At 59.4% G+C, this 57,064-nt stretch carries 51 protein-coding genes, 1 other RNA gene and 2 pseudogenes (1 of these 54 running past the window's edge); 18 read left to right on the top strand and 36 right to left on the bottom strand.

The window, feature by feature from the left end:
• Nucleotides 1–2,601: the 5' portion of an alpha-2-macroglobulin gene (locus tag MC269_RS04600; RefSeq protein ID WP_239954197.1), read on the bottom strand. It extends 2,283 nt beyond the left edge of the window; 2,601 of the gene's 4,884 nt are visible here — the first part of the coding sequence; its start codon is at nt 2,599–2,601; its stop codon lies beyond the left edge, outside the window.
• Between the two features lie 141 nt (nt 2,602–2,742).
• Between MC269_RS04600 and sseA the strand changes: the two genes are divergently transcribed.
• On the top strand, nt 2,743–3,582 hold the full coding sequence (gene sseA / locus MC269_RS04595) for a 3-mercaptopyruvate sulfurtransferase (protein WP_239954195.1): 840 nt from the start codon (nt 2,743–2,745) through the stop codon (nt 3,580–3,582).
• 31 nt (nt 3,583–3,613) lie between these two features.
• Here the strand turns inward: sseA and sseB are convergent, their stop codons facing one another.
• From sseB to trmJ, 5 genes are all read right to left on the bottom strand, one after another.
• Nucleotides 3,614–4,378, bottom strand: coding sequence for an enhanced serine sensitivity protein SseB (gene sseB, locus MC269_RS04590; protein ID WP_239954193.1), 765 nt, complete (start codon nt 4,376–4,378; stop codon nt 3,614–3,616).
• Nucleotides 4,379–4,426: 48 nt separating this feature from the next.
• Nucleotides 4,427–5,713: an aminopeptidase PepB gene (gene pepB, locus MC269_RS04585; RefSeq protein ID WP_239954191.1), complete on the bottom strand. Its 1,287-nt coding sequence runs from the start codon at nt 5,711–5,713 to the stop codon at nt 4,427–4,429.
• A gap of 155 nt (nt 5,714–5,868) precedes the next feature.
• Complete coding sequence (locus tag MC269_RS04580) at nt 5,869–7,035, bottom strand: IscS subfamily cysteine desulfurase (protein ID WP_239954189.1); 1,167 nt, start codon at nt 7,033–7,035, stop codon at nt 5,869–5,871.
• Nucleotides 7,036–7,123: 88 nt separating this feature from the next.
• Nucleotides 7,124–7,621: a Fe-S cluster assembly transcriptional regulator IscR gene (iscR, locus tag MC269_RS04575; protein WP_081141475.1), complete on the bottom strand. Its 498-nt coding sequence runs from the start codon at nt 7,619–7,621 to the stop codon at nt 7,124–7,126.
• Nucleotides 7,622–7,754: 133 nt separating this feature from the next.
• On the bottom strand, nt 7,755–8,492 hold the full coding sequence (gene trmJ, locus MC269_RS04570; protein WP_081141473.1) for a tRNA (cytosine(32)/uridine(32)-2'-O)-methyltransferase TrmJ: 738 nt from the start codon (nt 8,490–8,492) through the stop codon (nt 7,755–7,757).
• A gap of 121 nt (nt 8,493–8,613) precedes the next feature.
• On the opposite strand from trmJ, the gene suhB reads away from it, so the two are divergent.
• Nucleotides 8,614–9,417, top strand: coding sequence for an inositol-1-monophosphatase (gene suhB, locus MC269_RS04565; RefSeq protein ID WP_081141471.1), 804 nt, complete (start codon nt 8,614–8,616; stop codon nt 9,415–9,417).
• A gap of 50 nt (nt 9,418–9,467) precedes the next feature.
• Here the strand turns inward: suhB and MC269_RS04560 are convergent, their stop codons facing one another.
• From MC269_RS04560 to MC269_RS04550, 3 genes are all read right to left on the bottom strand, one after another.
• Complete coding sequence (locus MC269_RS04560; RefSeq protein WP_081141469.1) at nt 9,468–10,481, bottom strand: MFS transporter; 1,014 nt, start codon at nt 10,479–10,481, stop codon at nt 9,468–9,470.
• A gap of 213 nt (nt 10,482–10,694) precedes the next feature.
• Nucleotides 10,695–11,678, bottom strand: a complete 984-nt coding sequence (locus MC269_RS04555; RefSeq protein WP_239954187.1) for a nickel/cobalt transporter — start codon at nt 11,676–11,678, stop codon at nt 10,695–10,697.
• Nucleotides 11,669–12,295 (bottom strand): DUF1007 family protein, encoded by a 627-nt coding sequence (locus MC269_RS04550; RefSeq protein ID WP_239954185.1) that lies wholly within the window; start codon nt 12,293–12,295, stop codon nt 11,669–11,671. Before MC269_RS04550 ends, MC269_RS04555 begins: the two co-directional genes overlap by 10 nt.
• 156 nt (nt 12,296–12,451) lie before the next feature.
• Between MC269_RS04550 and csiE the strand changes: the two genes are divergently transcribed.
• Complete coding sequence (gene csiE, locus MC269_RS04545) at nt 12,452–13,720, top strand: stationary phase inducible protein CsiE (protein ID WP_239954183.1); 1,269 nt, start codon at nt 12,452–12,454, stop codon at nt 13,718–13,720.
• On the opposite strand, the gene MC269_RS04540 is transcribed toward csiE, so the two are convergent.
• Together MC269_RS04540 and glyA are read right to left on the bottom strand one after the other, a co-directional pair.
• Nucleotides 13,717–14,856 carry a 3-phenylpropionate MFS transporter gene (locus MC269_RS04540; protein WP_239954180.1) on the bottom strand — a complete coding sequence of 380 codons (1,140 nt, stop codon included), beginning with the start codon at nt 14,854–14,856 and terminating at the stop codon, nt 13,717–13,719. The two genes, csiE and MC269_RS04540, sit on opposite strands and share 4 nt — an antisense overlap.
• Nucleotides 14,857–14,969: 113 nt before the next feature.
• Nucleotides 14,970–16,223 carry a serine hydroxymethyltransferase gene (glyA, locus tag MC269_RS04535; protein WP_239954178.1) on the bottom strand — a complete coding sequence of 418 codons (1,254 nt, stop codon included), beginning with the start codon at nt 16,221–16,223 and terminating at the stop codon, nt 14,970–14,972.
• 332 nt (nt 16,224–16,555) lie between these two features.
• On the opposite strand from glyA, the gene hmpA reads away from it, so the two are divergent.
• Complete coding sequence (gene hmpA / locus MC269_RS04530) at nt 16,556–17,740, top strand: NO-inducible flavohemoprotein (RefSeq protein WP_239954177.1); 1,185 nt, start codon at nt 16,556–16,558, stop codon at nt 17,738–17,740.
• 56 nt (nt 17,741–17,796) lie between these two features.
• Here the strand turns inward: hmpA and glnB are convergent, their stop codons facing one another.
• The 5 genes from glnB to purL all read right to left on the bottom strand — a co-directional run bounded on the left by glnB (nt 17,797) and on the right by purL (nt 26,165).
• Nucleotides 17,797–18,135 carry a nitrogen regulatory protein P-II gene (gene glnB / locus MC269_RS04525; protein ID WP_033753971.1) on the bottom strand — a complete coding sequence of 113 codons (339 nt, stop codon included), beginning with the start codon at nt 18,133–18,135 and terminating at the stop codon, nt 17,797–17,799.
• A gap of 147 nt (nt 18,136–18,282) precedes the next feature.
• Entirely contained in the window at nt 18,283–19,617 is a 1,335-nt protein-coding gene (gene glrR / locus MC269_RS04520) for a two-component system response regulator GlrR (RefSeq protein WP_371824357.1), read from the bottom strand.
• On the bottom strand, nt 19,617–20,285 hold the full coding sequence (qseG, locus tag MC269_RS04515) for a two-component system QseEF-associated lipoprotein QseG (RefSeq protein ID WP_081142335.1): 669 nt from the start codon (nt 20,283–20,285) through the stop codon (nt 19,617–19,619). Before qseG ends, glrR begins: the two co-directional genes overlap by 1 nt.
• A gap of 3 nt (nt 20,286–20,288) precedes the next feature.
• Nucleotides 20,289–21,716 carry a cell wall metabolism sensor histidine kinase WalK gene (locus MC269_RS04510; RefSeq protein WP_239954175.1) on the bottom strand — a complete coding sequence of 476 codons (1,428 nt, stop codon included), beginning with the start codon at nt 21,714–21,716 and terminating at the stop codon, nt 20,289–20,291.
• 558 nt (nt 21,717–22,274) lie between these two features.
• A complete protein-coding gene (gene purL, locus MC269_RS04505; RefSeq protein WP_239954173.1) occupies nt 22,275–26,165 on the bottom strand; it encodes a phosphoribosylformylglycinamidine synthase in 3,891 nt (1,296 codons plus the stop codon).
• Between the two features lie 265 nt (nt 26,166–26,430).
• Here purL and mltF point away from each other — a divergent pair, with 265 nt between their 5' ends.
• Nucleotides 26,431–27,888 (top strand): membrane-bound lytic murein transglycosylase MltF, encoded by a 1,458-nt coding sequence (gene mltF / locus MC269_RS04500; RefSeq protein ID WP_081142341.1) that lies wholly within the window; start codon nt 26,431–26,433, stop codon nt 27,886–27,888.
• A gap of 13 nt (nt 27,889–27,901) precedes the next feature.
• On the opposite strand, the gene tadA is transcribed toward mltF, so the two are convergent.
• Nucleotides 27,902–28,396 carry a tRNA adenosine(34) deaminase TadA gene (gene tadA / locus MC269_RS04495; protein ID WP_239954171.1) on the bottom strand — a complete coding sequence of 165 codons (495 nt, stop codon included), beginning with the start codon at nt 28,394–28,396 and terminating at the stop codon, nt 27,902–27,904.
• Between the two features lie 71 nt (nt 28,397–28,467).
• On the bottom strand, nt 28,468–29,106 hold the full coding sequence (yfhb, locus tag MC269_RS04490; protein WP_081142345.1) for a phosphatidylglycerophosphatase C: 639 nt from the start codon (nt 29,104–29,106) through the stop codon (nt 28,468–28,470).
• 169 nt (nt 29,107–29,275) lie between these two features.
• Between yfhb and MC269_RS04485 the strand changes: the two genes are divergently transcribed.
• On the top strand, nt 29,276–30,115 hold the full coding sequence (locus MC269_RS04485; RefSeq protein ID WP_081142347.1) for a MurR/RpiR family transcriptional regulator: 840 nt from the start codon (nt 29,276–29,278) through the stop codon (nt 30,113–30,115).
• A gap of 50 nt (nt 30,116–30,165) precedes the next feature.
• Nucleotides 30,166–30,414, top strand: coding sequence for a YfhL family 4Fe-4S dicluster ferredoxin (locus MC269_RS04480; protein WP_239954169.1), 249 nt, complete (start codon nt 30,166–30,168; stop codon nt 30,412–30,414).
• On the opposite strand, the gene acpS is transcribed toward MC269_RS04480, so the two are convergent.
• The 11 genes from acpS to rpoE all read right to left on the bottom strand — a co-directional run bounded on the left by acpS (nt 30,411) and on the right by rpoE (nt 39,765).
• Complete coding sequence (gene acpS / locus MC269_RS04475; RefSeq protein ID WP_081142351.1) at nt 30,411–30,791, bottom strand: holo-ACP synthase; 381 nt, start codon at nt 30,789–30,791, stop codon at nt 30,411–30,413. The genes MC269_RS04480 and acpS overlap by 4 nt on opposite strands.
• Nucleotides 30,791–31,522, bottom strand: coding sequence for a pyridoxine 5'-phosphate synthase (pdxJ, locus tag MC269_RS04470; protein ID WP_239954167.1), 732 nt, complete (start codon nt 31,520–31,522; stop codon nt 30,791–30,793). Before pdxJ ends, acpS begins: the two co-directional genes overlap by 1 nt.
• 66 nt (nt 31,523–31,588) lie before the next feature.
• Nucleotides 31,589–32,317, bottom strand: coding sequence for a DNA repair protein RecO (gene recO / locus MC269_RS04465; RefSeq protein WP_239954165.1), 729 nt, complete (start codon nt 32,315–32,317; stop codon nt 31,589–31,591).
• Nucleotides 32,318–32,321: 4 nt separating this feature from the next.
• The gene (gene era, locus MC269_RS04460) at nt 32,322–33,227 is read right to left on the bottom strand and encodes a GTPase Era (RefSeq protein ID WP_081142357.1); all 906 of its coding nucleotides are present in this window, start codon (nt 33,225–33,227) and stop codon (nt 32,322–32,324) included.
• A 45-nt stretch (nt 33,228–33,272) separates the two neighbouring features.
• The gene (gene rnc / locus MC269_RS04455; protein WP_081142359.1) at nt 33,273–33,953 is read right to left on the bottom strand and encodes a ribonuclease III; all 681 of its coding nucleotides are present in this window, start codon (nt 33,951–33,953) and stop codon (nt 33,273–33,275) included.
• 133 nt (nt 33,954–34,086) lie between these two features.
• Nucleotides 34,087–35,061 carry a signal peptidase I gene (lepB, locus tag MC269_RS04450; protein WP_081142360.1) on the bottom strand — a complete coding sequence of 325 codons (975 nt, stop codon included), beginning with the start codon at nt 35,059–35,061 and terminating at the stop codon, nt 34,087–34,089.
• Between the two features lie 9 nt (nt 35,062–35,070).
• Nucleotides 35,071–36,870, bottom strand: coding sequence for a translation elongation factor 4 (lepA, locus tag MC269_RS04445; protein WP_081142361.1), 1,800 nt, complete (start codon nt 36,868–36,870; stop codon nt 35,071–35,073).
• 218 nt (nt 36,871–37,088) lie between these two features.
• A complete protein-coding gene (gene rseC, locus MC269_RS04440) occupies nt 37,089–37,553 on the bottom strand; it encodes a SoxR-reducing system protein RseC (RefSeq protein WP_239954163.1) in 465 nt (154 codons plus the stop codon).
• The gene (gene rseB / locus MC269_RS04435; protein WP_081142363.1) at nt 37,550–38,506 is read right to left on the bottom strand and encodes a sigma-E factor regulatory protein RseB; all 957 of its coding nucleotides are present in this window, start codon (nt 38,504–38,506) and stop codon (nt 37,550–37,552) included. The genes rseC and rseB overlap by 4 nt, the downstream gene beginning before the upstream one ends.
• Nucleotides 38,506–39,159 carry an anti-sigma-E factor RseA gene (rseA, locus tag MC269_RS04430; RefSeq protein ID WP_239954161.1) on the bottom strand — a complete coding sequence of 218 codons (654 nt, stop codon included), beginning with the start codon at nt 39,157–39,159 and terminating at the stop codon, nt 38,506–38,508. Before rseA ends, rseB begins: the two co-directional genes overlap by 1 nt.
• Nucleotides 39,160–39,186: 27 nt before the next feature.
• Nucleotides 39,187–39,765: an RNA polymerase sigma factor RpoE gene (gene rpoE / locus MC269_RS04425; RefSeq protein WP_081142365.1), complete on the bottom strand. Its 579-nt coding sequence runs from the start codon at nt 39,763–39,765 to the stop codon at nt 39,187–39,189.
• A gap of 428 nt (nt 39,766–40,193) precedes the next feature.
• Between rpoE and nadB the strand changes: the two genes are divergently transcribed.
• Nucleotides 40,194–41,807 (top strand): L-aspartate oxidase, encoded by a 1,614-nt coding sequence (gene nadB / locus MC269_RS04420; RefSeq protein WP_239954159.1) that lies wholly within the window; start codon nt 40,194–40,196, stop codon nt 41,805–41,807.
• Here nadB and MC269_RS04415 read toward each other — a convergent pair.
• Nucleotides 41,800–42,549: a tRNA1(Val) (adenine(37)-N6)-methyltransferase gene (locus MC269_RS04415; protein ID WP_239954157.1), complete on the bottom strand. Its 750-nt coding sequence runs from the start codon at nt 42,547–42,549 to the stop codon at nt 41,800–41,802. The genes nadB and MC269_RS04415 overlap by 8 nt on opposite strands.
• Before the next feature lie 155 nt (nt 42,550–42,704).
• On the opposite strand from MC269_RS04415, the gene srmB reads away from it, so the two are divergent.
• Entirely contained in the window at nt 42,705–44,033 is a 1,329-nt protein-coding gene (srmB, locus tag MC269_RS04410) for an ATP-dependent RNA helicase SrmB (protein WP_239954156.1), read from the top strand.
• Nucleotides 44,034–44,250: 217 nt separating this feature from the next.
• On the opposite strand, the gene grcA is transcribed toward srmB, so the two are convergent.
• Nucleotides 44,251–44,634: an autonomous glycyl radical cofactor GrcA gene (gene grcA, locus MC269_RS04405; protein WP_239954154.1), complete on the bottom strand. Its 384-nt coding sequence runs from the start codon at nt 44,632–44,634 to the stop codon at nt 44,251–44,253.
• A 259-nt stretch (nt 44,635–44,893) separates the two neighbouring features.
• Here grcA and ung point away from each other — a divergent pair, with 259 nt between their 5' ends.
• Entirely contained in the window at nt 44,894–45,577 is a 684-nt protein-coding gene (gene ung / locus MC269_RS04400) for a uracil-DNA glycosylase (RefSeq protein WP_239954152.1), read from the top strand.
• A 56-nt stretch (nt 45,578–45,633) separates the two neighbouring features.
• Here ung and grpE read toward each other — a convergent pair whose 3' ends face one another.
• Entirely contained in the window at nt 45,634–46,215 is a 582-nt protein-coding gene (gene grpE / locus MC269_RS04395; RefSeq protein ID WP_239954150.1) for a nucleotide exchange factor GrpE, read from the bottom strand.
• A 123-nt stretch (nt 46,216–46,338) separates the two neighbouring features.
• Here grpE and nadK point away from each other — a divergent pair, with 123 nt between their 5' ends.
• The 3 genes from nadK to bamE all read left to right on the top strand — a co-directional run bounded on the left by nadK (nt 46,339) and on the right by bamE (nt 49,505).
• Nucleotides 46,339–47,217: an NAD(+) kinase gene (nadK, locus tag MC269_RS04390; RefSeq protein ID WP_033754042.1), complete on the top strand. Its 879-nt coding sequence runs from the start codon at nt 46,339–46,341 to the stop codon at nt 47,215–47,217.
• An 83-nt stretch (nt 47,218–47,300) separates the two neighbouring features.
• Entirely contained in the window at nt 47,301–48,962 is a 1,662-nt protein-coding gene (gene recN / locus MC269_RS04385; protein ID WP_239954148.1) for a DNA repair protein RecN, read from the top strand.
• Between the two features lie 195 nt (nt 48,963–49,157).
• Nucleotides 49,158–49,505, top strand: a complete 348-nt coding sequence (gene bamE / locus MC269_RS04380) for an outer membrane protein assembly factor BamE (RefSeq protein ID WP_081142376.1) — start codon at nt 49,158–49,160, stop codon at nt 49,503–49,505.
• Nucleotides 49,506–49,563: 58 nt separating this feature from the next.
• Here bamE and MC269_RS04375 read toward each other — a convergent pair whose 3' ends face one another.
• Both MC269_RS04375 and MC269_RS04370 read right to left on the bottom strand, forming a co-directional pair.
• On the bottom strand, nt 49,564–49,857 hold the full coding sequence (locus MC269_RS04375) for an RnfH family protein (protein WP_239954146.1): 294 nt from the start codon (nt 49,855–49,857) through the stop codon (nt 49,564–49,566).
• The gene (locus MC269_RS04370) at nt 49,850–50,284 is read right to left on the bottom strand and encodes a type II toxin-antitoxin system RatA family toxin (protein WP_033754055.1); all 435 of its coding nucleotides are present in this window, start codon (nt 50,282–50,284) and stop codon (nt 49,850–49,852) included. Before MC269_RS04370 ends, MC269_RS04375 begins: the two co-directional genes overlap by 8 nt.
• A gap of 159 nt (nt 50,285–50,443) precedes the next feature.
• On the opposite strand from MC269_RS04370, the gene smpB reads away from it, so the two are divergent.
• The 5 genes and pseudogenes from smpB to MC269_RS04350 all read left to right on the top strand — a co-directional run bounded on the left by smpB (nt 50,444) and on the right by MC269_RS04350 (nt 53,720).
• Nucleotides 50,444–50,926, top strand: a complete 483-nt coding sequence (smpB, locus tag MC269_RS04365) for an SsrA-binding protein SmpB (RefSeq protein WP_081142380.1) — start codon at nt 50,444–50,446, stop codon at nt 50,924–50,926.
• Between the two features lie 44 nt (nt 50,927–50,970).
• Nucleotides 50,971–51,334: a transfer-messenger RNA gene (gene ssrA, locus MC269_RS04360) on the top strand.
• Between the two features lie 172 nt (nt 51,335–51,506).
• Nucleotides 51,507–52,131, top strand: a pseudogene (locus MC269_RS18815) (integrase arm-type DNA-binding domain-containing protein); the annotation flags it as partial.
• A 408-nt stretch (nt 52,132–52,539) separates the two neighbouring features.
• Nucleotides 52,540–52,797 carry a tyrosine-type recombinase/integrase gene (locus MC269_RS04355; protein WP_371824374.1) on the top strand — a complete coding sequence of 86 codons (258 nt, stop codon included), beginning with the start codon at nt 52,540–52,542 and terminating at the stop codon, nt 52,795–52,797.
• A 225-nt stretch (nt 52,798–53,022) separates the two neighbouring features.
• A protein-coding gene (locus MC269_RS04350) for an IS1 family transposase (protein WP_239952247.1) occupies nt 53,023–53,720 on the top strand; the annotation gives its coding sequence in 2 pieces (ribosomal slippage) (nt 53,023–53,272 and nt 53,272–53,720; 699 coding nt in all).
• An 84-nt stretch (nt 53,721–53,804) separates the two neighbouring features.
• Here the strand turns inward: MC269_RS04350 and mgtU are convergent.
• Nucleotides 53,805–53,891: a magnesium transporter protection protein MgtU gene (mgtU, locus tag MC269_RS18810; protein ID WP_371824373.1), complete on the bottom strand. Its 87-nt coding sequence runs from the start codon at nt 53,889–53,891 to the stop codon at nt 53,805–53,807.
• Between the two features lie 10 nt (nt 53,892–53,901).
• Nucleotides 53,902–56,596 (bottom strand): annotated as a pseudogene (gene mgtA / locus MC269_RS04345) (magnesium-translocating P-type ATPase).
• Between the last annotated feature and the right edge of the window lie 468 nt (nt 56,597–57,064).

Here is a 57,064-nt window from a genome sequence, read left to right as displayed (position 1 = left end):
CACCTGAATGCGCTGCGGCAGTTCGCCGCCGGCGCGACTGGCCTTCACCTTAACGTCTAGCGTCTGGTCAGGACGCGTTTTCGGCGGCGCGTCCAGCGTCAGGTCGAGACGCCGCGCCTCGGTCGCCATTGGCAGATGCAGCAGACCGACGGCGCGTTTCGGCGTCGCGCCGCTGGCTTTATCGCCGTCGCGCACCACAATGGCGCTGAGATAGAAGTCATGGCGCGTCCAGTTGGGGTCGAGCGGCACGTCAATGGTCGCGCCGCCCGCCGGCACGCTAATCGGCCGCCACCAGAGCGTGCCGCTGCTCGACTCCACCATCAGATAGCCTTTGCCCGCCGCCGGGGACTCCACCTGCACATGGGCGGTTTCGCCGGGACGCAAGGCGCTTTTGTCGAGTTTAAGCTTCACCTGATCCGGGCGCAGCGCGCCGGTGCCGTTGGTGTTGTCTTCCCACCAGTAGCCTGCGCGAAAGCGGACGCTGGAGACGATCTTCTCCCCGGCCTGCACCTCCAGACGATAGGATCCCCACTCCACCGGGAAGCTCACTTTCCGGCTGCTGCCCGCCGCCAGCGAAATACGCTGCGCCTCTTCCTGCAGATCTTTCTCGTCGTGGCGCATCTGCCAGCCTTCGCTGTCGGAGAAGCTCCAGTAGTAGTCGCGCCGTTCGCGGATCAGCCGCACCTCAAGATCCTCTGCCGCCAGCTTCTCGCCTTTGCTGTTGGCATACACCACGTCAAAGTCGGCGACGCTGTTTTCCGGCACCGTCGGCTGTTGGGTGTAGCGATCGTAGCGGTCGTCATAGACCGATTCGCTGTTGAACAAGGGACGAATGCCGGGCAGCGCGGGCGCGGGCCAGATCGCCTGGGTCACGCGGCGCGTGACCGGTCGCCCGCCGGTCTCCAGCAGGCTCGCCTGCAGGATCAGGTTCAGCGGCGAATGGATCTGCGCCCACTCGCTCTCTACCGTCAGCTGCAGCTTGCCTTCGTCGTCCAGCGTGTCGTCGATATCATCCAGGTTGCGTTTGCTCTCTTCTTCCATGATGTCGCCGAACTGGTAGCCCGGCAGCGCGGCGACCGCCTCACGCGCCGGTCGCAGCATCAGCTGTGCCTGCAGTTCGTTGCCCGCCGCGGGCGCGCCGTAGAGATAGCGGCCTTCAACAGCGAACACGACGTCGTCGTCAGGCGACAGCGGGCTGTCGCTGTTTTGCAACGTCAGCGCCATGCGCTCTGGCAGGAAATCTTCGACGTGAAAGGTCCAGCTGCGCGGCTGGCCGTCACCGCTGTTGAGGCGCAGCGTCCAGTCGCCGGTCATCGCCGAAGCGGGCAGCGCGAAGCGCTGCTGATAGAAGCCGTTCTCCGGCTGCCAGACAAAGGATTGCGCCACCTCGCCGTTGGGCTGCACCACCTCGGCCTTGAGCGGCTGCGCGGGCAGCGGCTTGCCGTCGGCATCGCGCAGCAGCGCGTTAACGATCACCGTTTCGCCGGGACGATAGAGATCGCGCGGGCCAAAAACAAACAGCTGTTTGTCGTAGCCCTGCGGGCCGGCGACGGGAAACTCCGCCAGATCGAGCGCGGGCAGCTTAAGGTCAATCAGCGAGGTCTGGCCCTTTTGCGTGGCGAGCAGCAGTTTGCCTTTCCCCTGCGCCGGCAGGCGCAGATGACCGTCGCCGTCGCTGACGCCGCTGGCCAGCTGTCGCCCCTTCTCATCCAGCAGCTGCACGCTGACGTCGGCAAGGGGGACGCCGCTCGCCAGGCTCTGGGCAAAGAGTTCCAGTTCGCCGGGGAAGCGGTGTAGCGACAGGCCGATGTCGCTCAGGGTAAAGAGCGTCGCGGGCAGCGTGTAGTTATAGGCGCCTGCCTGTTTCATCACCGCCAGATAGACGCCCGGCTGCTTCAGCGGCGCCACATCCGCCAGCGGCAGCTGCAGCTTCTCGCGCGTGTTGCGCGCCGGGTTGAGGTCGAAACGGCCGGTGTAGACCAGATCGGCGTTTTTCAGCAGCTCGCGCGACAGCCAGTAAGAAAGATTGTTGCCGTAGTTCCACTGCGCGAGGAAGTCATTCATCGCGGCGCTTTTAACGCGGAAGAAATCGACGTCGACGCTGGAAACGTTGAGCGCCAGCACGGGAAGCCCCTGCGTCAGGCGCAGCGGCAGCAGCGAACCACGGCTGGCAAAGCCGACCATCGGCTGGATATCGCGCGTGGTCAGGGACTGGCTAAAGGGGCTGGCTAAGGTGGCGCCGCTGGCGGCGCGCAGGCCCGCCGCGACGCTGACCGTCAGCTTGCGCGAAGGTTCTGGATGGCGAAAGCGCAGCGACTTGCCGTTCTGCGCCAGCTCCCAGCTACCGTCGACCTTGCCGCTTTGGTCGTCAACCAGCGTTATTTGCGCGGCGAAATCCTGCTTGTCGTCGAGCGGCGCGTTGAAGGTCAGCACCAGCGCGGCCGCGCCGTCCAGCTGCAGCTCAGAAAAGTCGATCACGCTCAGCGTTTTCGCCGCCTGCTGCGCGGTCGGCTCGGCGGCGGTCAGCGTAAAGGTGGCACCGCCCAGCAGCGCTGCGCCCAGCACGACGCCAGAGAGCAGCCGTTTAACAGCTCTTTCCATGGTCAATCCCCTACCCGTCCCAGATGGTATAATTTCGCCGCGCAATTTCACCGCAAACCCGCAATTTTAGCAATGCCGCCCTTGAGATAGCCTTCACATTCCCCGACACTGGGCTTTTCCTGACGATAAGAAGAGGTTGCTATGACAGCCATATTTGTTTCCGCCGACTGGTTACAGGAGCATTACGCCGAGGAGAGCGTGCAGGTGCTGGATGCCCGCATGCTGCCCCCTGGCCAGGAGGCGGTGCGCGATATCACGGCGGAGTATCTGGCGGGTCATCTGCCGAACGCGCCTTTTTTCGATATCGAAGCGCTTTCCGATCACACCAGCCCCTATCCGCATATGATGCCGCGCGCCGAGCGTTTCGCCGTGGCGATGCGCGAGCTGGGCGTTAACAGCGATAAGCATCTGGTGGTCTACGACGAGGGCAACCTGTTTTCCGCGCCGCGCGCCTGGTGGATGCTGCGCGCGTTCGGCGTGGAACAGGTGTCGATTCTGGCGGGCGGCCTGCAGGGCTGGAAAGCGGCCGATCTGCCGCTGGCCACCGGACCGGTCGCGCTGTCGGAAGGGGAATTCGACGCGACCTTCGACGAGACCCAGGTTAAACGCCTGACCGATGTGCTGCTGATCAGCCACGAAGGCGGCGCGCAGATCGTTGACGCGCGCGCGGCGAACCGCTTTAACGCCGAGGTGGATGAGCCGCGTCCGGGTCTGCATCGCGGCCATATTCCCCGCAGCCTTAACCTGCCCTGGAACGAGCTGGTGGTGAACGGCGCGCTGAAGCCGGAAGCGGAGCTGCGCGAAATCTTCGCCCGTGCGGGCGTGAAGCTGGATAAGCCTGTGGTGGCGAGCTGCGGTTCAGGCGTGACCGCCGTGGTGGTGATACTGGCGCTGACCGTGCTGGGGGCGCGCAACGTTGCGCTCTATGACGGCTCCTGGGGCGAATGGGGCAGCCGGGACGATCTGCCAATCGAGAAGTAAACAGCAGGTGCGGCAGGACGCCGCACCCAAATCAGATAATGCGCGGACTGCCTTTGAAGTCGCGCAGGAAACTGCCCCAGCGACGCTCGTAAAACGGCGTAATGTGGGCGGTAAAAAAGTGGCTGATGCCCTTCTCGTCCGCTACCACTTCGCAAATGTCGATCGGCGCGTCCTCCGGCAGTGTGTCTGCTGCGACGCGGCCCGCCGCCTGGATAATCGCCTCGATGTCGCTTTCCGCCTCGATGCCGATCAGCAGATTGGGCTGCTCGTCCGCGCGCTCGCGGATGCTGGCGACAAAGGCGCGACGCACCTGTTTGTATTTGCTGAACAGCTGCGTCAGCGAGTCGATCATCTGCGCGGGCGGCGTCGCCACCTCCGACAGCAGCAGCGCGTGGCCGCCTTCCAGCACGGTCTGCTGGCTCAGAGCGTCGCCCTCTTCCCCCAGCAGATGCGCAATCTCCGCCGGAGAAAACTCTTTGCCGGCCGGCAGTTTGGGATTGAGGAACAGCGTTTCGCCGCGCGTCATCTCAAACAGCGTGCGCACCGGCAGGCGCAGATAAGCCTGCTCGCCCGCGATCGCCTCGCTCATCGCCTCCTGCGAGGTAAAAAACGGAATGACGCTGCGGCCATCCTCTTTTTCCCAGTGCTGCAGCTCGACCGGCGTATCCGCCGCGAACTGGGTTTCGGTGCTTTCGCCCGGCACCCAGACGTCGGCGTCCAGCAGCAGCTGAAAAAATTCCGGACGGTGCGCTGGCTCGGTCGCCGCCAGCTTCAGCACTTCTTCAAGACGGTTCATGTTTTGCCTTTCTCACTAAGGCGACGGCGCGCGCCGTCGCCAGATCCTTTACTTGAGCAGCAGGTTCGCCAGGGTGCGCACGCCGATACCGGTTGCGCCCGCCGACCACTGATCGACCGCGCCTTTGCGGTAGGTCGCCGAACAGTCGATGTGCAGCCAGCCCTCCTGATAGCGGGTGACAAAGTGCGACAGGAACGCCGCCGCGCTGCTGGCGCCCGCTGAATGCGCCGCGCTGGCAATATTGTTGAGATCGGCGAAATTAGACGGTAAGTGGCTGCGATGGAACTCCGCCAGCGGCAGACGCCAGAACGGCTCGTTCTCGCTGGTGGCGCTGCCCATCAGCGACTGCGCCAGCACGTCGTCGAAGGTGAAGAGCGCATGGTAGTCGTTGCCCAACGCGGTTTTCGCCGCGCCGGTCAGGGTCGCGGCGTCGATCAGCAGCGTCGGCTGCTGTTCGCTGGCGTCGATCAGGCCGTCGGCCAGCACCAGACGCCCTTCCGCATCGGTGTTCATCACTTCGACCGATTTGCCGTTGCGGTAGCGGATAATGTCGCCAAGGCGGAACGCGTTGCCGCTGATCATATTGTCGGCGCAGCAGAGGAACAGCTTCACGCGCTGCTTAAGGCCGCGCGCAATCGCCAGCGCCAGTGCGCCGGTTACGGTGGCCGCGCCGCCCATATCGGACTTCATCGAGTCCATAAAGGCGCTCTGCTTCAGGCTGTAGCCGCCGGTGTCGAAGGTAATGCCTTTACCCACCAGGCAGGCGAAAACCGGCGCGCTCTCGTCGCCGCTCGGGTTGTAGTCCAGCGCCAGCAGCACGGGCGGACGGCTGGAGCCGCGACCCACGGTGTGCAGGCCGAGATAGCCCTGCTCGCGCAGGTCGTCGCCGCGCGTGACGCGATAGCTGACCGCGTCGCCGCCCACTTCCCGGATCAGATCGATCGCGCTGTGCGCCAGATCTTCCGGGCCCAGCTCTTCGGCCGGCAGGTTAATGGTGTCGCGCACCCAGTCGATAATGCGCAGACGGCGGGAAAACTCCGCCTGATCCTGCTCGTTGAGCGTTGGCCACGCCACGTTGCGCTGCCCTTTCGGCCCGCGGTAGCCCTGCCAGAACGCCCAGCACGGCTCGAGATCCCAACCTTCACCGCTCAGTGCCACATGGCGAATGCCCTGCCCGTCGATTTTACGCGCCGCGCGCTGGATGGTATTGAGCTGATCCGCGCCGCTCAGGTGAATGGTGAGGCCGCTGTCGTTGCTGGTCAGAATCGCTTTTTCGCCCCAGCGCGCATCAGCGGGCTGGTGGCTCAGCGTAATGTTCATCGGTTGTGTTGTCATCGCGAAACTCCGTATGCGTAATAAGTGTCGTCCAGCCAGAAGCGCAGGCTTTAGCGGTTAAACGTCAGACCTGATAACAGATATTGTCGGGTGACGCCAGCGGATCCGGTGGAAGGCGCGCCGTTTGCGGCCCTCACCGGGCGACGGCGCGACTATTATCGTGCGGCGGACACGGGCGCGCGCAGGCGGGTCACCACCTTTTGCACCAGCGCAATCGCGTAGTCGATCTCTTCTTCCGTGGTGAAGCGGCCGAGAGAGAAGCGCAGCGAGCTGTGCGCCAGCGCCTCGTCCAGCCCGATGGCGCGCAGCACGTAAGAGGGTTCCATGCTGGCGGAGGTGCAGGCCGAACCCGATGAGAGCGCCAGGTCTTTTAACGCCATAATCAGCGATTCGCCGTCAACGCCTGCGAAACTGACATTAAGAATAGTGGGCGCGCTCTGCGCCAGATCGCCGTTGAGCTGCACGTTGTCCAGCGCGCTCAGCCCCTGCCACAGGCGGGCACGCAGCGTCGCCAGCCGCGCCATTTCGCTGTCGCGCGCCTCGCGGGCCAGGGCGAAGGCTTCGCCCATGCCGACGATTTGATGCACCGGCAGCGTGCCGGAGCGCATGCCGCGCTCGTGTCCGCCGCCGTGCATCTGCGCGTCAAGGGTGACTTTGGGTTTACGGCGCACGTAGAGCGCGCCGATGCCTTTCGGGCCGTAGAGCTTGTGGGCGGAGAACGACATCAGATCGACCTTGAGCGTGCTGAGATCGATCGGCAGCTTGCCGACGCTCTGCGTGGCGTCGACGTGGAAAAGAATCTCGCGCGCGCGACAGATTTCGCCGATGGCGGCGATATCCTGAATCACCCCGATTTCATTATTGACGTGCATCAGCGACACCAGCACGGTGTCGTCGCGTAGCGCCGCCTGCACCGCATCCGGCGTAATGATGCCGTTAGCGGGCGGTGCCAGACAGGTGACGCTAAAGCCTTCGCTCTCCAGCTGTTTGCAGCTGTCGAGCACCGCTTTATGTTCGGTCTGACTGGTAATGATATGGTTGCCGCGCGCGCGCTGGGCATGGGCGGCGCCTTTCAGGGCGAGGTTGTCGGATTCGGTGGCGCCGGAGGTGAAAATGATCTCTCGCGGGTCGGCGTTGACCAGCTCCGCGATCTGATTACGCGCAACGTCTACCGCCTCTTCCGCCTGCCAGCCGAAACGGTGCGAGCGTGAAGCCGGATTACCAAAGGTGCCATCCAGCGTCAGGAACTGCATCATTTTGCTGGCCACACGCGGATCGGCCGGCGTGGTGGCGGCATAATCCAGGTAAATCGGTAATTTCATTGCGCTAAAGCTCCGTATCGAAAATCATACGTCTTTATAGCAGATTCGGCCCTGACCGCGTTAGCAGTAAGGGCCGCAAAGCGGGGGATCAGGAGGCGCGGAGATTAACGTTGATTTCCTGAACGCGATTGTTCTGGAAGCGACGATTGTCCTGAGTATTCTGACGATCGGCCACGTCGAGGATCTCCTGGTTATTCACCAGTTCAGCCAGCGTGATGTTGTTGAGGAACTCGCTGATGCGCACGCTGAGATCGCGCCACAACACGTGCGTCAGGCAGCGTTCGCCGCCCTGGCAACCCTCTTTGCCCTGACACTTGGTGGCGTCGACCGACTCATCGACGGCGGTGATCACTTCACCCACCGCGATGGCGTTCGACGCTTTGCCCAGCAGGTAGCCGCCGCCTGGGCCGCGCACGCTGGCCACCAGGCCGTGCTTGCGCAGACGCGAGAATAACTGCTCCAGATAGGAGAGCGAAATGCCCTGACGCTCGGAAATATCAGCCAGCGGAACCGGCCCTTCATGGGAATGCAGGGCAACGTCCAGCATGGCGGTAACGGCGTAACGTCCTTTGGATGTCAGTCTCATAGCGTACTACCTCAATAGCGTCCGGTTATCGGAGGATTAGCAAAAGATAGCCGAAGTCTGACATTCCCGAGTGTTTTGGTCAACTATTTAACCTACTATTTTGCTCAACTATTTAACCCAGTAATTTACTCAACTACTCTTTCTCGCCTTTGCGCTTTTCAAACGAGGCGAGCATGCCGCGCAGGATATTCAGCTCGTCGCGCTCGGGACGGGCGCGCGTGTAGAGGCGACGCAGCTTGCTCATCACCTGGCCTGGATTGCCCTCGCGGATAAATCCGCTGTTGAGCATCATCTGCTCCATGTGGTGATAGAAGCGCTCCAGATCGTCCACCAGTGGATAGGGCGATTCAGCATATTCTGGCGCGGGCTGCGCCTTCTCCTGCGCCGTCAGCCATGCCATACGCACTTCATAGGCGATAATCTGCACCGCCATCGCCAGGTTGAGCGAGCTGTATTCCGGGTTGGCCTGAATGGCGACGTGATAGTGGCACTTTTGCAGCTCTTCGTTGGTCAGGCCGACGCGTTCGCGGCCAAACACCAGCGCCACCGGCGCCTGCTGGCCCTCTTCCACGCTTTTTACGCCGCATTCGCGCGCATCAAGCATCGGCCAGGGAAGCGAACGGGATCGGGCGCTGGTGCCGACCACCAGGCTGCAGCCGGCGATCGCCTCGTCAAGCGTATCGACGATCTGGGCGTCGCCGATAACGTCGCTGGCGCCCGCCGCCAGGGAGATCGCCTGCGAGTCAGGCTTGACCAGCGGGTTAACGAGATAGAGATTGCTCAGGCCCATGGTTTTCATGGCGCGGGCCACGGAGCCCATGTTGCCGGTGTGAGAGGTTTCCACCAGTACAATTCGAATGTTATGCAGCATAGATTGGCGTCAGTGAGGAAATGATGGGCAGCATGCTAACATAAGTCGAGACATTTAAAGAACGCGCTGCTATACTCCGCGCCGTTTTTCCTCGTTCTTTAACATCCAGTGAGAGATACCGATGCATCCGATGCTCAACATCGCCGTGCGCGCTGCGCGCAAGGCCGGCAACCTGATTGCCAAGAATTATGAAACCCCGGACGCGGTCGAAGCGAGCCAGAAAGGCAGCAACGACTTTGTTACCAATGTTGACCGTGATGCAGAACGACTGATTATCGAAGTGATTCGCAAATCATACCCGCAGCACTCTATCGTAACGGAAGAGAGTGGCGAACTGCCGGGCGATGATCAGGACATTCAATGGGTTATCGATCCGCTGGATGGCACCACCAATTTTATCAAACGCCTGCCGCATTTCTCTGTTTCTATCGCCGTACGCATCAAAGGCCGCACCGAAGTGGCCGTGGTGTACGATCCGATGCGCAACGAACTCTTTACCGCGGTTCGTGGTCAGGGCGCGCAGCTTAACGGCTATCGTCTGCGCGGCAGCACCGCGCGCGACCTCGACGGCACTATTCTCGCCACCGGCTTCCCGTTCAAGACCAAGCAGCACGCGCCTGCCTATATCAACCTGGTGGCGAAGCTGTTTACCCAGTGTGCTGATTTCCGCCGCACCGGCTCCGCCGCGCTGGATTTGGCCTATGTCGCCGCCGGCCGCGTCGACGGTTACTTTGAGATCGGCCTGAAGCCGTGGGATTTCGCCGCAGGCGAACTGCTGGTGCGCGAAGCGGGTGGTCTGGTGACGGACTTTACCGGCGGCCACGGTTATATGCACTCGGGCAACATCGTGGCGGGCAATCCGCGCGTGGTGAAATCGCTGCTCTCCAGCATGCGTGACGAGCTGAGCGAAGCGCTGAAGCGCTAAAATGAAAAAGGCGGCTTTTCAGCCGCCTTTTTATTAGCTAAATCTCAATCTTAACGACGTTCATGACTCAGCACCTGACGCGGCTGAGTACGACGACCTACGCGTCCCATCACCCCTGCCAGCACCGCTTCAATCAGCAGCATAAAGAAGGCGTACCAGCTCGCTTTCGCGGTTGCCGCCGCAGCCTGCTCCGCCGCTTCGCGCGCTTTCTGCTCTGCCTGCTGCTTCAGCTGTTGATACTGCTGCATCGCTTTCTGATAGCTCTGTTCGGTCTGGCTAACGATCTGCTCAACTTCCTGATCGCTCTTGCCGGTGCGCGCCTTGATAATATTTTTCAGCGCGTCGCGGTCAGCCGCCTGCAGCGTATCAGCATGACGATTCATCACGCCGCTAATCCAGTTGGTAATATCGGTATCAGCATTCTGCGGATTTTGCGCGGTGTTTTTCGCCTGGTTCTCTGCATTATTCGCTTCGTTGTTCGCATCCTGCTTTAAATTCTCCGGCTGCAACTCAGGTTTGCCGGTCTGGCGCAGGGTAGTCTGCAATTCATTTTGCAGATCGTCCAGATTGATATTATTTTCCTGTAGCTTCTGTTTGGCATAATCGGTAACCGTTGGCGCCGCGGCGGAAATACCGCTGCCCACCGCCTGGAAACCCGCGCCAATAATATTGAACGCGCCGCCAATCAGGCTGCTGGCTAAAGAGACCGCCAGCCAGATGGTGAATAAGGTGCTCAGGCCAAACATCAGCAGACCGTGCAGCGCGCCTTCACGCTGCGCCAGACGGCCCGCAAGGTAGCTACCCACTGCCATCGCGATTAACATGCTGACGCCGGTCCAGATCAGGGCGCCGGTGCCGAGATGCTGCAGCGGATTTTGTTCCTGCTGCGGATCGACCGTGGTGGCGCCGATGGCAGTGCCGAGCAGCGTCAGTAAAATATGGACAATCAGTGCGCCAATTACCCCAGCGAATACTGCGCTCCAGGAAATACGTTTTAACGGTAATCCCGCGTGCGTTTCAGTAATGGTTTCTGTTGTACCATTATTAATCCGGGTTTCGTGCATGGTAGTTCTCCTCGCAACAGACAACGTTAAATAATCAATATTATTAAAGGGACATAACATCCGGTTGTGTTATTTAGCGTAGACGAGAAAACTATTTTCACCACCATCCGCAGCAATATAGTGCGATTAGCGCAGCGCAAAGCATGTGATAAGCAAAGCGCGATAAAGCAAAGGCAAAAAATAATACTTTATCTGCTTCGCTTGCTATATCGTTCAGGCGAAAGCGCGCAGCCCGCCGCCGATGCCGGGCGCGGCGCTCTGCCATAACGCCAGGCCTGCCGCGATCAGCAGCGCGCTGCCGATCAGCGCCAGCAGAGGTATTGCCAGCGCCGCCGTGGAAGCCGCGCCGCTGTTTGCGCCCAGCCGCTGCGCCAGCGCCCGCGAACGCTGCACCAGCAGGCCGATAGCCGAAATGGTCAGCGCCGTGCCCAGCGCCATCGCCACAGCCGACAACACGCCCCACAGATAGACACCGATAACGCGCGAAAAGAGCAGCATCATGATGGCGCCCGAACAGGGACGCAGCCCCATCGATGCCACCAGCAGCAGCTGGGTTTTGACGCTGACCGCGCCGGCAACCTGCTGCGCGCTCGGCACATGGGCATGCCCACAGCCGCAGTGCGCGTCGTGCTGATGCGCGGCGCGCAGGCGATGGATTGTCACCGCCGCGCGCGGCCGCCGCTGGCGCCACAGGCGCTTTATTGCCCGGGTGCCGATCCACAGGCCCAGCCCTATCACCAGCAGATAACTGCCCTTCTCCAGCCAGTAGCTGCTCAGATGCAGCTGGCGCGAGGAGGTTTGTAATATCACCAGCATAAGCGTCACCAGCCCAATCGCCACGGCGCCTTGCAGCAGCGACGCCAGCAGCGTCAGCCTTAGCGTCGTCGTCAGACGCGCCGGATGCGTCGCGAGAAAGGTGGTGATGACCACTTTGCCGTGGCCCGGCCCCAGCGCATGCAGCACGCCGTAGGCCAGGCTGAACAGCATTAGCATCGCGCCTGCCTGACGGGGATCGGTTTTGACCTGTTGCAGCAGCTGAGTCATCTGCTGATGCAGCCCTTTCTGCCAGATAACGCTTTGCAGCAGGATCTGCGGCCAGTGCTGCCACAGCGCAAAGGCGGCCCCCGCCAGCGCCACGGCCAGCAGCGCCAGCGGCCAGACGCGCCGCGCGCGGGAGGCGGAAAGCGTTAGCGACATGTCAGCGTCACCTTTTGCGCGAACTGTCGTCCCAGGTCCATCTGCTCGGGCGGCGCGTCGGCCTTGTCCAGCGACAGCGCGTACTGCTTCAGGTTATCGTCCGGCTTCGGCGTTTGCAGAGCAAGCTGACAGCGCGCCTGTAGCGCTTTCGGCAGGCTGAGCGCGCCGGCGTTCTCATAGGTCATATCGACGAAATAGGTGGGATCGAAGGTCAGGATCTCGAAACGCTGGCCTGCGAACGGCGGCGGTTCCGCCAGCGGCAAGGTAAATTCCAGCACCGCTTTGTTGCCGCTGCGCGACAGGCCGTAGCTGGTCGGCAAATTAAGGAATTTGACGCGCTGGCCGTTGTGCCACACTTCGGAAAAGTAGTGCTGGCCCAGCACGTTCGCCATCACCTCTGCCGCCAGCTTTTTCCACGCCTCGCTGCCCGGCTTCGCGTCGCCCGCGTCATAGAGCAGATCGGCTGAGGTGATTTCGTCCATTGTCCAGCTCATTTTTAGTCCGGTAAGGGTTTCGTCGTTGGCAAGCAGTTCGGTTTTCATGTCGATAAAGCTGTGCGGATGGGCGGAGCTGGCCACGCTCATCAGCAGCAGCAGCGTTAAAAGAAGGCCTCTCATAATGTTATAAAGTTACATTCCTCGTTGAAAGCGCATATAAGTAACAAAAAATTGTGACCCGTGCTGAAGCATTGCAGAAAAAACCAGACCAGAGCCGCGGGCTTTTTCGCCATTGGCTATTCTTAGCGCAATACCGGACCGCTGGAATCTAGACTGATGAGTTCTGCTCCCTCTTCGGCACCACTCTTCACCCGATCACAGCGCCGTTGCCATTTGCTGCTGCTGTTATATCTTCCCACGCCCGCGCTCACGCTTGAAAAACTCTGTCAGTTGAATGGGGTTGACGCTGCTGTCGCCCGACAGGATATCGAAGATGTCGGGGAGGAGATACAGCGCTATCACCAGCTTGAACTGCATCAGATGGTGGACGGCAGCTTTCGTATTCACGGCACCGAGCTGGATCGGCGACTCTGCCTGCTGCACTGGCTGCGGCGCGGGCTGCGTTTGTCGGAATCTTTCGTACGCGACCATTTTGCTGCGCCGCTGCGGCAGCGGCTCAAAGTGATGAAAATTGAGAAGGCGCTCTACGACGAGATCAACCTGCAGGCGCTGATCCAGCACTGCAGCCTGAAGCTGTCGCGCGACTTCAGCGCGCGCGATCGCCTGTTTCTGCAAATCTTTATGAAGTACGGTCTGATGCAGCGCCAGCCCGCCCTGTTTAACGCGCGCCAGCTCGCCTGGCTACAGGAAAAATATGAGCGCGAGGCGGCGATGGATGTGATTCTTCACTGGCAAAAGCGCTGCCATCTGGCGCCGCATATCAGCGAGGCGGACTTCTGGACGCTGCTGTTCAGCCTGATCCACGCGCCGGGCCCCGACACGCTGCATCATCCCACCAGCCAGCGTCTGATGCAGGCGACGCAGCGGCTTATTGCCGCGTTCGAACAGCTTGCGGCGCTGCGCTTCGCTGAACCTCAGGAGCTGACGGAGCAGCTCTATACCCATCTGGCGCAGGCGCTCGACCGCTCTCATTTCGGTATCGGCATTGATAACAGCGTGGCGCTGGAGGTGACGAAGCTCTATCCGCGCCTGCTGCGCACCACGCAGCAGGCGCTGACCGATTTTGAGGCCCATTACAATCTGCGTTTCAGTCAGGAAGAGGTGAGCCTGATTGCGGTGATCTTCGGCGCCTGGCTGATGCAGGAGAGCGCGCTGCAGGAGAAGCAGGTGCTGCTGCTGACCGGCGACGATCCCTGCCTTGAACAGCAGCTAGAGCAGCAGATCCGCGAAATCTCCCTGCTGCCGATTAATATCAAGTATCAGGATATGGCGGACTTCCAGCGCGACGGCGCGCCGCGCGAGATTGCGCTGGTGATCTCCCCTTACGCAACCTCGCTGCCGCTCTATTCACCGCCGCTGATCCACGCCGAGCTGCCGCTGAGCGAACATCAGCAGCAGCGTATTCGGGCGCTGCTGGAAGCTTAAGCCGCGCGCGGACGCAAAAAGAGCGCCGGCAGCGCCACCAGCGCCATCAGCCAGAAAAGGTGGCCCTGCAGCGGGGTAAACAGCACGCCGCAGATCATGGTCATCACCGCGATGCCGCCGCCCATCGCCAGCGCCGAGTAGATCGACTGCAGACGAATCACGTCTGGTCCGCTGCGCGCGGCGATAAAGCGCATCGCCGCCAGATGGCAGACGGTAAAGCTGCCGCAGTGCAGGATCTGTCCCACAATCAGCCAGGGCAGTTCCGTCGTCGCCCCCAGCAGCGACCAGCGCGCCAGCGCGCAGAGGCCGGAGAGCAGCAGCAGATCGCGCGCGCGCCAGCGACGGAACAGGCGATTGCTCAGAGCGAACACCACAATCTCCGCGACTACACCAAGCGACCAGAGATAGCCCACCACCGAAGAGGAGTAGCCGCTCTGCTGCCACCAGATGGCGCTGAAGCCGTAATAGGCGGCGTGCGCCCCCTGCAGCAGCGTGACGCACAGCATAAAGCGCCATACGCTGTTTTCACGCAGCAAATCGCGCCACGCCCGCCAGCCGCCGCCCGTCGCGTCGTGGCGCTCTTCCCCCTGCGGTTGGGTAAGCGGCGGCAACAGCATGCCGCCCAGCATCGCCAGCACGCCGACCGAGAGCAGCGCCAGGATCGCCTGCGACGACCAGTGATTCACCAGCAGCCCGGTCAGCGCCGAGCTGATGACGAACGCCAGCGAGCCCCACAGCCGCACCGGACCGTACTTCAGTCCAATCTGCTGCGTCCAGGTGGCGGCCAGCGCATCGCTGAGCGGCACCAGCGGCGAGAAGAAAAGATTGAAGCCCACCATCACCAGCAGCAGCCACAGCCACTGCTGCCCGACCCAGTAGCCAGCGGCAAACAGGCAGGTCATCAGCGCCAGCAGCCGCAGCGCGGTGATCAGCTGCGCCGGATGCTTCACCTGCGATGCGATCAGCAGGCTGCCCATAAAGCGCGCCACCATGCCGCAGCCGAGCAGCAACCCGATTTTTTCCGCGTCGAGTCCGATGCCCTTTAACCAGACGCCCCAAAACGGCAAATAGATGCCGTAGCAAAAAAAGTAAGTGAAATAGCCGAGACCGAGCCATTTTGCCGAGCCGATCGCCATTCTGCCTCCCGCAGTAACCGTCCATAATAAGAATTGCGCGCTACTTTAGCCTAAAAGCGGCAATAAAAAAGGATGGCCGAGGCCATCCTTTATCGCGGTCACACGCTAAATGCTCAGGCGTAAACCGGCAGACGCGCGCAGACGTCCAGCACTTTCTGCTTGATGCGTTCGATGGTCGCTTCGTCGTTAACGTTGTCCAGCACGTCGGCGATCCAGCCAGCCAGCTCGCGCACTTCCGCCTCTTTAAAGCCGCGACGGGTTACGGCAGGGGTCCCGATACGCACGCCAGAGGTGACGAACGGACTTTTCGGGTCGTTCGGCACGCTGTTTTTATTGACGGTAATATTGGCGCGGCCCAGCGCGGCATCCGCTTCTTTACCGGTCAGGTTTTTGCTTACCAGATCGATCAGGAACAGGTGGTTATGGGTACCGCCTGAGACGATGTCGTAGCCGCGCTCGATCAGCACTTCCACCATCGCTTTAGCGTTCTTCGCCACCTGCTGCTGGTAGGTTTTGAACTCCGGCTCCATCGCCTCTTTGAACGCCACCGCCTTACCGGCGATAACGTGCATCAGCGGACCGCCCTGCCCGCCCGGGAAGACGGCAGAGTTGAGTTTCTTGTAAAGATCTTCGTCGCCGCCTTTCGCCAGGATCAGGCCGCCGCGCGGACCCGCCAGGGTTTTATGGGTGGTCGAGGTGACGATGTGCGCATGCGGCACGGGCGTCGGATAGACGTCAGCGGCCACCAGGCCCGCCACGTGCGCCATATCGACGAACAGGTAAGCGCCGACGCTGTCAGCGATTTCACGCATTTTCGCCCAGTCGCAGACACCGGAATAGGCTGAGAAGCCGCCGACGATCATTTTCGGCTGATGGGTTTTCGCCAGTTCGGCCAGTTCGTTGTAGTCGATTTTGCCGCTCTCATCGATGCCGTAAGGCACGACGTTGTAAAGCTTGCCGGAGAGGTTGACCGGCGAACCGTGAGTCAGGTGACCGCCGTGCGCCAGGTTCATACCCAGGATGGTGTCGCCCGGCTGCAGCAGCGCGGTGTAGACGGCGAAGTTAGCCTGCGATCCGGAGTGCGGCTGCACGTTGGCGAAATCGGCGCCGAACAGCGCTTTCGCGCGATCGATGGCCAGCTGCTCAACGATGTCGACATATTCACAACCGCCGTAGTAGCGTTTTCCCGGATACCCTTCCGCGTATTTATTGGTGAGCTGCGAACCTTGCGCCTGCATTACACGTGGGCTGGTGTAGTTTTCAGAAGCAATCAGTTCAATGTGCTCTTCCTGACGCACTTTCTCTTGCTCCATCGCCTGCCACAACTCGGCATCATAATCGGCAATGTTCATTTCACGCTTTAACATCCGCATCTCCTGACTCAGCTAACTTTTTAACGGCGGTTTAGGCTCCCTTAAGGAGCAAAGGCCAACAGTGTAAACCGTTTTGCCAGGGGACGGTAGCGCCAATTCGCCCTGACACGCAAACGATTGGCTAGCCGCTGGCAAAGGTTTTTTACGCTTTTCCGCCTGCTGGCATTACCACGATTTTTCCTCAGGTTGTGACGCAGATTTTTTTAATTTGTACCTAAAGCTTGCCACCAAAACCCCCTGATTTCCCTGCGGGTTATTTACAAGCTTTGATGCGCGATCATAACATGTATTTAAAATACAACTTTAAGTAACTCGAGGATCCTCCCATGCTTGACGCACAAACCATCGCCACCGTGAAATCGACTCTTCCCGCTGTTGCCGCCGTCGGACCAAAACTGACCGCGCATTTTTATGACCGCATGCTGTCGCAGCATCCCGAACTGAAAAACGTGTTCAATATGAACAACCAGCGCAACGGCGATCAGCGCGAAGCGCTGTTTAACGCCATCTGCGCCTATGGGGCGAATCTCGATAATCTGGCGGCGCTGCTGCCGGCGGTAGAAAAAATCGCGCAGAAACACACCAGCCTGCTGATTAAGCCAGAGCAGTACGCCATCGTTGGCGAAAACCTGCTGGCGACGATTAAAGAGCTGCTGAATCCGGGCGAGGAAGTGCTGGCGGCATGGGGACGCGCCTATGGCGTGCTGGCGGATGTGTTTATCCAGCGTGAAGAGGCGATTTATCAGGAAACCGAACAACTGCAGGGCGGCTGGCGCGGCACGCGCGCCTTCCGCATTAGCGCCATCGAGGCGCAGAGCGCGGTGATTAAGAGCTTTACCCTGACGCCGGTGGATGGCGGCCTTGTCGCACCGTTTAAGCCAGGCCAGTATCTCACCGTGCAGCTGCATCCTGTGGAATTCGCCTTTCAGCAGAATCGCCAGTACTCTCTGACCCACACCAGCAACGGCAAAACCTACCGTATCGCGGTGAAGCGCGACGCGCAGGGCAGCGTTTCCGGCTGGCTGCATGACAAAGCGCAGGTGGGCGATGTGCTGGAGCTGACCGCGCCGCACGGCGACGTCTTTATGGATGTCACGACCGATACGCCAGTGGCGCTGATTTCGGCGGGCGTCGGCGTCACGCCGACGCTGGCGATGCTGCACGCGCTGGCCGAGCAGCAGCACGCCGCGCCGGTAACCTGGCTGCACGCCACGGAAAACGGCGCGCAGCACGCCTTTGCCGATGAAGTGGCGCAAACCGGCGCTCGCCTGCGCGATTTCAGTAAGCGCGTCTGGTATCGCGTGCCGGAAGCCGCTGACGCAGGCCGTTTCGACGCCGAAGGCACCCTGGATCTGGCCAGCGAATCCGCGCGGTTACAGGATGCGCGCACGCAGTTCTGGCTGTGCGGACCGGTGGGCTTTATGCAGTTTGTCGCCGGTCAGCTGCGCGACTCGGGCGTAGAGGCGTCACGCATTCACTATGAAGTGTTTGGGCCGCATAAAGGGCTGTAACCCTGAGTGTGAAAAAGGCCGCCTTATCAGGCGGCCTTTTACTGGCGGAGCCAGTATTAAATCGCTTCTTCGTCTTCTTCGCCGGTACGAATACGCACCACGCGCGATACGTCGAATACAAAAATCTTGCCGTCGCCGATTTTGCCGGTTTGCGCGGTTTTCATAATGGTTTCTACGCAGGTGTCGACGATATCGTCGCCCACCACCATCTCGATTTTCACCTTCGGCAGAAAGTCGACCATATACTCCGCGCCGCGATAAAGCTCGGTGTGCCCTTTCTGACGACCAAAGCCTTTTACTTCAGAGACCGTCATCCCGGTGATGCCGACTTCAGCCAGGGCTTCGCGCACATCGTCGAGTTTGAATGGTTTGATAATCGCATCAATCTTTTTCATGTCAGACCCTTTTCTCACTCCCTCCGTGGCCGGATGGGGTGCTGTAAGTATATACCCGCAACCTCAGGCTACCGGGACGCTCTCTGCTACGCGCCCTGCCCTCAGCGGCAACTTTAACGCTCTCGGGCGCTTCTCCGCGCCAGAAAGCTACTCTTTAAAATCGCTGGCGTCCAGTTCGTGTCGGGAGAGCAGCTTATAAAATTCGGTGCGATTGCGCCCGGCCAGGCGCGCGGCATGGGTGACGTTGCCTTTCGTCATCTGCAGCAGCTTACGCAGATAGTTAAGCTCAAACTGGTTGCGCGCCTCGACAAAGGTCGGCAACACGCTGCTTTCGCCGCTCAGCGCCTGCTCAACCAGCGCATCACTAATCACCGGCGATGAGGTAAGCGCCACGCACTGCTCAATCACGTTCACCAGCTGACGCACATTGCCCGGCCAGCCTGCCGACATCAGCCGCTTCATCGCATCCACCGAAAAGCTGCGCACAAAAGGCTTGTGGCGATCCGCCGCCTGCCGCAGCAGATGGCTGGCGAGCAGCGGAATATCCTCGCTGCGCTCGCACAGCGCGGGCAGCTTCAGATTAACCACGTTAAGACGATAAAAGAGATCCTCGCGAAACTCTTTCTTTTCCATCGCCTTCGGCAGATCGCGATGCGTGGCAGAGATGATGCGCACGTCGATATCGATATCGTGATTGCTGCCGAGCGGACGGATTTTGCGCTCCTGCAGCACGCGCAGCAGCTTCACCTGCAGCGACGGCGGCATATCGCCGATCTCGTCCAGAAACAGCGTGCCGCCCTCTGCTGCCTGAAACAGCCCTTCGCGCGCGCTGACCGCGCCGGTAAAGGCACCTCTGGCGTGGCCGAACAGCTCCGACTCCAGCAGCTGTTCCGGCAGCGCGCCGCAGTTAATGGCGACAAACGGCTTCGCCGCGCGCGGGCTGGCGGCGTGGATCGCCTGCGCCAGCACCTCTTTACCGCTGCCGCTCTGCCCGTTGATCAGCACGCTGACGTCGGACTGCGCCACCATATGCGCCTGCTCCAGCAGCCGCAGCATGACGGGACTGCGGGTGACGATCGCCTCGCGCCAGCGGTCGTCGCTGACCGGCGCGCGCTGCGCCAGCGCCTCGTCGATCGCTTTATAGAGCGCGTCGCGATCCACCGGCTTGGTGAGAAAGCTGAACACACCCTGCTGCGTGGCAGAGACGGCGTCAGGGATCGAGCCATGCGCCGTCAGAATAATCACCGGCAGGCCGGGATAGCGCTTCTGAATTTCGCCGAACAGTGCCAGCCCATCCATCTCATCCATACGCAAATCGCTGATCGCCAGATCGATCTTCTCTTTTTGCAGCAGACGCAGCGCTTCCGGGCCGCTGGCGGCGGTGCTCACCTGGTAGCCTTCGCTGCTGAGACGCATGCCCAGCAGTTTTAGCAGGCTGGGATCGTCATCCACCAGCAGCAAACGTGCGGATTGTCTCGGCATCAGGGCTCCTCATGTGACGACGTTTCCGGCGCGTGGCCGCTCTCCGTAACGTCCGGCGCTTTACGGGAAGAGAGCTGGCGTTCGATATCGGTCAGGCGTTCCAGCTTATGCTGGGTATCGTTCAGCGTCTGGCGCATCTGCGCCTGCTGCTGGCGCAGCGCATCGAGCTGCGCGTCGCTGCTCTGCTGCAGATGCGCGAAGCGCGAGCGGGTCTCGCTGAGATCGAGCTGCGCCACCTGATTGCTGCGCCACAGCTGGATCAGCGGACGCACCGCGCCGGGAAAGCGGCTGCTGTACTCATCCAGCGCCTCGACATAGTCGCGTCGCTCCAGCGGCGTCACGTTGCCGTTGGCCATTAAAATACCGTTCTTGAACGCGCGCGCCCAGCCTTCAACCGGCCAGCGATGCGCTTCGGCGCGCGCCTCGGCCGGCGACAGCCGCTCGGCGCAGTCGATGGCGCGCAGCCAGTAGAGCGGATTAGCGGTGGCCGCGGCGCTTTCATTGCGCCAGACGACAGCGCACTCCGTCGCCAGATAATCGGGCAGCCTGACCTCCGGCTCGGCGACGATGGCGTCGCGATGCGCGGATGACGCGGCCGGGGAGGCGCCGCAGCCGCTAAGCGACAGGCTCAACAGCGCCGTAAAAAGTGAGGCGAAGAGGATCTTCATCTGTCAGGAATTCCCGGCTGTGTGGTTCAGTATGATACGAAAACAAACGTCGGCGTCTTTGCTGTCGATCAGCAGCAGATCTCCCTGCATGCGACGCAGACAATCTTTAGCGATGCTCAGTCCCAGCCCGCTGCCTTTTACCGGCCCTTTGCGCTGCTGGCTGCCCTGAAAAAAGGGCTCAAATATCATCTCCCGTTCTTTCGCCGGGATCGGCGTACCGCTATTGGCGACCTCAATCCACACCTTGTCGCCCTGCTGCTGACTGCGCAGCCAGATGCTACCGGATTCAGCGCCGTAGTTCACGGCGTTCGAGTATAAGTTATCGATGGCGCGCATCAGCAGCATCGGCTCGGCAAGGCAGCGCGTCGCCGCCAGATCGCAGTGCACATGCATTAGCTTAGCGCGCGCCGGTAGCGCATGCGCGCTCACCACCATATCCACCAGCTCGACAATATCCACCGCCTCCAGCGTGGTCGGGCCTTCTGCCAGCTTACGGTTATACTCCAGCAGCTGTTCGATCAGCCGTTGCAGATGACGGCTGCTGCTGTCCAGGATCGCCACCACTTCTTTCTGCTCGCCGTTGAGCGAGCCCACTACTTCGTCCGCCAGCAGCTCGGTGCCTTCGCGCAGGCTGGCGAGCGGCGTTTTCAGCTCGTGCGACAGATGGCGCAGAAACTCATGGCGCTGCGTCTCCAGCCAGGCGAGCCGCTCGCTCAGCCAGACGATGCGCTGGCCAAGCGAACGCAGCTCGCGCGGGCCGCGAAACGCCACGCTTGCCCCCAGCTCGCGCCCTTCGCCAAGGCGGTTGATCATGCGCTCCACGCTTTTGACCGGCCCGATAATCATGCGGGTAAAAAGCAGCACCAGCGCCAGGCTGACGATAAACAGCGTCAGCGCCTGCCAGCCGAAAAACTGGCCGCGGTCGGCGATTTCGCGCTGTAATTGCAGCCCGCGCGCAAACACCACCTCGCGCGTTTCCTGCACCAGCTGCGCGTTAACGGCGGAAAAGCGCTCCAGCGCCTGCGAGGCAGCCGCCACAGGATTGCCGTTGTCGCACTGAAGATCGGCGAGCTGCGGCAGAGTGGCGCGCAGCGTCTGAAAAGCCGCCAGCGCGGGCAGGCTCGAGGCGTGAGAGTTAAGGATCTGGCTGTAGCGCGCGCGCTGGGTCTGGTAAAGGCGCGCCAGCGTGGCGTCGCCCAGCACGCAATATTGCCGGTAGCTGCGCTCCAGCTCCAGCGCGGTGCGCGCCATCGCTTCGCTGCGCCGCACGTCGGTAAAGGTATTGCGGTTGGTATCGGCGGCCTGGTCGCTCAGCGCCGACAGGCTTTCCCAGGCCTGCCACGCCAGCACCAGCAGCGGCAGCAGCACCAGCAAAAACGCCATCAGCACCAGCTGACGCAACGAACGGGGAAATAGACGCCATCTTCTCACGCGGTCGCTTCCTTAAATAAACGCTGCGAGGATGCTAGCGAAGTCTGCCGGCGGAAGATAGAGCGGAAATGAAAACGGCAGACCTTTCGGTCTGCCGTGAGAGCGACGCCGCAGCATCGCCTGAAAAGAGGTGGAGCCTTACTCAACGTTGCGCCCTATGCTTGATAACGTTGCAAAGCAAGCGATTATCGGTTGGTGGACGGCAGGCTCCGTTTGGTGCGTCATTCAGTTTTTATGAGCTCTGCCGCAGTGCGGGGCAATCATAAACAGGAGAATGAGCCACGAGGTGATATTAGCAAACTTCGTGCCAACAAATAAATAACTTTCTTTTTCAGAAGGTTGCCAGTGTGTATGCCTTATGCTGCGTCGCTGACTGGCGCAGCGCGGCGAAAAATGTCGTCAAAACCCAACACCTTAACAGCCTTTCAATTTAACTATTATTTATCAAAACCTTAAATGTCACTTTTTAGCGACAGTGATAACGTGCAATTGTCGCTATTTACCAACACCCAAAGAAAAAGGAGACATTGCTGTCTCCTTTTTTCAGGCTGACTGAGCTTAGCCCAGCTGTTTACGCGCGTTGCGGAAAATACGCATCCACGGACTGTCTTCGCCCCACTCGGCCGGATGCCAGGAGTTGCTCACCGTGCGGAACACACGCTCCGGATGCGGCATCATAATGGTGACGCGTCCGCTTTCGTTGGTCACCGCCGTAATGCCGTTAGGTGAGCCGTTCGGGTTAGCCGGATAGCTTTCCGTCACCTTGCCGTAGTTATCGACAAAGCGCAGCGCCACCAGCCCTTTCGCCTCCAGCGCGGCCAGATGCGCACCGTCACGCACTTCGACAAAGCCTTCGCCGTGAGAAACCGCAATCGGCATATGCGAGCCCGCCATGCCGTCCAGCAGCAGAGAAGGGCTGGCGGCCACTTCCACCAGGCTGAAGCGCGCTTCAAAGCGCTCTGACTGGTTGCGCACAAAACGCGGCCAGAGTTCGCTGCCTGGGATCAGTTCGCGCAGGTTCGACATCATCTGACAGCCGTTGCAGACGCCCAGCGCCAGCGTTTGCGGGCGATGGAAGAATTCTTCGAAGGTGTCGCGCACGCGGTTGTTGAACAGAATCGATTTCGCCCAGCCTTCGCCGGCGCCCAGCACGTCGCCGTAGGAGAAGCCGCCGCACGCGACCAGCGCCTGGAATTCCTCCAGATCGCGGCGTCCCGCCAGCAGATCGCTCATATGTACGTCCACCGCCGTAAAGCCCGCACGGTGAAACGCCGCCGCCATTTCAACGTGGGAGTTGACGCCCTGCTCGCGCAGCACCGCCACGCGCGGACGCGCGCCGGTCGCGATCATCGGCGCCGCCACATCCTCTTCTGGCTGGAAGGTAAGATGGACGTTCAGGCCCGGATCGTTGTCGTCCTTACGCGCTTCATGCTCCTGATCGGCGCAGATCGGGTTGTCGCGCAGGCGCTGCATTTGCCAGCTGGTTTCGCCCCACCAGGTGCGCAGCGTGGTGCGGCTTTCGCTGTAGACCGCGCTGTCGCCAGAGCGGATCACGAAGCGGTCGCCGCGCTGCGCGCTGCCGATAACGTGGCTGCACGCTGCGAGGCCCTGCTCCGCCAGCACCTGTTCCACCGCCGCGCGATCGTCGGTTTTAATCTGGATCACCGCGCCCAGCTCTTCGGTAAAGAGCACCGCCAGCGCGTCGCTGCCCAGCGCGGCGATATCAACCTCGACGCCGCAGTGGCCGGTAAAGGCCATTTCCGCCAGCGTCACCAGCAGGCCGCCGTCTGAACGGTCGTGATAGGCCAGCAGCTTCTGCTGCGCTACCAGCGCCTGCATCGCATTAAAGAAACCAGCCAGCTGCTGCGCGTCGCGCACGTCAGCCGGTTTGTCGCCCAGCTGACGATAAACCTGCGACAGCGCGGTGGCGCCCAGCGTGTTGGCACCGTTGCCAAGGTCAATCAGCAGCAACAGGTTGTCGCCTTCGGCTTGCAGCTGCGGCGTCACGGTGCGGCGCACATCTTCCACGCGGGCGAAAGCGGTGATCACCAGCGACAGCGGCGCGGTCATTTCGCGCTGCTCAATGCCCTCCTGCCAGCGGGTTTTCATCGACATCGAGTCTTTGCCCACCGGAATGGTGATGCCCAGCGCCGGGCACAGCTCTTCGCCAACCGCCTTGACCGCTTCGTACAGGCCGGCGTCTTCGCCCGGATGGCCTGCGGCGGCCATCCAGTTGGCGGAGAGTTTCACGCGCTTGAGATCGCCAATCTGCGTTGCCGCAATGTTGGTCAGCGCCTCGCCCACTGCCAGACGGCCAGAGGCGGCGAAGTCGAGCAGCGCCACCGGCGCGCGTTCGCCCAGCGCAAAGGCTTCACCGTGATAGCTGTCGAGGCTGGCGGTGGTGACCGCGCAGTTCGCTACAGGGATCTGCCACGGGCCGACCATCTGATCGCGCGCCACCATGCCGGTCACGCTACGGTCGCCAATGGTGATAAGAAAGGTTTTTTCCGACACGGTCGGCAGGTGCAGCACGCGGTTCACCGCGTCGCTCAGGGTAATGGCGTCGCGCAGCAGCGGCTCGCCTTTGGCCTGCTGCGTGGTGACGTCGCGCGTCATCTTCGGCGTTTTGCCCAGCAGCACGTCGAGCGGCATGTCGATCGGCGCGTTGTCGAAATGGCTGTCGCTCAGGCTCAGGTGCTGCTCTTCTGTTGCTTCGCCAATCACGGCGTAAGGGGCGCGCTCGCGCTGACACAGCGCATCGAACTGCGCCAGTTTCTCTGGCGCCACCGCCAGTACATAGCGCTCCTGCGACTCGTTGCACCAGACTTCCAGCGGGCTCATGCCTGGCTCATCGCTGAGGATGTCGCGCAGGTTGAAACGGCCGCCGCGGCCGCCGTCGCTGACCAGCTCCGGCATGGCGTTGGAGAGACCGCCCGCGCCCACGTCGTGGATAAACAGAATCGGGTTCTCTTCGCCCATCTGCCAGCAGCGGTCGATCACTTCCTGGCAGCGACGCTCCATTTCCGGGTTGTCGCGCTGTACCGAGGCGAAATCGAGATCGGCGTCAGACTGGCCGGAGGCCATTGATGAGGCCGCGCCGCCGCCCAGGCCGATGTTCATTGCCGGGCCGCCCAGCACGATCAGCTTCGCGCCGACGGTAATTTCCCCTTTCTGCACGTGATCGGCGCGGATGTTGCCGATGCCGCCCGCCAGCATGATCGGCTTGTGGTAGCCGCGCAGCTCTACGCCGTTATGGCTGTTGACCTGCTCTTCATAGGTGCGGAAATAGCCGTTCAGCGCCGGACGCCCGAATTCGTTGTTGAACGCCGCGCCGCCCAGCGGGCCTTCAGTCATGATATCCAGCGCGCTGACGATGCGATCCGGCTTGCCGAAGTTCTCTTCCCAGGGCTGTTCGAAGCCGGGAATGCGCAGGTTCGACACCGAGAAGCCTACGAGGCCCGCTTTCGGCTTCGCGCCGCGCCCGGTGGCGCCTTCGTCGCGGATCTCGCCGCCGGAGCCGGTTGCCGCCCCTGGCCACGGCGAGATCGCCGTTGGGTGGTTGTGGGTTTCGACCTTCATCAGGATATGCGCCGCTTCCTGATGGTACTCATACTCCCCTTTTTGCGCGTCGGCGAAGAAGCGCCCCACTTCCGAGCCTTCCATTACCGCGGCGTTGTCTTTATAGGCTGACAGCACATGGTCTGGCGTGGTCTCGAAGGTGTTCTTGATCATTTTAAACAGCGACTTCGGCTGTTTTTCGCCGTCGATAATCCAGTCGGCGTTGAAGATTTTATGACGGCAGTGCTCGGAGTTAGCCTGCGCGAACATATAGAGTTCGATGTCGTTCGGGTTGCGCCCGAGACGCTGGAACGCCTCCAGCAGGTAGTCGATTTCGTCATCCGCCAGCGCCAGGCCCAGCGTGCGGTTCGCCTCTTCCAGCGCCTGACGCCCGTGGTTCAGCACGTCGACGCTCTTCAGCGGCTGCGGCTGGTGATGGGCGAACAGCGCCTCCGCCTGCGACAGGTCGCTGAACACGGTCTCCATCATGCGGTCGTGCAGCAGCGTCTGCAGCGTCTGCCACTGCGCTTCCGTCAGCTGCGGCGCCTGCACATAGAACGCCAGGCCGCGCTCGAGGCGACGCACCTGCGGCAGATCGCAGTTGTGCGCAATGTCGGTCGCTTTGGAGGACCAGGGCGAAATGGTGCCGGGACGCGGCGTCACCAGCAGCAGGCGGCCTTGCGGCGCATGTTCGGCGAGAGAAGGACCGTACTTCAGCAGGCGCTGCAGGCGCGCTTTTTCATCAGCGTTCAGCGGTGCGCTGACATCGGCAAAATGGACGTACTCGGCGTAAATGTCACTCACCGGCAGGTGAGCGTCCTGAAAGCGGGTCAGCAGTTTGTTTACACGAAATGCCGACAGGGCGGGCGAACCACGCAGAATTTCCATCATTTAATCTCTCGTCAGAGCGCCGGGCGACGCTTCAAGGGGCACAACAGCAGAAAACGGGCGGTATTATAGAGAAACACCCCGCTCGACGAAACCGTTTGCGCATAATTTCTCTGCCTGCGGAATAGCCTGAATTTTGCGCAAAACCTGCTATATCAGTTGCTCTACGCTGCCGAGTTGCGCAAAATGCCCCTCGCTCTGGGAGTTCAAAAAAGATCAATACTGCCTTTAAAAGACAGAGGCCTTAGAGCCAGCGAGAGACAACTATTTGAAACGCCTAAAATTAAACTATCTGTTTATCGGTCTCGTCACCCTGCTGCTGGCGATGGCGTTATGGCCATCGATCCCGTGGTACGGCAACGGACAGGATGCGATTTCACAGATTAAATCACGGGGAGTGCTGCGTATCAGTACCATCAATTCCCCGCTGACTTACTACACCATCAACAATGCCCCGGCCGGTATGGACTACGAGCTGGCGAAACGCTTTGCCGACTATCTGGGTGTTAAGCTCAAGGTCACGGTGCGCCCTAACCTGAGCGATCTGTTCGACGATCTGGATGACGGCAAGGCGGACCTGCTGGCGGCGGGCCTGATCTACAACGATGAGAGGCTCACGCGCTACAAAACCGGGCCGAGCTACTACTCGGTTTCGCAGCAGCTGGTTTATCGCGTCGATAAGCCGCGCCCGAAGAATCTCGGCGACCTGAAAGGCGAGCTGCGGGTCGCTTCCGGCTCCGCCTATCTTTCGTCGCTGAAAACGGCGCGCGATAAGCAATATCCCGATCTCAACTGGGTGATCGCCAGCGATCAGGCGCCGAAGGCGCTGCTGGAAGCGGTGGCCGACGGCAAGCTCGACTACACCATCGGCGACTCCGTTACTATCGCCCTGCTGCAGCGCATCCATCCGCAGCTGGCGGTGGCGTTTGACGTCACCGATGAAGAGCCGGTGACCTGGTATGTGCCGCACAGCGACGACAGCAGCCTCAACGCCGCGATGCTCGACTTCTTCAACTCTATGGGCGAAGAGGGGGCGATGGCGCGTCTGGAGGAGAAATATCTCGGCCACGTCGGTACCTTCGACTATGTCGACACCCGCACCTTTTTACGCGCCATCGACGTTACGCTGCCGGAGATCAAGCCGCTGTTTGAGAAATACGCCTCCAGCATCGACTGGCGGCTGCTGGCGGCGATTTCCTACCAGGAGTCGCACTGGAATCCGCTGGCGACCTCCCCTACCGGCGTGCGCGGCATGATGATGCTGACGCGTAATACCGCCGACAGCGTCAACGTCGAGGATCGCACCGACACCGAGCAGAGCATTCGCGGCGGCAGCCTCTATCTGCAGCGCATGATGGAAAAGGTGCCCGCCACCATTCCTGAGGAGGAGCGCATCTGGTTTGCGCTGGCGGCCTACAACATGGGCTACGCCCATATGCTCGACGCGCGCAAGCTCACCGCGAAACAGGGCGGCAATCCCGACAGCTGGGCCGACGTCAAGCTGCGGCTGCCGATGCTGAGCCAGAAGCGCTACTACGCGCAGACCACCTACGGCTATGCGCGCGGCCACGAAGCCTATAACTACGTCGAGAATATCCGTAAGTATCAGCTCAGCCTGGTGGGCTATTTGCAGGAGCAGGAGAAACGGCTGGCGCAGCAGTCCGCGCTGGAAGCGGAGCTGGGCAGCGGCTATCCGGCGGTGGCGCCGGAAATCGCCATGAATTAGGATCGGCGCCTCGTCAACCGCCGCGCTGCGCCTGTCGCAGCGCTTTTTTCTGCTCGCGGCGCATGCGGAAAAAGTCGCTCAGCATCGCCGCGCACTCCTCTGCCAGCACGCCGCTCTGCAGCGCGACCTGGTGGTTCATGCCGGGATGGCCGAGCACGTCTATCAGCGATCCCGCCGCGCCGGTTTTCTCATCGCGGGCGCCGTACACCAGACGTGTGATGCGGCTATGCACCATTGCGCCAGCGCACATCACGCACGGCTCCAGCGTCACGTAGAGCGTGGTCTCCAGCAGGCGATAGTTTTCCAGCACCTTACCGCCCTGCCGCAGCGCCATGATTTCAGCGTGCGCGGTGGGATCGTGCTGGCCGATGGGTCGGTTCCACCCTTCGCCGATGGCGCGATCCCCCTGCACCAGCACTGCGCCGACCGGCACTTCGCCCTGTTCCCAGGCGATGCGTGCCAGCTTCAGCGCATGGCGCATCCAGTATTCGTCTTGAGATTGATTCACGCAGGCGCACTCCCGGCAGCAGCAAAGCGGCGCATTATAGCGATCCCGCGCGCAGATTCGAAGATGAAACCCTACTCCAGCTGCTGAAGTTCGCCGCGCGGGGTGACGCGCCAGCGGTGCTGGCAGAAAAAGAGCAGCGGGTTATCCTGCTTGCTGTCGCTATAGCCGCTATAGAGCTGCAGCGGCGTGCCGATTTTCTCTTCCAGCTGCACCACTTTTTCATGGCCGAGGCAGCGCATCGCCAGCACGCGGCCGCCAAAGCCGCGCTGCATCTGGCTGGCGATCAGCTTTACGCGCGGCAGAAACGCCGAATCGAAGTAAACCTGCTCTACCAGCGGCTGCGGCGAGCCGGTGATCAGCCAGACGTCAGCGTCGTCGCTGCTCAGGTAATCGGTCAGGCGCTGCTGTACCACCGGAAACGCGGTGACGCGCTGGCGAAACCACTGCGCAAAGGCCGCCTCGCGCCGCAGCAGCGCGCGCTCCGAATGGCCAAAGGTGATCGACCAGAGCAGCAGGCTCATCGGCCAGCGCGCCGCGCGCCCCTTGATTAGCAGGCCCAGCCCCACCACCGGCAGCAGCGGCACCACCAGCAGCAAATTGAGCGGCTGACGCCACAGCAAATAGCGCATAAAGGTGCCGAACATATCCTGTTGATGCAACGTGCCATCCAGATCGAAAAACACCACGCGACGTTGGGTACCTTTGGTCAAAAAACGCTCCTTTCTGTTTTGTTCGCCCTATGTTTCCTTATTGTAGCCATCAACCACGGCAGCGGCGACGCGGCTATTTTTAATTCCAGCGACTACAATGCCAGATGAATAGTTTATTCTTCAGCGGCTGTACGCATCTTGCGGCAGGATAGTTAAACGAGGACCAGACATGAGTTCATTGCTGCGCATTCGTCAGCTCTATCCGCGTCTGGCGCTAAATGAGCGCCGACTGGCGGATTTTCTGTTGTCACAGCCCGATCGCGCGCGCCATCTCAGCTCGCAGAAGCTGGCGGAGGAGTCGGGCGTCAGCCAGTCGAGCGTGGTGAAATTCGCGCAGAAGCTCGGCTATAAGGGCTTTCCCGCGCTTAAGCTGGCGCTGAGCGAGTCGCTGGCGGATCGCGACGCTATTACCGTGCACAACCATATTCTCAGCGACGATTCGCTGAAAACCGTGGGGGAAAAGCTGCTGACCGAAAAGCTTTCTGCTATTCGCGCCACGCTCGATATCAACAGCGAAGAGAAGCTGAACGAGACGCTGCACCTGCTGAAAAATGCCCAGCGTATTGTGCTAGTGGGCATCGGCGCCTCGGGGCTGGTGGCGAAAGATTTTTCCTGGAAGCTGATGAAAATCGGCATTAACGCGGTGGCGGAGCAGGATATGCACGCGCTGCTGGCCAGCGTGCAGGCGATGCGGCCCGGCGACGTGCTGCTGGCGATCTCCTATACCGGCGAGCGCAAGGAGATTAACCTGGCGGCGCAGGAGGCGGTGCAGATCGGCGCGTACGTGCTGGCGTTTACCGGCTTTACCCCCAACAGCCTGCAGCAGACCGCCACCCACTGTCTTTACACCGTGGCGGAGGAGCAGAGCACGCGCAGCGCCGCCATCTCCTCGACCACCGCGCAGCTGGCGCTGACCGATCTGCTGTTTATGGCGCTGGTGCAGAACGATCCCGAGCGCGCCGCCAGCCATATGCGCCATAGCGAAGCGCTGGTGAAAAAGCTGAACTAAGGGGCGAACGCGAGTATAATGGCGCCGTTTTTAGCTGATCAGGTGATAAAATGGCGCTGCTGATTACCGCCAGATGCATTAATTGCGATATGTGCGAACCCGAATGCCCGAACCAGGCTATCACTCTCGGCGCGGCGATCTACCAGATCGACGCCAGCCGCTGCACCGAATGCGTCGGTCATTACGACGCGCCGACCTGCCAGAGCGTCTGCCCTATCGACAACACCATTATTCCCGATCCACAGCACGTCGAATCCCGCGAGGCGCTGTGGGAGAAATTCGTGCTGCTGCACCCCTAGTTTTCGATAATTACCGTGGCACAGGCGTAGTGGCGCTCATCCGCCAGCGTGACGTGCACCTGCCGGACGCCCAGCTTTTCTGCCACTTCGCAGGCGTGGTGGAAAAAGCGCAGGCCAGGCTTGCCCAGTTCGTCGTTATAAACCTCAAACTGATTAAACGCCAGCCCGCCGCGAATGCCGGTGCCGAAGGCTTTGGCCGCCGCTTCCTTGACGGCGAAGCGTTTCGCCAGAAAGCGCACCGGCTGCTGGTGGCGCTGATACTGCTGCCACTCGGCTTCGCTCAGCACGCGTCGCGCCAGGCGATCGCCGGAGCGTTCGATCACGCCGGCGATGCGCTCGATTTCAACGATGTCGGTGCCCAGTCCGAGAATAGCCATTAGCGACGCGCTTCCCGCATCAGCAGCTTCATCTCTCTTACCGCGTCGGCCAGGCCGCTAAACAGCGCGCGGCCGATAATGGCGTGGCCGATATTCAGCTCGTGCATCTCCGGCAGCGCGGCGATTGGCTGGACGTTGTGGTAGGTCAGGCCGTGGCCGGCGTTGACCTTCAGGCCCAGACCGGCGGCAAAGGTGGCGGCGTGACGAATGCGCGCCAGTTCCGCTTCGCGCGGCAGCCCTTCCGCCGCCTCGGCGTAGGCGCCGGTGTGAATTTCGATATAGGGCGCGCCGCTGGCGACCGCCGCCTCGATCTGGCGATGGTCGGGGTCAATAAACAGCGACACCAGGATGCCCGCGTCGCTCAGCTGCCGTACCGCCGCGTTGATCTTGTCCTGCTGGCCCGCGACGTCGAGGCCGCCTTCGGTGGTCACCTCTTCGCGCTTCTCCGGCACCAGGCAGACAAAATGGGGTTTGATATCGCAGGCGATGCCGACCATCTCGTCGGTGACCGCCATCTCCAGATTCATACGCGTCTGGATGGTATCGCGCAGAATGCGCACGTCGCGATCGGTAATGTGGCGGCGATCCTCGCGCAGGTGCACGGTGATGCCCTCCGCACCCGCCTGCTCGGCGACAAAGGCCGCCTGCACCGGATCGGGATAATGGGTGCCGCGCGCGTTACGTACCGTGGCGATATGATCGATGTTGACCCCTAACAGCAACTCAGCCATGACAATCCTCAGCTTAACTATGTCGAAAAACAGGAGTGTACCGCGACGCGCGGCGCAGGCACAGCGCTACTGGCTGGTGGCATCCGGCCGTTTTTTCGGCACGAACTGGCGAAACAGCTCGGTGCTCTTCAGCGGTTTGCCGCCCAGGTAGGGTTTGAGCGCGATACGGGTAAAGCGCTTGGCGGCGCGCAGCGTGTCGGCGTCGGGGAAGTCGCGCTCCCACAGCGCGCGCAGCTGGCGGCCGGTAAAGCTGCGCTGTCCTGCCACCAGGCTGGCGATAAAGCCCTTCTCTTCGCGGTAGCTGTAGGTCATGGCGTCGGCCACGGGCTCGCCGCTGCCGGCGCAGTGCAGAAAATCAACGCCGTAGCCAAGATGCCCCAGCAGCGCCAGCTCGAAGCGACGCAGCGCCGGTTCGGGCGAGCTGTTGTCCGCCGCCAGCGTCTGCAAACAGTTCAGGTAGTCGAAGAAGAGTTCCGAGAAGGGAAATTCCTGCTCCAGCACGCGCGCCACCAGCTCATTAACGTAGAGGCCGCAGTAGAGCGTGATACCGCTGAGCGGCAGCGCCAGCGAGACCGCTTCCGCTTTGGTGAGGGTTTTGACGTCGCCGCGTCCGGTCCAGCGCACCAGCAGCGGCGTAAAGGGCTGCAGCGTGCCTTTCAGCTGCGAGCGGCGCGCGCGCGCGCCTTTCGCCAGCACCCGCACCCGCCCGTGGCTTTCGCTAAAGAGATCGAGCAGCAGGCTGGTTTCGCTGTAGGGGCGACTATGCAGCACAAAGGCGCGTTGCCAGCCTTCCATAGGATCAGAGGTCGTCTACGTAGCCCAGGCTGCGCAGCGCACGTTCGTCGTCGGCCCAGCCCGATTTAACTTTGACCCACAGCTCGAGATGCACTTTAGCGTCGAACATCTCTTCCATATCTTTACGCGCTTCAATGCCGATGGTTTTGATTTTGGCGCCTTTGTTGCCAATCACCATCTTCTTCTGCCCTTCGCGCTCGACGAGGATCAGGCCGTTGATATCGTAGCCGCCGCGATCGTTGCTGACGAACTGCTCAATCTCCACCGTTACCGAATAGGGCAGCTCGGCGCCGAGGAAACGCATCAGCTTCTCGCGGATGATCTCTGACGCCATAAAGCGCTGCGAGCGGTCGGTGATGTAATCTTCTGGGAAGTGGTGATCCGCCTGCGGCAGGCGCTTGCGCACGATGGCCGCGATGGTATCGACGTTTTTCCCGCTCTCGGCCGAGATCGGCACGATGTCGAGGAAGTTCATCTGCTGACTAAGGAACTGCAGGTGCGGCAGCAGGATGCTTTTATCCTGAATGTTGTCCACCTTGTTGATAGCCAGCACCACCGGCACTTTGTTGTCGCGCAGCTTGTTCAGCACCATCTCGTCGTCCGGCGTCCAGCGCGTGCCTTCTACCACGAAGATCACCAGCTCGACATCGCCGATGGAGCTGCTGGCCGCGCGGTTCATCAGGCGGTTAATGGCGCGCTTCTCTTCCATATGCAGCCCAGGCGTGTCGACATAGATCGCCTGATATTCGCCTTCGGTATGGATGCCCATAATGCGGTGGCGCGTGGTTTGCGGCTTACGCGAGGTGATCGACACCTTCTGCCCCAGCAGCTGGTTCAGTAAGGTGGATTTGCCGACGTTGGGTCGGCCGACAATCGCGACAAAGCCGCAATAGGTATTCTGTTCGCTCATTCGAGTCCTGACTTTTTCAGCGCCTGTTCAGGCGCCGGGATGTTGCTATTCGAGACCAAGCTTAATTAGCGCCTGTTCAGCGGCAGCCTGCTCTGCTTTACGGCGGCTGGAGCCTACGCCCACCACCGGTTCAGCCATGCCACTCACCTGACAGTGAATGGTGAATTCCTGATCGTGGGCTTCGCCACGCACCTGCACCACCAGATAGGACGGCAGCGGCAGATGACGCCCCTGCAGATACTCCTGCAGGCGGGTTTTCGGATCTTTTTGTTTGTCGCCCGGGCTAATCTGCTCGAGGCGCGTCTGATACCAGTCAAGGATCAGCTTTTCCACCGTCTGGATATTGCTGTCGAGGAAGATGCCGCCTATCAGCGCCTCCACCGTATCCGCCAGGATCGATTCACGGCGAAAGCCGCCGCTCTTCAGCTCGCCCGGTCCGAGGCGCAAACATTCGCCAAGGTCAAACTCGCGCGCCATCTCCGCCAGCGTGTTGCCACGCACCAGCGTGGCGCGCATGCGGCTCATATCGCCCTCGTCGACGCGAGGAAAGCGATGATAGAGCGCATTGGCGATCACATAGCTGAGAATGGAATCGCCGAGAAATTCAAGACGCTCGTTATGCTTGCTACTGGCGCTGCGGTGCGTTAGCGCCTGTTGCAAGAGTTCCGGATGAGTAAAAGTGTAGCCCAGTTTGCGCTGAAGCTTATTAATGAGGATGGGGTTCATGCGATTCCAGTTCTTTTGTGCGTCTGTGACTCTGCATACGAAACAGGGCTGGCTTTCCAACACAATCTGTTTAGTGTGCAGTGGCCTCCCAGAGGAGGCCAACCGTTTTGCCCGTTTATCCGGGCCAGATATCTCAGTGGATGCCGCCGATACGACTCAGGCGTACGCCTGTCGGCCACTGACCTTCCTGCTTATCAAAGCTCATCCAGATAGCCACCGCCTTGCCGACCAGATTGCGCTCCGGGACAAAACCCCAGTAGCGGCTGTCTGCGCTGTTGTCGCGGTTATCGCCCATCATGAAATATTGCCCCTGCGGCACGATCCAGGTCGCCTGCGGCTGGCCCGGCTGCTGATAGTACATGCTTGCCTGACTTTGCGCTTCGTTTACCAGCAAAATATCGTGCGTGACGCTGCCCAGCGTCTCTTTGCGCGTGCCGAGACGCAGCCCGCCGCGCATGGTTTCGCCCTGCGGCACCTGATAGAAGCCGTTGCCGGTTTCGTTGCCGTCAAAGCCGCTGAAGGTCTGAATAAAGTCGCTTGGCTCGACGTTGGTGTAGGTGATCGGCAGCGCGCTGGCGCAGCGTTGACCGGCGGCGCAGTTCGGGCTGACGGTCAGAGTTTTGCTGTAGGGATCGAACACCACTTTGTCGCCCGGCAGGCCGATCACGCGCTTGATGTAATCCAGGCTCGGGTCTTTCGGGTATTTAAACACCGCGATGTCGCCGCGCTGCGGATGACCGGTCGGGATCAGCGTGGTCTGGGTAATGGGATCTTTGATGCCGTAGGCAAATTTCTCCACCAGGATAAAATCGCCGATCAGCAGCGTCGGCATCATCGAACCGGACGGGATCTGGAACGGCTCGTAGATAAACGAGCGCACCACAAACACCACCAGCAGCACCGGGAAGACCGACGCGGCGGTTTCCACCCAGCCAGGCTGGCCGTTGACTTTCGCCAGCGTTTTGCTGTCCAGCGTGTTGCCTGCTGCTTCCTGCGCCTGCGCCTGTTTCGCGCGGCGCGCCGGCGCCCATTTAAAGCGATCGATACACCAGATAATGCCGGTAATCAGCGTCGCGATTGCCAGAACCAGGGCGAACATATTAGCCATTAGGGATCCTTATTTGCTGTCCTTGCCGACATGCAGAATAGCGAGGAAGGCTTCCTGCGGCAGCTCAACGTTGCCAACCTGCTTCATGCGCTTCTTGCCATCTTTCTGCTTCTGCAACAGTTTCTTCTTACGGCTGACGTCGCCGCCGTAACACTTGGCCAGCACGTTTTTACGCAGCTGCTTCACGGTCGAGCGCGCAATGATATGGGTGCCGATTGCCGCCTGAATAGCAATGTCGAACTGCTGACGCGGGATCAGATCTTTCATCTTTTCCACCAGTTCGCGGCCGCGATACTGCGAGTTGTCGCGGTGGGTAATCAGCGCCAGCGCATCGACGCGCTCGGCGTTGATCAGCACGTCGACGCGCACCATGTCAGAGGCCTGGAAGCGTTTAAAGTTGTAGTCCAGCGAGGCGTAGCCGCGCGAGGTCGACTTCAGACGGTCAAAGAAGTCGAGCACCACTTCCGCCATCGGGATCTCATAGGTCAGCGCGACCTGGTTACCGTGGTAGACCATGTTGGTCTGCACGCCACGCTTCTCGATGCAGAGGGTGATGACGTTGCCCAGATACTCCTGCGGCAGCAGCATATGACACTCGGCGATCGGCTCGCGCAGCTCTTCGATATTGTTCAGCGGCGGCAGCTTAGACGGGCTGTCGACGTAGATGATTTCGCCGCCGGTGGTTTCCACTTCGTACACCACGGTCGGCGCGGTGGTGATCAGATCGAGATCGTATTCGCGCTCCAGACGCTCCTGAATGATCTCCATGTGCAGCAGGCCGAGGAAGCCGCAGCGGAAGCCGAAGCCCAGCGCGGTAGAGCTTTCCGGCTCATAGAACAGCGAGGCGTCGTTGAGGCTCAGCTTGCCGAGCGCGTCGCGGAAGGCTTCATAGTCGTCGGAGCTGACCGGGAACAAACCGGCATAGACCTGCGGCTTCACTTTTTTAAAGCCCGGCAGCGCTTTGTCCGCGGGGTTGCGCGACAGCGTCAGGGTATCGCCCACCGGCGCGCCGAGGATGTCCTTGATGGCGCAGACCAGCCAGCCTACTTCGCCGCAGTTCAGCTGCGTGCGATCAAGCTGCTTCGGCGTGAAGATGCCGAGGCGATCGGCGTTGTACACCTGACCGGTGCTCATCACTTTGACCTTGTCGCCTTTGCGCAGGGTGCCGTTTTTCACGCGGATCAGCGAGACGACGCCCAGATAGTTGTCGAACCAGGAGTCGATAATCAGCGCCTGCAGGGGGCCTTCTGGATCGCCTTCCGGCGGCGGAATATCGCGCACCAGACGCTCCAGCACTTCCGGTACGCCAACGCCGGTTTTCGCCGAGCAGCGCACCGCATCGGTGGCGTCGATGCCGACGATATCTTCAATCTCCTGCGCCGCACGCTCAGGATCGGCGGCAGGCAGGTCGATTTTATTCAGTACCGGCACAACTTCCAGATCCATCTCAATCGCGGTGTAGCAGTTCGCCAGGGTCTGCGCTTCTACGCCCTGTCCTGCATCCACCACCAGCAGCGCGCCTTCGCAGGCCGCCAACGAGCGTGACACTTCATAGGAGAAGTCAACGTGCCCTGGAGTATCGATGAAATTGAGCTGGTAAGTTTCGCCGTTCAGCGCTTTGTAATCGAGCGTCACGCTCTGCGCTTTAATGGTAATGCCGCGCTCGCGCTCCAGGTCCATTGAGTCAAGGACCTGCGCCGCCATCTCGCGATCCGACAGGCCGCCACAGATTTGAATCAGGCGGTCAGAGAGCGTCGATTTACCGTGGTCAATGTGCGCGATGATGGAGAAGTTTCTTATGTGCTTCATTTATATGAATATCTTCACGTAGAAAAACAGTTGAGAACCTGAGCACAGACACATTCAGGAAGATCGCTCTTCACCTGCAATCCTGTCAGCCTCATTAATGACGACGCATATTACACTGTTAAGGCCGCGCATAAAAGAATGGAACGTTGCGGAATCGCAACACTTTTTGGCGAGAAACAGGCGCTAAAAGGCCGCGATATACGCGGCCTGGCAGAGGGTTAAGCTTCGCTTTCAACGCGCAGAGCGTCGGGCGGCAGCGCAACCTTCAGGATGACGGGCTGAAAGGCGGCGCGGTCGCCCACTTTCAGCGACACGCCTTTGGCAACGATAAAGCCGCCGATGCCGCCGAGCAGCGCGCCGCAGGCCGCCGCCAGATCGCTGTGAAACAGCGCCTGAAACAGACCGGCCAGCAGAAAGAGCCCGAACAGCGGCGTCATATAGACCAGCAGCGCGGAGCCGAGCAGGCTGCTCTCTTTGATACCAAGCTCTATGCGCTGTCCCGGCTGGAGCGGCGTCGCGCTGGCAATTTCCATCACATGCGCGTCTTTCGGCCCCAGCTTGTTGAGCATATGGCTGCCGCAGCCTTTACGCGCTGAACAGCTGTTGCAGGAGGTTTTCGCCTCGGTATGCAGCGTGGCGATGCCATCTTGCCATGCCACCACCGTAGCCCATTCTCTCATCATCGTTGTGACCCCAAATCGATACTGTCCGCTATGCGTTTAGCCGTGGCCGGCGGCAGTTCGCCCACCACGGTAATTTCGCTATTATTGCGCACTTCGGTCTGTACCGTGCGACGTCCAGTGCGCAATGTCTGGGTGACGCTACTTTTATCGGCCGGCGTGATGTTAATGGCGAAGCTAAACAAACCGTCGCTGTAAAGGCGCGATTCTACAGTTTTATTCATCGCCGGGATGGCGCGACGACTCTGGGAAATCAGCTTCATGCCCGCCGGCACCCACGCGGGCTGCCAGCCGAGCTGCACTTTTTCCCCTTCCGGCACCGAGAGCGACGGCGGCAGACTGGCTTTTTGCAGCCCCTGCATAATATTGCGCACCCCTTCGTCGACCGCGAAGCTGATAACGCGGAACTGCTCCAGCGTTTCGCCGTCCCGATCGAGCAGATCGATACGCAGCGGCAGTTTGGTGTCCACGTCCAGCCACACCACGTAGCTGTAGCGCGTGCCGTCGCGGGAGACGATGCGGATCACCTCGCACAGCTGATCGGCGATGCGCGATCGGCCTACCGGGATAAAGTCCCAGGCGCTGGCGAGCTGCGAGAAGTCGGCGAAAATCAGCGACGGCAAAGCGTCGATGATGTGCTGGCCGGGAAGCGAGAAAGGATCGAGGCCGGGTTCGAAGTAGCTGATATCGCCGCCGCGCTGGATCACCTCGCGACGTGGGCCATCCATCTGCAACAGCTGCGCGTAAACGCGGTTATCGATCACCGCATGACGATAGCGCAGCGATTCAATGCCAATGCGTGAGACGTTGATATAGGCAAATTCGTAATTGAGGGTCTGGCTTGCCTGCTCCATCTGCTGTAACAACGCCCCGGACGCAGAGGTCTGCGCCGGGGCGGTAGATGACCAAAACAGGCTGCCTGCCAGCAGGCTAACGGCGCACCAAAGCTGCTTCATTACTGCTGCTGAGTACCTAAAGACTGGTTGCCGGGCACATTCGCCTGCGCCTGCTGCGGCGCGTTGGTTTCAAACTGCAGGCGATCGGAATGCAGACGGCGCTGCAGTTCGTAGTCCTGCAGCATCGCGTTGACGCGACGACGCTGCTCCTGCACCTGCTGGTTAGCGCCGCCGGTGTCGAACGCATCAGACGGCACGCCGAGGCTGACCGGTGACGCTTTGCCCATCATCGGCAGCGTGTTGAAAACCGGCGAATCAGACGGCTCTGCGGTGACGCCGCTCGGCTGATTGTAGTGCTGAACACCAACAATCACCGCCAGCGATACGCAGGCAGCGACGCCGACCTGAGTAAGCTGCGCGCCCCACGGGCCGAGTTTGCGCCAGAAAGGCATTTTCTCCACGCTGGCTGGCTCAGGCTGCGCTTCCGGGATCAGCGTCGTGACGTTACGCGCCGGCTCCTGTTCCATGGCTGCCGCAACGCGCGCAGAGATATCGAAGTGCAGCACGTCGCCCACATCGCCGCGCATGGTGTCGCGGATCAGATGGTAGCTTGTCCAGCGCTGTTGCAGCTCTGCATCCTGAGATAGTGCTGACAGCAGCGCGTTATCGAGCGCTTCGCCATCCATCAAAGCGGAAAGTTGTTCTTTCTGCATGCCTATGTACCCTTCCAGTAGCCGTTATCACTGACGTTGGATAAGCGGTTGAACCTTATTATCAATAGCCTCTCGCGCACGGAAGATACGAGAACGCACCGTACCCACCGGACAATCCATGATGACGGCGATCTCTTCGTAGCTTAGCCCGTCCAGCTCCCTGAGGGTGATCGCCATACGCAGATCTTCAGGAAGCGACTCAATGGTACGAAAGACAATTTGTTTCAGTTCATCTGACAACATTAAGTTCTCAGGGTTCGAAATTTCTTTTAACGCACCAGCACTTTCGAAATTTTCCGCATCGATCGCATCCACATCGCTGGATGGCGGTCGACGGCCCTGAGCCACCAGATAGTTCTTCGCCGTATTCACGGCAATGCGGTAAAGCCAGGTATAAAACGCGCTGTCGCCGCGGAACGATTCCAGCGCGCGATACGCTTTGATAAAGGATTCCTGAACAACATCAGGAACGTCTCCCGACGGAACATAGCGGGAAACCAGGCTCGCCACCTTATGCTGGTAGCGAATAACCAGTAAATTGAATGACTTCTGATCTCCCTTCTGCACCCGCTCAACGAGTACCTGATCCGTTAACTGCTCGCTCATCCGAGGTAATGTCTCCCCAAATTCTTTTAAATGCGTAAAGGAACTGCCAGCACATCTTCATGGTTCTGAGCAAGCATGCGCTTAGAGTCGTGGTGCGGCAAAAAGTTCACTTAACGCGCTGATGATGACGTTTCCGGATGCGCTGTCGTTTGTTTTTCGTTCTCAAGACAGTGTAATCCAGACTGCGGTTATCGCGCAGAATCGCAGGCAGAGTACCCTATGACGGCGGCTTTTTCATCTTTAAATCCGGCACAGGCGTCAGGTTTGATATAAAAAACACCTCTGAAAAGGCTGGCTCGCAAGCAATTGATTTATCAGCGTGATGCGAGAGATTAAATCAGGCGCAGCCGCTTTTTTGTTTAAAATACTTCACAAAAAGCGGTTGCCGGCATATTCTCGACCCACCCTTGTTTAGTAAATTAAACACTATGGCGCATTCAACCCTACCGGATTATCAGTGCGACGTTTTGATTATCGGCAGCGGCGCGGCGGGTTTGTCGCTGGCGCTGCGTCTGGCGGCGCATCATGACGTGCTGGTGCTCAGCAAAGCGCAGATCAGCGAAGGTTCGACGCTCTATGCGCAGGGCGGCATCGCCGCCGTGTTCGACGAAACCGACAGTATCGAGTCGCACGTGGAAGATACGCTTATTGCTGGCGCAGGGCTGTGCGATCGCGAGGCGGTCTCTTTTGTCGCCAGCAACGCGCGTCACTGCGTGCAGTGGCTAATCGATCGTGGCGTAATGTTTGATTGCGATCCGCAGGCGGCGGGCGATATGCGCTATCACCTGACGCGCGAAGGTGGCCACAGCCACCGGCGTATTCTGCACAGCGCCGACGCCACCGGACACGCCGTCGAAACCACGCTGGTGAGCCAGGCGTTAAGCCATCCCCGCATCCATATTCTTGAACGCGCCAACGCGGTCGATCTGATCCTCTCGGACAAGCTGGGCCTGCCCGGTCCGCGCCGCGTCACGGGCGCCTGGATCTGGAACCGCAACCGCGAGCGGGTAGAAACCTGCAGCGCGCGCGCCGTGGTGCTGGCCACCGGCGGCGCGGCGAAAGTTTACCAGTACACCACTAATCCCGACGTCGCCTCTGGCGACGGCATCGCCATGGCGTGGCGCGCCGGCTGCCGCGTCGCCAATCTTGAATTTAATCAGTTCCACCCGACTTCGCTGTTCCATCCGGATGCGCGCAGCTTTTTGCTCACCGAGGCGCTGCGCGGCGAAGGGGCGTGGCTGCTGCGGCCCGACGGCACGCGCTTTATGCCGGACTTTGACGCGCGCGCCGAGCTGGCGCCGCGCGATATCGTGGCGCGCGCCATCGACCATGAAATGAAGCGGCTCGGCGTCGACTGCGTCTATCTCGATATCAGTCACCAGCCGCCGGATTTTGTGCGTGCCCATTTTCCGACGATTTATCAGAAGCTGCTGACCTTTGGGCTGGATCTGACCCGCGACCGTATTCCCATCGTGCCCGCCGCGCACTATACCTGCGGCGGCGTGATGGTGGACGCGCGCGGACGCACGGATGTCGACGGGCTCTACGCCATCGGCGAAGTGAGCTGCACCGGGCTGCACGGCGCCAACCGCATGGCCTCTAACTCTCTGCTGGAGTGTCTGGTGTATGGCTGGTCGGCGGCTGAGGATCTGCTCCAGACGCTGCCGCACAGTGAGGCGCCCGGCGCGCTGCCGCCCTGGGATGAAAGCCGGGTAGACGATGCGGACGAACGCGTGGTGATCCAGCACAACTGGCACGAGCTGCGGCTGTTTATGTGGGACTATGTCGGCATTGTGCGCACCACGCGCCGCCTGGAGCGCGCGCTGCGCCGCATTAATCTGCTCCAGCAGGAGATTGACGACTACTACGCCAACTTTCGCCTCTCCAGCGATCTGCTGGAGCTGCGCAACCTGACGCAGGTGGCGGAGCTGATGGTGCGCTGCGCGCTGGCGCGCAAAGAGAGTCGCGGCCTGCATTTTACGCGCGACTATCCTGAGATGCTGCCTGAGGCGCGGCCGTCGATTCTTACGCCCGCTACATAAAGAGGTAGAAGTCGCGCGTCAGGCTGCACCAGGCTTCCGAGTAGTGGGTATCCTGATTGCGTATCGCCATCCGCTCCTGCAGGGTTTCGCCCGCGCTGGGCGAAAAGCCCAGCAGCACGCGATGCGGCGGACGATGAGCGTACTCCGCTACGTCGATGCGAAAGCGCAGATGCCAGCCCGCGTCTTGCGCCAGCGCCACCATCGTCTGCCCTGGCGCCTCCGGCAGCACCACGCAAAAAAATCCCTCTTCGTCGAGTAAGCGCGCGGCATAGCGCAGCAGGCTGGCATGGTCCAGCGTTGTTGTGGATCGCGCCGCGTCGCGTTCTGGCGTGGCGCAGGCGACGCCTGGTGGATAATAAGGTGGATTGCTGACAATCAGCGAATAGCGCTGGTCGCTGCTTTCGGCAAAGGCGGCGATATCCTGCTGATAAACATGGATGCGCGACGACCACGGCGACTGCGCCGCATTTTCCTGCGCCTGCTGCGCGGCGGCGACATCCAGCTCGACCGCGTCGATGGTCACCGCATCGGGGGTGCGCTGCGCCAGCATCAGCGCAATAAGCCCGCTGCCGCAGCCAATATCCAGCACGCGGCGCGCGCCAGCCACCGGCGCCCAGGCGCCGAGCAAAATCGCGTCGGTGCCCACTTTCATGGCGCAGCGGTCGTGCGCCACGAAAAATTGTTTGAAGGTAAAACCGTTTCTTTTTAACACTGGCCGCACCTGCGGCTTTTCCTGCGTCATACTCTGCAACCATTACCTTTTTTCCTGCCGTGCGGCAGCGGGTCAGTGTAACGTGACGGCAGCAGGAATACACGCAATGGGCTGACCGGCGCGGATTAACAGATGAAGATTGCGTACGATCTGTCTATAATCAGCGCCCCAAACTGAGGTAGACCATGACCGTAACCACATTTTCCGAACTCGAACTCGACGAAAGCCTGCTGGAAGCCCTGCAGGATAAAGGCTTCACGCGCCCGACCGCTATTCAGGCTGAGGCGATCCCGCCCGCGCTGGAGGGCCGCGACGTTCTGGGTTCGGCGCCTACCGGAACCGGGAAAACCGCCGCTTATCTGCTGCCAGTGTTGCAGCACCTGCTCGATTTCCCGCGTAAAAAATCGGGCCCGCCGCGCATCCTGATCCTGACGCCCACGCGTGAACTGGCGATGCAGGTCGCCGATCATGCGCGTGAGCTGGCGAAACACACCCATCTGGATATCGCCACCATCACCGGCGGCGTCGCCTATATGAACCATGCGGAAGTGTTCAGTGAGAATCAGGATGTGGTGGTAGCGACGACGGGGCGTCTGCTTCAGTACATTAAAGAAGAGAATTTCGACTGTCGCGCCGTTGAGACGCTGATCCTCGATGAAGCCGACCGCATGCTGGATCTGGGCTTCGCGCAGGATATCGAAACCATCGCGGGCGAAACCCGCTGGCGTAAGCAGACCATGCTCTTCTCCGCCACGCTGGAAGGCAACGCGATCAAAGATTTCGCCGAGCGTCTGCTTAACGATCCGGTGGAAGTTGAAGCCGATCCCAGCCGTCGCGAACGCAAAAAGATCCAGCAGTGGTACTACCGCGCCGACGATCTGGAACACAAAACCAAACTGCTGATCCATCTGCTGCAGCAGCCGGACGTTACCCGCTCTATCGTCTTCGTGCGCAAGCGCGAGCGCCTGCATGAGCTGGTGCAGTGGCTGCACGATGCAGGCATCCGCAGCTGCTATCTGGAAGGCGAGATGGTGCAGGCGAAGCGCACCGAGGCGATCAAGCGCATCACCGACGGCCGCGTCAACGTGCTGGTGGCGACCGACGTCGCCGCGCGCGGCATCGATATCGAAGATGTCAGCCACGTCTTTAACTTCGACATGCCGCGCACCGCCGATACTTATCTGCACCGTATCGGCCGTACCGCACGCGCCGGCCGTAAAGGCACCGCGCTGTCGCTGGTGGAAGCGCACGATCATCTGCTGCTGGGTAAAATCAGCCGTTATCTGAACGAGCCGCTGAAGCCGCGCGTGGTCGACGAGCTGCGCCCGGTCACGCGCGCGCCGAGCGCCAAAACCACCGGTAAACCGTCGAAAAAAGCGCTCGCGAAGCGTAAAGAGAAAAAAGAGAGCGAAGCGGAAAAACCGCGCGTGAAGAAGCGCCATCGCGACAGCAAAAACATCGGCAAACGCCGCAAGCCAAGCGCGGACGCGCCAGCCAGCAATGATGTGGAATAATTCAGCGCTGCTATAAAAAAATCGCCTCATTTGAGGCGATTTTTTTTATTTGTCCGGGGAAAACAGCCGTTATGCGTGACGCTAGCAGGCTAACGGTCAAAGGCGGCTTTCTCTGAAAAGCGCGTCACAGCAACGAAGTTAAATAATCACCTTAATCAGCAACATATATTTAACTTTCCGCTGAGCGCTTTTTCTGCATCCGGACAAACTTCTTTTCTTACAGGCTTTCGGTAAAGGTGCGCGTAATGACGTCGCGCTGCTGTTCCGGCGTCAGCGCGTTAAAGCGCACCGCATAGCCTGATACGCGGATAGTCAGCTGCGGATATTTTTCCGGATGCTTAACCGCATCTTCCAGCGTTTCGCGACGCAGCACGTTCACGTTCAGATGCTGACCGCCTTCAATACGCACCTGCGGTTTCATTTCCATCGGTACTTCGCGCCAGGCGAATTCGCCCAGCTCGCTGACGGCGACAACCTGATCTTCTTCATAACCCGCTTTCGCACACAGGCAGCGCGCTTCCGCTTTTTCGTCATCGATTAGCCAGAATGAATGCAGTAAATCAGGGTTATTGGTTTGAGTAATTTGAATGCCAGTGATCATAATCAGTTCTCCAGAACGTGGCGCTATCCTGCTCAGCGCGGTGAGTAAATCAAATTATCGCCCTGATATAACACTCGCTTCCTGCAGGGGTTTTGACCTCTATCAATTTTCACGCCGCTGGTTTTCGCTGCTAACTTCAATTTATTGATTCAGATAAATTTTTACTTAAAAAATATTTTGTAAATTTCAAATATTTTTTACCTTCAACCTGACGCGGTGAAGCGTTAAGCTGGCGACACCGATTTTAAGGAGGCAAACCATGACGGATAAACTGACCTGGCACGACGTGCTGGCCGAAGAGAAAGAGAAGCCCTACTTTACCGAAACGCTGAAGCTGGTGGCGAATGAGCGGGCGGCTGGCGTGACGGTTTATCCGCCGCAGAAGGATGTCTTCAATGCCTTTCGCCTGACCGAGCTGGGCGACGTCAAGGTGGTGATTCTCGGTCAGGATCCCTATCACGGGCCGAATCAGGCGCACGGTCTGGCCTTCTCAGTGTTGCCTGGCGTGCCGGTGCCGCCCTCGCTGCAGAATATGTATAAAGAGCTGGAGCAGGAGTATCCCGACTTCAAACGGCCGCAGCACGGCTTTCTGGAGAGCTGGGCGAAACAGGGCGTGATGCTGCTGAATACGGTGCTGACCGTGGAAGCGGGCAAGGCGCACTCTCACGCGCGCTTCGGCTGGGAGACCTTTACCGATAACGTTATCGCCGCCATCAATCAGCATCGCGAAGGGGTGGTGTTTTTACTCTGGGGATCGCACGCGCAGAAGAAAGGCAGCATTATCGACCGGCAGCGCCATCATGTGCTGCAGGCGCCCCATCCGTCGCCGCTTTCCGCGCATCGCGGCTTCTTCGGCTGCGGCCATTTCGCCGAGGCGAACGCGCTGCTGACGCAGGCGGGCGAGCAGCCCATCGACTGGATGCCGCAGCTGCCCGCCAGCTAAGAGGCCCAAAAAAAACGGCCGCATCACTGTGCGGCCGTCTGAGTCTCGTTGACTGCTTAGTTTTTCGCTTTCGCGACGGCAACCATCGCCGGACGCAGCAGGCGACCGTTCAAGGTATAGCCGCGCTGCATCACCATCATGACATGGTTAGGCGCCACGTCGTCTGACTCCATCATCGACATCGCCTGATGGATTTCCGGGTTGAACGGCACGTTGGTGTCGCCGACCACTTCCACGCCGAACTTGCGCACCGCGCCCAGCAGCGATTTCAGGGTCAGCTCGATCCCTTCAATCATCGAGGCCAGCTCAGGGTTCTCTTTATCTGCCACTTCCAGCGCACGCTCAAGGCTGTCGATAACCGGCAGCAGCTCGTTGGCAAATTTTTCCAGCGCGAATTTGTGCGCTTTCTCAACGTCAATTTCGGTGCGACGACGGATGTTTTCCACTTCCGCCTGCGCGCGCAGCTGAGCGTCGCGTACGCCGGTCTGCAACTGCGCCAGTTCAGCTTCCAGCTGCGCAATACGCTCATCACGCGGATCCACCTCTACTGCCGTCTCCGCTTCCTGAGGCTGTTGCTGATCCTGTTGAATTTCGTCTGAGACTTGCTCGTTTGGGGTGTTCTGTTCTTTACTACTCATGAATTTCTCCGCGTTTTGCACATTCATCTCGCCAGTCCGCTTATTATGGGGATCGGTTTGACGGTTTCAAGGGAACCCATCACATTGCCTTGCCGTTTTGGCTTATGAGGAAAGACCCACCAAATGAACAAACACTTTAACTGCATTGGTATTGTAGGCCATCCGCGTCACCCGACCGCTCTCACCACGCATGAGATGCTGTGGCGCTGGCTGACGTCCAAAGGTTATCAAGTGATTATTGAAAAGCAGATCGCGCAGGAACTCAACCTACAGGATGCCCAGACCGGCACGCTGGCGGAGATAGGACAACAGGCTGACCTCGCCGTGGTGGTCGGCGGCGACGGCAATATGCTCGGCGCGGCGCGCGTGCTGGCGCGCTACGACATCAAAGTCATCGGCATTAACCGCGGCAACCTCGGCTTTCTCACCGACCTCGATCCCGACAACGCGCAGCAGCAGCTGGACGAGGTGCTGCAGGGCAACTATTTCGTCGAAAGCCGCTTCCTGCTTGAGGCGCGCGTCTGCAAAGATGAATGCTCGCCGCGTCTCGGCCTGGCGATTAACGAGGTGGTGCTGCATCCCGGCAAAGTGGCGCATATGATCGAGTTCGAGGTCTATATCGACGAGGTGTTCGCCTTCTCGCAGCGCTCCGACGGCCTGATCATCTCGACGCCGACCGGCTCCACCGCCTACTCGCTTTCGGCAGGCGGCCCGATCCTCACCCCCTCGCTCGACGCCATTGCGCTGGTGCCGATGTTCCCGCATACCCTGTCGGCACGGCCGCTGGTGATCAACAGCAGCAGCACTATCCGGCTGCGCTTTTCCTCGCGCCGCAGCGATCTCGAGATCAGCTGCGACAGCCAGATCGCCCTGCCGATTCAGGAGGGGGAAGATGTGCTGATCCGCCGCAGTGAGAACCATCTGAACCTGATCCATCCTAAAAACTACAGCTATTTCAACACGCTGAGTTCAAAGCTAGGCTGGTCGAAAAAATTGTTTTAAATTCAGCGCGCCCTCTTTACTGGATAAAAAACCAGTTTATACTGTACGAAAAACCATATCTGTTTTTCTATACAGGTGATTCTATGCTGGCACAGCTGACCATCAGTAATTTCGCTATCGTTCGTGAGCTTGACATCGATTTTCAACGCGGTATGACGGCGATTACCGGTGAAACCGGCGCGGGTAAGTCTATTGCCATTGACGCGCTCGGTCTGTGCCTCGGCGGCCGCGCCGAAGCGGACATGGTGCGTCAGGGCGCCGCGCGCGCCGACCTCTGCGCCCGCTTCAATCTGAAGTCCTCTCCTTCCGCGCAGCGCTGGCTGGAGGAGAATCAGCTCGATGACGGCAACGAGTGTCTGCTGCGCCGCGTCATCAGCGCCGACGGCCGCTCACGCGGCTTTATCAACGGCACCGCGGTGCCGCTGTCGCAGCTGCGCGATCTGGGCCAGCTGCTGATTCAGATCCACGGCCAGCACGCTCATCAGCTGCTGCTGAAAGCCGACCATCAGAAACACCTGCTTGACGCCTACGCCGGTCGTGACGATCTGCTGCTGCAGATGCGCCGCGACTATCACGCCTGGCACCAAAGCTGCCGCAATCTGGCGCAGCATCAGCAGCTGTCGCAGGAGCGCGAGGCGCGCCGCGAGCTGCTGCAGTACCAGCTGAAAGAACTCAACGAGTTTGCGCCGCAGGCGAACGAATACGAACAGATTGACGAAGAGTACAAGCGCCTCGCCAACAGCGGACAGCTGCTCTCTACCAGTCAGCAGGCGCTGCAGCTGCTGGCGGACGGCGACGACAGCAACCTCAACAGCCTGCTCTACAGCGCGCGTCAGATGGTGACCGAGGTGGTGACGCTGGACGACAAGCTGAGCGGCGTGCTGAATATGCTGGAAGAAGCGGCGATTCAGCTCAGCGAGGCGAGCGACGAGTTGCGCCACTATGTCGACCGTCTGGATCTCGACCCCAATCGCCTCTACGAACTGGAGCAGCGCATCTCTCGCTATATCGCGCTGGCGCGCAAGCATCACGTCGCGCCGGAAGGCCTGGCGGAGCTGCACCAGCAGCTGCTGGCGGAAGCGGAGCTGCTTTCGCAGCAGGAGAGCGATCAGGAGAGCCTGCAGGCGTTAGTAAGCGAACACTATCAGGCAGCGCTGCACAGCGCCGAACGTTTGCACCAGCAGCGTCAGCAGTATGGCGCCGAACTGGAGCAGCTGATTACCCAGAGTATGCATCAGCTCTCTATGCCGCACGGCCGCTTCACTATCGCGCTGACGTTCAACGCCGATCATCTGACGGCAGACGGCGCGACGCGTATTGATTTCCAGGTCACCACCAACCCAGGCCAGCCTCTGCAGCCGCTGGGTAAAGTGGCCTCCGGCGGCGAGCTGTCGCGTATTGCGCTGGCGATCCAGGTGATTACCGCGAAGAAGATGGAAACCCCGGCGATGATCTTCGACGAAGTGGACGTTGGCATCAGCGGCCCGACCGCCGCCGTGGTCGGCCGTCTGCTGCGTCAGCTGGGCGAATCGACGCAGGTGATGTGCGTGACCCACCTGCCGCAGGTGGCCGGCTGTGGCCATCAGCACTTCTTCGTCAGCAAAGAGACCGACGGCGCCATGACCGAAACCCATATGCAGGCGCTGGACAAGCGCGCGCGTCTGCAGGAGCTGGCGCGCCTGCTCGGCGGCAGCGAAGTGACGCGCAATACGCTGGCTAACGCCAAAGAACTTTTAGCGGCATAACTACCGCACTTTCTTCCCGCTGCGTGGTCATATGCTTGCTCTGTCGATGTAGAGGTTTCCAATAGCGAAAAGGTTTATTATCATCGGCAACTTATGTCGCCTGAATAATAAAGCCTGCCGCAGGCAGAGTTCAGAATTTGATGGCAAAAAAACAGCCTGAGAAAAGGCGTTTGGCCCCAGAAAAGGAATGTAGAGATGCGCTGTAAAACGCTGACTGCCGCGGCAGTGGTAATGTTGATGATGACCGCCGGATGCTCCACCCTTGAGCGCGTGGTTTACCGCCCAGATATCAACCAGGGCAACTATCTGGTCGCCAACGATGTGGCGAAAATCCACAACGGCATGACGCAGCAGCAGGTCGCCTATACGCTGGGTACGCCGATGATGCGCGACCCGTTTGGCAGCAACGTCTGGTATTACGTGTTCCGTCAGGAGCCAGGCCATGAAGCTGTGAAACAGCAGACGCTGACCCTCACCTTCGACAGCAACGGCGTACTGACCAATATCGACAACAAACCGAATCTGACCACGTCGCGTGACTGATTGAACACGCAACAAAAAAGGCGCCGCTGGCGCCTTTTGCTTTTCTGACAACCGCGATTTACTTCTTCACGCTGGCCGAGCGCTCCGCACGCTGGCGACGCAGCTCTTTAGGATCGGCAATCAGCGGACGATAAATCTCTACCCGATCGCCTTCCTGTAGCGTGTCGCCCAGCTTCACCGGTCGGCTAAAAACACCAACCTTATTACGGCTGAGATCGATATCGCGACGCAGCTCAAGCAGGCCCGATGCGACGATCGCCTGCTCGACAGTGCTTCCCTCTTCCAGCGTGACCACGCGCTGATACTGCTTTTCCGGCAGCGCGTAAACCACCTCAACGGAGATCTCAGGCACTGTAGACCTCTTTGGCGCGCTGGGTAAAGGCCTGCACCATGCTGTTGGCCAGCTCTTTAAAGATGCGGCCGAACGCCATTTCTACCAGCATATTGGTGAACTCAAAGTCGAGGCTCAGTTCAACCTTGCAGGCGTCATCGCCCAGCGAGATAAACTGCCATCCGCCGGTGAGCTTGCGGAACGGGCCGTCGACCAGCTGCATATGGATGCGCTGATTGTCGGTAAGCGTGTTGCGCGTAGTGAAAGTTTTACTAATGCCCGCTTTTGAGACGTCTACCGATGCCGTCATTTGATTTTCAGACGATTCCAGCACACGACTGCCGGTACAGCCCGGCAAAAACTGTGGATAGGCATCCACATCGTTGACCAGTTGGTACATTTGCTCAGCGCTGAAGGGCACCAGCGCTGAACGACTAATCTGAGCCATAATGGTTCCTGTTCATCACAAAACCGCTGAATTGTAGCATTTCCAGCGATCAAACAAAAATTCCCCGCATTGAGAGGTGTGCTAGAATATCCCGTTTCCCGGTGCCCCGCTGGACAAGGGGTGCGATGGCCGCCTAAGTGATGTAAAATACGCCGCACTATGACAAAGAAAAAAGTACATAAACCCGGTTCTGCCACTATTGCCCTTAACAAACGCGCCCGTCATGAATACTTCATTGAAGAAGAGTTCGAAGCGGGATTGTCGCTACAAGGATGGGAAGTCAAATCGCTCCGTGCAGGTAAAGCCAACATCAGCGACAGCTATATTCTGCTGCGCGATGGCGAAGCCTACCTGTTCGGCTCTACCTTCCAGCCGCTGGCGGTCGCCTCGACGCACGTGGTGTGCGATCCGACGCGCAGCCGTAAGCTGCTGCTCAACCAGCGCGAACTCGACTCGCTCTATGGCCGCGTTAACCGCGAAGGCTATACCGTGGTTGCGCTGTCGCTCTACTGGAAGAACGCCTGGTGCAAGCTGAAGATCGGCGTGGCGCGCGGTAAGAAAGAGCACGACAAGCGCGACGACATCAAAGAGCGCGAGTGGAAGCTCGATAAAGCGCGCATCATGAAAAATCGCAACCGCTAATCGCTGGATAGTTGTGAAGTTTTTTGCTAGAGTAGTTGGTTCCTGGGGCTGATTCTGGATTCGACGGGATTTGCGAAACCCAAGGTGCATGCCGAGGTGCGGTAGGCCTCGCTAAAAAACCGCAAAAAAATAGTCGCAAACGACGAAAACTACGCTTTAGCAGCTTAATAACCTGCTAAGAGCCCTCTCTCCCTAGCCTCCGCTCTTAGGACGGGGATCAAGAGAGGTCAAACTCAAAAGAGATCGCGTGGATGCCCTGCCTGGGGTTGAAGCGTTAAATCCAATCAGGCTAGTCTGTCAGTGGCGTGTCTGTCCGCAGCTGCCAGGCGAATGTAAAGACTGACTAAGCATGTAGTACTGAGGATGTAGGAATTTCGGACGCGGGTTCAACTCCCGCCAGCTCCACCAAAATTCTTCAAAGATGATTACCAGAGTCATCCGTAGAAGTCCTGAAAGCCCGCACGGCGTAAGCCTGGCGGGCTTTTTTGTGTCTGTAATAATCCGTAGCGTTCCGGCTAATTTCAGTAATTATTCGTATAGGGTAAATGTATGCCAACAACCTATACTAATTTAGTAAAAAATGGCCCGCATGACACGGATTATGCTTCCTCTAACTAATAACGAAGTTCTATACTCTAACCTGCTGACAAAAATCTAACTCTCCATGATGCAAATGGTCTCTTTATCACTGCTAAAAAAACCGGCAAAAAATTTTGACGGTTCCGCTATTAACATTCGGCAACCAAACAGTGCACCATGGTTAGTCTCAACATATTTTCTGCCCTTTAACTCGCTAATGCTAGAGAAATACGAAACACTTATCTTTTTTTACTGGCAAAGGAATTAATCTGCAAACACAAGCAGAGCAATCGGAAGAACAGCAAAAAATAGCTTAGACAACATTTTATCAACTATGGCTGCTGATTAGTTTACTCTTAAAAGTTACGGCATTACGCAGAACTATGCTAACGATATTCGGCGCACTCTAGCAAAGGATATATTCCCTACAATTGGCGGCCTTTAAGTTAAAAAAATCCCGAGCTTTGGTTGAGGCTCTAGAATCGATTAAAGCCCGTGGTGCGCTAGAATCCGTTCATCGCCTCGTTCAGAATATAAATGAAATTATGAATTATGAAGTTAATGCAGGCCTAGTTGATTGCAATCCTGAGTCTGGTAATGGCATGGCGTTTGAAAAGCCTAAAAGAAACACATGCTCATAAATCCAGCTGAACTAACCCAATTATTGAAATGCATAAAGTCTTAAAGTCTTAAAGTCTTAAAGTCTTAAAGTCTTAAAGTCTTAAAGTCTTAAAGTCTTAAAGTCTTAAAGTCTTAAAGTCTTAAAGTCTTAAAGTCTTAAAGTCTTAAAGTCTTAAAGTCTTAAAGTCTTAAAGTCTTAAAGTCTTAAAGTCTTTCACTACTTACCAAATCTTTTCTCGAATGGCAATTAGTAACTTAAGTACGCTCTTACCAAAATTCGGTAATACGGTGGGAAGTGATTGATTCAGTTTATAATTTATGAATGATTCACTCCCCCTAGAATGAAGACAAAGCGTATACATTTAGTACCAATATATATTAGAGAAATTGCGCTGTTAGCAATCTAGAAAACTATAAGTGGTCACAGAGAATATGTTTTTCCAAGTAGAAATGTTCTTAAGCGTCCAATTATTAGCCAAATCGCAAACACTGCTTTAAAGCGTATCGATTATGAAAACAGACTCGTAGCACATGTGCTGCGCTTAATCGCTAGTACCGCAATGAACGAAACAGGGCTTAACCCTGATGTTAGTGAAGCAGCTTTGGTTCATTCTGATAGGAATAAAGTAAGAAAAACTTATAACCTTTCGTTATATTCGGTCGACCATTAAGATTCCTGGCTGGTGGAGTTGTGGAATGGTGGAGTGACAAGATAACTGAATCTGAATAACGCATAAATTTTGTTGACGAAAAATCGATCATCGTGTTTAATCGGATTTATCTTATTGCAGTAGCCTAAGCGTTTTTACGGCTTATTAAAGGAATAATAAATGCAAGAATCGGTAATGCTGCCAACTTACTGATTTAGTGTATGATGGTGATTTTAAGGTGCTTGCGTGGCTTCCATTTCCATCAGATGTCCTTCCTGCTCCGCTACTGAAGGCGTGGTGCGTAACGGCAAAAGCACTGCCGGACATCAGCGCTATCTCTGCTCTCATTGCCGTAAAACATGGCAACTACAGTTCACTTACACCGCCTCTCAGCCCGGTACGCACCAGACAATCATTGATATGGCCATGAATGGCGTCGGATGTCGCGCCAGTGCACGCATTATGGGCATTGGCCTCAACACGGTTTTACGTCACTTAAAAAACTCAGGCCGCAGTCGGTAACCTCGCGCATACAACCGGGCAGTGATGTGATTGTCTGCGCTGAAATGGACGAACAGTGGGGCTACGTCGGTGCTAAGTCACGTCAGCGCTGGCTGTTTTACGCGTATGACAGGATACGGAGGACGGTTGTGGCGCACGTCTTCGGTGAACGCACTCTGGCCACACTGGAGCGTCTTCTGAGCCTGCTGTCGGCCTTTGAGGTCGTGGTATGGATGACGGATGGCTGGCCGCTGTACGAATCACGCCTGAAGGGAAAGCTGCACGTTATCAGCAAGCGTTACACTCAGCGCATTGAGCGACATAACCTGAATCTGAGACAACATCTGGCAAGGCTGGGACGGAAGTCACTGTCGTTCTCAAAATCGGTGGAGCTGCATGACAAGGTCATCGGGCATTATCTGAACATAAAACACTATCAGTAAGTTGGAGTCATTACCCCCGCAACGCTCAGCGCGTCGAGCGCACCAGCGGTATTAAAAGCGGCGAGTCGCCTCGCCGCCTCTGGTTTATCGCAGGAACACCGTCAGCAAAATCAGCCCGATTGCTATTACCACAACGCCGACAAAGGCGCGGTCAAGCCTTGCTCTTTTCATCGCCGCCCTCCTAAAACCACTGGCCGAAACGGCGGATGTAAAGGTTCTTCATGCCCTGCGCCACCAGACAGTAGCCGAACAGGGTCGCCGCCAGCCACGGGAAATAGGCGAGCGGCAGCGGCACCAGCCCGACCATCGCGCCGAGCGGCGAGAAGGGAATAGCGATGCCGAGCGCCATAATGGCACAGGTGGTCAGCAGCACCGGCAGCGCCGCGCGGCTCTGAATAAAGGGGATCTTCTGGGTGCGCAGCATATGCACCACCAGCGTCTGCGACAGCAATCCCTCCACGAACCAGCCTGACTGAAACAGCGACTGCGCCCCCGCGTGGTTGGCGCCGAAGACGAACCACATCAGTGCAAAGGTGCTGATATCAAACAGCGACGAGGTCGGCCCCATCCACAGCATAAAGCGGCGGATATTGCTGGCGTCCCACTTGCGCGGCTGGCGCAGAAACTCCGGGTCCATTTTGTCCCAGGGCAGCGCCAGCTGGGAGATGTCGTACATCAGGTTCTGCAGCAGCAGATGAATCGACAGCATCGGCAAAAACGGAATAAAGGCGCTGGCGATCAACACCGAAAAGACGTTGCCGTAGTTTGAGCTGGCGGTCATGTTCAGGTACTTGATGATGTTGCCGAAGGTTTCGCGCCCTTTCAGCACGCCCGCCTCCAGCACGCGCAGATCCTTCTCCAGCAGAATAATGTCGGAGGACTCTTTGGCGATATCCGCCGCGCTGTCGACCGAAATTCCCACGTCGGCGTCGCGCAGCGCCGGCGCGTCGTTAATGCCGTCGCCGAGAAAGCCGACCGTGTGGCCGTTCTGCTGGAACAGGCGCACCAGGCGCGCTTTCTGCGGCGGCGTCAGCCTGGCGAACAGACAGCTCTGCTCGGCGGCCTGCGCCAGCGCCATATCGCTCATCGCGTCGATCTGGTCGCCGGTGAGCAGCGCGCTGGCATCCAGCCCCACCTCGCGGCAGATGCGCGCGGTGATAATTGGGTTATCGCCGGTCAGCACTTTGACCGCCACGCCGCTGGCGCGCAGCGCCTGAATCGCCTGTGCCGCGCTCGCTTTCGGCGGATCGAGGAAGGTCAGCATACCTTCCAGCGTCAGCTCGCGCTCATCCGCCTGCGTCAGCGGCAGCGCCGTTTCTCCTTCGCGCGTCGCCAGCAGCAGCACGCGGAAGCCCTGCTGGTTGTAGGCTTCCGCCTGCGCCTGCAGCGCCGCGCGCCGCGCTGCGCAGAGCGGCAGCCGTTCGCCGTTGACGCGAATGCTGTCCGACACGGCGAGCATCTCCTCGACCGCGCCTTTGCAGATCAGCAGCGGCTCGCCCTGCTGCAAATCCTCCAGCAGCACCGACACGCGGCGGCGGGCAAAATCAAAAGGCAGCTCATCCTGTTTGTGATAGCGGCTGCGCTGCGCCTCGCTGACCTGCGCCTCCCCTGCGCGCGTCACCGCGCGATCCATCGGATTTTTGCTGCCTGTCTGGCTGCTGCTGTTCAGCCAGGCGAGCAGCAGCACGCGCGCATCCTCTTCGCCGGCGCAGTTAAAGGCGTGCGACAGCTGGATCTCATCCTGCGTCAGGGTGCCGGTTTTGTCGGTGCAGAGCAAATCCATCGCGCCGAGATTCTGGATGGCGTTCAGCCGTTTAACGATCACCTTGCGGCGCGCCATCGCCATCGCCCCTTTCGCCAGGTTGGAGCTGACGATCATCGGCAGCATTTCCGGCGTTAGCCCCACGGCGACGGCCAGCGCGAACAGCGTGGCGTCGATCCAGTCGCCTTTGCTGAAGCCGTTAATCAGCAGCACCACCGGCACCATCACCAGCATAAAGCGGATCAGCAGCATGCTGACGCTATTGACGCCGCGATCGAAGGCGGTCTCGGCGCGACTGCCGACCAGCGATTTCGCCAGCGAGCCGAAGTAAGTCTGGCTGCCTGTCGCCGCCACCGCGGCGCGCGCTGCCGCTGGCGACGCTGGCGCCCATCAGACAGACGTTATCCAGCGCCAGCAGGCTGTTGCCGCCCGGCTGACCGCCGCTGCTTTTCGCCGCCACTTCGGCGCTGAGATCGACCTTCTCTACCGGCAGCGACTCGCCTGTCAGCACCGCCTGACTGACGGAAAGATCGCGTGAGCGGATCAGGCGCACGTCAGCCGGCACCAGATCGCCCGCGCTGAGCAGCACGATATCGCCGGGCACCAGTTCGCGCATGGCGATCTCCTGAGCCACGCCGTCGCGCATCACCGTCGCCGTGGTGCGCACCAGCGACTTCAGCGCCTGCGCGGCGCGGTTGGTGCGAAACTCCTGCCAGAAGCGCAGCAGCGCGCTCAGCGTCACCATGGTGCTGATAATAATGACGCCGGTAAGATCGCCCGCGTCTCCTGCGCGCAGCGGCAGCCAGTAGTCGGTGAAAAAGCTCACCAGCGCCAGCGCCAGCAGCACGTAGATAAAGGGGTTGTGGAACGCCATCAGCAGCTGCAGCAGCGCGGGCGGCGCTTTCTCCTGCGCCACATCGTTAGGACCAAACTGCGCCAGCCGACGCTGCGCCTCCTGCTGGCTCAGCCCCTGTTCATGGCTGTGCAGATGGGCCAGCGTCTCTTCGACCGTTCGCGCCGCTTCCTGCTCGATTAAATAAGGTTTTGCGGCGTTGCGCGCAGAGGCACGACTATTCTTTGCCAGCGCCTGATTTTCAAGTTTTAATTCGGACATGATAAATTCTCCCTGTAACAGGCAAAGCGATCCCGGCACGCGAAAATAAGCGTGCGTAATAAAGAAAATATTTACGGGGATGCGTAGCGTGACGGGCGAATAAGCCGCAGGTGTAATGCTCTCAGCGCAACATCGTATCGACGTGGCGAGAACGCGCAGGCGTAAAACGCAGCCAGTCAGCTACGCGCAGCGAGGAGGAGGAAACAGAGCGTGAGTAAAAAGCAGCATAACGATCGCCTTACCTTAAACAGGTTATTCAGGAAGCAATCGTTATTAAACAGGATTGCTGCCCGCCGGATGGCAAGCAGCATGGAAATTCAGCTTGCCCGTGTCAGTAAATAGTTCGAATGACTGTCCAAGTGAATTCTCCAGAAGAAAGTTGCCGCTATTATAGGCGCGCCGGCTAAAGGGTAAAGCTGAAAAAGAGGCTAAACAGGTTTCGTTGAGGTTCTGTTTCTCTATACTGAG

This window comes from Pantoea sp. Z09 (assembly GCF_022394795.1).
Taxonomy (GTDB): Bacteria; Pseudomonadota; Gammaproteobacteria; order Enterobacterales; family Enterobacteriaceae; genus Pantoea; species Pantoea latae.
Note: the sequence above shows the minus strand (reverse complement) of the source record. Positions and strands in the feature narration are given on the sequence as shown.

Bases quoted from the DNA above. Each gene is read 5' to 3' on its own strand.
- sseA (WP_239954195.1), top strand. From the start codon at position 2,743: ATGACAGCCATATTTGTTTCCGCCGACTGGTTACAGGAGCATTACGCC.
- sseB (WP_239954193.1), bottom strand. From the start codon at position 4,378: ATGAACCGTCTTGAAGAAGTGCTGAAGCTGGCGGCGACCGAGCCAGCG.
- pepB (WP_239954191.1), bottom strand. From the start codon at position 5,713: ATGACAACACAACCGATGAACATTACGCTGAGCCACCAGCCCGCTGAT.
- MC269_RS04580 (WP_239954189.1), bottom strand. From the start codon at position 7,035: ATGAAATTACCGATTTACCTGGATTATGCCGCCACCACGCCGGCCGAT.
- iscR (WP_081141475.1), bottom strand. From the start codon at position 7,621: ATGAGACTGACATCCAAAGGACGTTACGCCGTTACCGCCATGCTGGAC.
- trmJ (WP_081141473.1), bottom strand. From the start codon at position 8,492: ATGCTGCATAACATTCGAATTGTACTGGTGGAAACCTCTCACACCGGC.
- suhB (WP_081141471.1), top strand. From the start codon at position 8,614: ATGCATCCGATGCTCAACATCGCCGTGCGCGCTGCGCGCAAGGCCGGC.
- MC269_RS04560 (WP_081141469.1), bottom strand. From the start codon at position 10,481: ATGCACGAAACCCGGATTAATAATGGTACAACAGAAACCATTACTGAA.
- MC269_RS04555 (WP_239954187.1), bottom strand. From the start codon at position 11,678: ATGTCGCTAACGCTTTCCGCCTCCCGCGCGCGGCGCGTCTGGCCGCTG.
- MC269_RS04550 (WP_239954185.1), bottom strand. From the start codon at position 12,295: ATGAGAGGCCTTCTTTTAACGCTGCTGCTGCTGATGAGCGTGGCCAGC.
- csiE (WP_239954183.1), top strand. From the start codon at position 12,452: ATGAGTTCTGCTCCCTCTTCGGCACCACTCTTCACCCGATCACAGCGC.
- MC269_RS04540 (WP_239954180.1), bottom strand. From the start codon at position 14,856: ATGGCGATCGGCTCGGCAAAATGGCTCGGTCTCGGCTATTTCACTTAC.
- glyA (WP_239954178.1), bottom strand. From the start codon at position 16,223: ATGTTAAAGCGTGAAATGAACATTGCCGATTATGATGCCGAGTTGTGG.
- hmpA (WP_239954177.1), top strand. From the start codon at position 16,556: ATGCTTGACGCACAAACCATCGCCACCGTGAAATCGACTCTTCCCGCT.
- glnB (WP_033753971.1), bottom strand. From the start codon at position 18,135: ATGAAAAAGATTGATGCGATTATCAAACCATTCAAACTCGACGATGTG.
- glrR (WP_371824357.1), bottom strand. From the start codon at position 19,617: ATGCCGAGACAATCCGCACGTTTGCTGCTGGTGGATGACGATCCCAGC.
- qseG (WP_081142335.1), bottom strand. From the start codon at position 20,285: ATGAAGATCCTCTTCGCCTCACTTTTTACGGCGCTGTTGAGCCTGTCG.
- purL (WP_239954173.1), bottom strand. From the start codon at position 26,165: ATGATGGAAATTCTGCGTGGTTCGCCCGCCCTGTCGGCATTTCGTGTA.
- MC269_RS04485 (WP_081142347.1), top strand. From the start codon at position 29,276: ATGAGTTCATTGCTGCGCATTCGTCAGCTCTATCCGCGTCTGGCGCTA.
- MC269_RS04480 (WP_239954169.1), top strand. From the start codon at position 30,166: ATGGCGCTGCTGATTACCGCCAGATGCATTAATTGCGATATGTGCGAA.
- acpS (WP_081142351.1), bottom strand. From the start codon at position 30,791: ATGGCTATTCTCGGACTGGGCACCGACATCGTTGAAATCGAGCGCATC.
- pdxJ (WP_239954167.1), bottom strand. From the start codon at position 31,522: ATGGCTGAGTTGCTGTTAGGGGTCAACATCGATCATATCGCCACGGTA.
- recO (WP_239954165.1), bottom strand. From the start codon at position 32,317: ATGGAAGGCTGGCAACGCGCCTTTGTGCTGCATAGTCGCCCCTACAGC.
- era (WP_081142357.1), bottom strand. From the start codon at position 33,227: ATGAGCGAACAGAATACCTATTGCGGCTTTGTCGCGATTGTCGGCCGA.
- rnc (WP_081142359.1), bottom strand. From the start codon at position 33,953: ATGAACCCCATCCTCATTAATAAGCTTCAGCGCAAACTGGGCTACACT.
- lepB (WP_081142360.1), bottom strand. From the start codon at position 35,061: ATGGCTAATATGTTCGCCCTGGTTCTGGCAATCGCGACGCTGATTACC.
- lepA (WP_081142361.1), bottom strand. From the start codon at position 36,870: ATGAAGCACATAAGAAACTTCTCCATCATCGCGCACATTGACCACGGT.
- rseC (WP_239954163.1), bottom strand. From the start codon at position 37,553: ATGATGAGAGAATGGGCTACGGTGGTGGCATGGCAAGATGGCATCGCC.
- rseB (WP_081142363.1), bottom strand. From the start codon at position 38,506: ATGAAGCAGCTTTGGTGCGCCGTTAGCCTGCTGGCAGGCAGCCTGTTT.
- rseA (WP_239954161.1), bottom strand. From the start codon at position 39,159: ATGCAGAAAGAACAACTTTCCGCTTTGATGGATGGCGAAGCGCTCGAT.
- rpoE (WP_081142365.1), bottom strand. From the start codon at position 39,765: ATGAGCGAGCAGTTAACGGATCAGGTACTCGTTGAGCGGGTGCAGAAG.
- nadB (WP_239954159.1), top strand. From the start codon at position 40,194: ATGGCGCATTCAACCCTACCGGATTATCAGTGCGACGTTTTGATTATC.
- MC269_RS04415 (WP_239954157.1), bottom strand. From the start codon at position 42,549: ATGACGCAGGAAAAGCCGCAGGTGCGGCCAGTGTTAAAAAGAAACGGT.
- srmB (WP_239954156.1), top strand. From the start codon at position 42,705: ATGACCGTAACCACATTTTCCGAACTCGAACTCGACGAAAGCCTGCTG.
- grcA (WP_239954154.1), bottom strand. From the start codon at position 44,634: ATGATCACTGGCATTCAAATTACTCAAACCAATAACCCTGATTTACTG.
- ung (WP_239954152.1), top strand. From the start codon at position 44,894: ATGACGGATAAACTGACCTGGCACGACGTGCTGGCCGAAGAGAAAGAG.
- grpE (WP_239954150.1), bottom strand. From the start codon at position 46,215: ATGAGTAGTAAAGAACAGAACACCCCAAACGAGCAAGTCTCAGACGAA.
- nadK (WP_033754042.1), top strand. From the start codon at position 46,339: ATGAACAAACACTTTAACTGCATTGGTATTGTAGGCCATCCGCGTCAC.
- recN (WP_239954148.1), top strand. From the start codon at position 47,301: ATGCTGGCACAGCTGACCATCAGTAATTTCGCTATCGTTCGTGAGCTT.
- bamE (WP_081142376.1), top strand. From the start codon at position 49,158: ATGCGCTGTAAAACGCTGACTGCCGCGGCAGTGGTAATGTTGATGATG.
- MC269_RS04370 (WP_033754055.1), bottom strand. From the start codon at position 50,284: ATGGCTCAGATTAGTCGTTCAGCGCTGGTGCCCTTCAGCGCTGAGCAA.
- smpB (WP_081142380.1), top strand. From the start codon at position 50,444: ATGACAAAGAAAAAAGTACATAAACCCGGTTCTGCCACTATTGCCCTT.
- mgtU (WP_371824373.1), bottom strand. From the start codon at position 53,891: ATGAAAAGAGCAAGGCTTGACCGCGCCTTTGTCGGCGTTGTGGTAATA.